The following is a 56,842-nucleotide window of genomic DNA, read 5'->3' as shown; positions in this document are numbered from 1 at the left end:
TGCGATGTAGCTGGCGGCAAGATCACCGCAGTCGCCGCGCGAGGCATGGCGCACCGCTTCGGCCAGATGCTGATGGTCGCCGAACCAGCGCGCCGCGCGCTGATGCAGCTGCACGCTGTGTCCGGGATGTTCGCGGTCGAGCAGTTGCTGTAGGAAGTCGGCAAACAGCGGGTGATAGCGGAACCATTCGCGCTCGCCATCCAGCGGCACCAGCAAGCCGTGGAAATGCTCCAGCCGTGCCAGCAAGCGGCCGCTGTCCTCGCGCTGGCGCACGGCATCGGCGAGCGCGGCGTTAATGCGTTCCAGCGGGCTGGTGCGCAGCAGCAGGTCGCGGGTGTCCGCGTCCAGATCGTTGACCACCTGTTCGGCCAGATATGCCGCAATCTGCGCGTTGCGCCCGGAGAAACGTGCCGCAACCTCCTGCTGCCGTTGGACGTCGCCTTCCAGCCACAGCCGCGCGAGTTGCAGCGCCACCGGCCAGCCTTCGGTGTAGCGGCGCAATTCGTCCACCACCGGTGCTGGCACGTGCGGGCCGAGCAGCGCCTGTGCTTCAACATCGTCAAGCGCCAGTTGCGTGCTGCCGATGCGGCTGAGCTGGGCTTGCAGATCCAGCCGTGCCAACGGCAGGTTGGGCACGCGGCGGGTGGCGAGCACGAGATGCAAACGCCCACCGCTGTGCTCGATCAAGCGCAGCACCAATTCATCGATGTGGCTGCTGCCGAGCCGGTCGTAGTCGTCGAGAATCACGCTGATGCGGCGCGGCGCGGTGCGCAAGGCGCGGATCAACAGCGCCGCCGCTTCTCGCGGATCCTGGTCGCGGTTATGCAAGATTGCGGCGCACAGCGTGTGGTCGGCGCCTGCGCTTTGTAACGCCAGTGCAAGATGGCCGAGAAAACGCGCGGCATCGGCATCTTCTTCGTCCAGCGACAGCCATGCCACCGCACCCGGCTCGCATGCGCTCCGTTGCGCATGCCACTGCGCCAGCAGTGTGGTCTTGCCGAACCCGGGTGGGGCGAGCAAGAGCGTCAGTGGGCGTGCCTGCGCTTGATCCAGTGCAGCCAGCAGCACGCCACGCACGACAGCATCGGTGCGCAGCAGCGGTGGCTCAAGCTTGCCGGCAAGCAGCCAATCAGGAATGACATGGTCGCGCGACGGTGACGGGCGCGGAGTGAGCAGCGCAACAGGCTTGAGCATGAGGCGAAGGCGGCCGTATCAAGCGTCGGCAGCATGCCGGCTCGACACGCTGCAGATCGTGGTGAACCAGCGGCAATGCAGCGCGATCACCTGACTCGGCGACGACAGTGCAGCGGCTGCTTCGAGGGTCCCCACCCATGCCCGTCCATGAGCACATTTCAGAAATGTATGACAGCCGCGCGACAAAAGCAAAGCGTATTGCACCGAGTTGACGCGTTCAGGGTGACGGATGCGCCAGCCTGTGCGCACGGTCAAGGAACGCTAGAGGTCGCCTGGCACCAGTGGTGCGCATTCACAGGACACCAAACAGCGTCAGCAGCGCGCGGTCACGGATTTCTCGCAATGCGTACCGCCTTGCCGTTGCCGCTAACGAAACGGGCGACCCGCACAGTCAGGCTCATCTGCAAGTCCGGTGACACGGACATCGTCAACGTCCTGAGCAACTGCAAGTGCGGCACATCACGCCGCGCCGCAAACCCGCAAAGCCCCGCGCTCACTGCTTACCGATTCCCCATTCCCCACCCCTCAGCGCGCCACTTCCGCAAACGCTTCGCGCGCGGCCGCCAGCGTGGCCTCGATCACGGCCGCATCGTGCGCGCTGGACATGAAGCCGGCCTCGTACGCCGAGGGCGCCAGATACACGCCCCGCTGCAGCATTGCGTGGAAGAAGCGGTTGAAGCTGGTGATGTCGCACGCCGTGGCCTGTGCGTAGCTCTCCACGATGTCGTCGGTGAAGAACAGCCCGAACATGCCGCCGACCTGATTGGTGGTGACGGCGATGCCGGCTGCGCGCGCGGCATCTTCCAGCCCTTCGCACAGCACGCTGGTGGCTTCGCTCAGGCGCGCGTGGAAGCCCGGTTCCTGCACCAATTCCAGCATCGCCAGGCCGGCAGCCATGGCTACCGGGTTGCCCGACAAGGTGCCGGCCTGGTAGATCGGCCCGGCCGGAGCGATCTGCTCCATCAGCTCGCGGCGGCCGCCGTACGCACCCACCGGCATGCCGCCGCCGATGATCTTGCCGAAGGTGCTCAGGTCCGGGGTCACGCCGTAATGCGCCTGCGCACCGCCGAGCGCGACGCGGAAACCGGTCATCACTTCGTCGAAGATCAACAACGCGCCGTGCCGCGTGCACAGCGTGCGCAGATGCTGCAGATAGCCGGCCTGCGGCGGAATGCAGTTGGCGTTGCCCACCACCGGCTCGATGATCACCGCTGCCACCTCCGCGCCAATCTCGTCGAACAGGGCGGTGGCACCTTCGAAATCGTTGAAGCTGAGCGTGGCGGTCAGTTCGCTCAGGCCTGCGGGCACGCCGGGCGAGGTCGGCACGCCCAGGGTCAGCATGCCGCTGCCGGCCTTGACCAAAAACGAGTCGCCGTGGCCGTGATAACAGCCTTCGAACTTGATGATGCGATTGCGCCCGGTGGCGCCACGCGCCAGGCGCACCGCCGACAGCGTGGCCTCGGTGCCGGAGTTGACCATGCGCACCATCTCGCAAGAGGGCACCAGCCGGGTAATGGTCTGCGCCATGGTCACTTCGGCGGCGCACGGCGCACCGAACGATAATCCGTTGCCGATCGCCCGCTCCACCGCTTCGCGCACGGCCGGGTGGTTATGCCCGGCGATCATCGGGCCCCACGAGCCCACGTAGTCGATGTAGCGGTTGTCGTCGACATCGAACAGGTAGGGGCCATCGGCGCGCGCCACGAAGAACGGCTCGCCGCCGACCGACTTGAACGCCCGCACGGGGGAATTGACACCCCCGGGCAACAGGGTCTGCGCCTGGGCGAACAGGGCGTGGGAGCGGGTGTGATTCATGCGCGCAGATCCTTGAGAAATACCGATGAGGGGCATCGACACCCGGTAGCGGGCATCGCGTCCGCCATTGTCAGGCCTGCAGCCTCGCGCGCCTACCCGCAGGAAGCCCACCTACCCGTCGGAACGCGCGGGTAGGGGAACTCGGCTGCCTATGATCGAACGCGACGGGATCGACAGTTTGGGAATGAGCTGATGGCGCGCAGTCATTGGCGCTCAACTGCAGATGTTCAGAAAGTGTGATTCCGGTAGCCACTGGCGCCGTTCATTTGTTGCCTTGCCGACAGTTCAACACTTGGGAGAGAGCATGAACCGTAGTATCCAGAAGCGTGCCTTGGCATTGGCATTGGTTGTTGCCATGGGCAGCGTCCACGCACAGTCCACCACCGGCAGCATCGTCGGCAGCGTAGGGCAGGGCAGTGGCACGAGCGTGCTGGTGGAAAACAACAGCGGCCTGAGCCGCGAAGTGCCGGTGGATGCGCGGGGTCGCTACACCGCCGGCAATCTGCCGCTGGGCACCTATAAGGTGACGGTCAAGCGCGATGGCGCAGTGGTGGAAACCCGAGAGAACGTCGCCATTACGGTGGGGGCCAACACCGACGTCTCGTTCGCTGCCAAAGACGCGGGGAGCGGCGTGCAGACCCTGGACAGCGTCACCGTCAGCGCCGCCAGCCTGACCACGATCGACGTGAGCAGCGTGGATACGCGCACTGTGGTCACCGCCGAACAGTTGCAGCAACTGCCGCTGGGCCGCACCGCCGAAGCGATCGCGTTGCTGGCACCGGGCGTGGTGGTCAACAGCGGCGGCTTCGACAACGGCCCGCTTGGCGGCTCGCTGCCCAGCTTCGGCGGCTCGGCCGCCAGCGAAAACGCGTATTACCTCAACGGCTTCAACACCACCACCATCAGCAATAACCTGGGCGGCTTGGCCCTGCCGTACGGCGCCATCGACCAGCAGGAAATCTTCACTGGCGGCTACGGCGCGCAGTACGGCCGCGCCAACGGCGGTGTGATCAACCAGATCGGCAAGCGCGGCACCAATGAATGGAAGTTTGGTGCCGCAGTGATCTGGGAGCCGAACGGTCTCAAGGCCAATCAGCGCGACATCTATTGGCGTCCGGACAGCCAGGGCAGCACCATCAACAACGCTGCCTACCGCTACGCGCGTGCGGCCAATGGCTTGTATCAGCCGGCTAGCGAGGCCGAAGCCAGTCAGACCACCTACAGCGCCTATGTCGGCGGGCCGATCATCCAGGACAAGCTGTTCTTCTTCCTGGCCGCCGAGCAGGTCGATTCGGACGGCGTACGCGTGGGCACCAATCGCGACACCGACAACGGCCGCACCGGCGGCCTCACCGACTACGACTACAAGCAGAAGCGCTGGTATGCCAAGGTCGATTGGAACATCACCGACAACCATTTGATCGAGGTGACCGGTGCCAGCGACGTCGCCCAAACCAACGGCTCGATCTATCGCTACGACTATCTTGCGCGTCAGCGTGGTGCGTATTTCACCGATGAATCCACCTGGAAAACCGGGCCGACGCTGTTCACCGGCAAGTACACAGGGTATCTGAGCGACAACCTCACCGTGACCGCGCTATACGGCAAGATGAGAACGCCGGACGAACTGACGCCGTTCAACTACGACGCGGCCGGCGGCCCAGTGATCAATAGCGCCGCGCTACAGAATCCTGCCTATGCCGGTGGCACACCGCGCATCGGCAATCAGTTGGTCACCTCGGTCAGCTCGCCCGACCGCGAATACAAAAAAGACAACCAGCGCCTGAACTTGGAATGGCGCATCGGCCACCACACGCTCAACGTCGGTATCGATAACCAGAAGTCCGAAGGTATCGATGTCGGCTCGATCCTCTCTGGCCCCGGCTTTGCCTGGACCTACGGCCAGACCAATGATCCATACGGACTGACCACCGGCGGGCTGGTGAGCCAGTCAGCCAACGAAGCCGGCGGCGTCGGTGCGCCGAGCCCGGGCCTGGTGGATCCGGTCAATGGGGCGAGCGGTTACTACGTCGTGCGCAACATCAACACCAGCCTGTATTCGTACGAGGCCAAGCAACGCGCCTATTACATCGAAGACAAGTGGCAGGTCACCGACAACGTGCTGCTGAGCCTGGGTCTGCGCAAGGACGAGTTCACCAACTACACCCCGTTCGGTGATCCCTACATCGAAATCGATAACGCCTGGGCGCCGCGCTTGGGCTTCAGTTGGGACGTCAATGGCGATTCCAGCCTGAAGGTGTTCGGTAACCTGGGCCGTTACTACCTGGGTCTGCCGCTGTCGGCGGTGAGCCTGTTCACCCCGGCTACCACTACCGATACCTACTTCACCTACAGCGGCATCAATGCCGATGGCACGCCCATTTTGGCGCAGCAGTTGGGCTCGGCGGTGTCGGCCAACTCGCGCTTCGGTCGCATCGCCGATGTGCGCACGGCGGTGGCCAAGGACATCGAAGGCGAAAATCAGGATGAACTCATCCTCGGTTTTACCAAGCAACTCGATAGCGGCTGGGTGCTGGGCGTGCGCGGCACGCATCGCCGCCTCAATGCCGGCATCGACGACCAGAACTACGATGTCTCCAATACCGCGTTGATCGATGCAGCGGCAGCGCAAGGGGTAACCATCGATTTTTCCAAGGTGGCGGGCGCATCGTTGATCAATCCGGGCCAGACCAATACGTGGGGTGTGATCGGCACCGATGGCCAGTTCCACGAAGTATCGGTGAGCCGCGAAGCGGCCGGTTTCCCGAAGTTCAAGCGCAATTATTCGGCAGTGGAATTCAATCTTGAACGTCCGTTCGACGGCAAGTGGTACGCCAAGGTCAACTACGTCTGGTCGCATAGCTACGGCACCACCGAAGGCCAGGTGCGTTCGGATCTGTGGCGTACCGGCGGCGCACTCGGCAGCTATCAGGGCCAGGCGTCGGTCTCGACCACACAGAGCTGGGACCACCCTGCGTTGATGGAACACTTCAACGGCGATCAATCCAACGATCATCGGCATCAGCTCAAGCTGTTCGGGTTCTACCAGTTCACCCCGCAATGGGGCGCATCGGCCAACTTCAGCCTGATTTCCGGGGCTCCGCATAACTGCCTGGGCAACTACTACGGGACCGAATACAGCGGCCGCGATCCGGCCGGCTACGGCGGCAGTGCAATTACCGGCGGTCCCTATCACTACTGCTACAACCCGGAAACCGGCACCGGCGTGGCATCGCCTCCGGGTTCGCAGGGGCGCCTGGGCTGGATCGCGCAGTTGGATATGGGCGTGACCTACAAGCCGGCCTTTGCCGGCGGCAAGCTGGCGTTGCGCTTGGACGTCTTCAACATCACCAACGAGCAGACCGCGACCAACATCTACCCGTTCTCGCAGTTGCCTGACAACACCACCAACCCGCTATGGGATCAGGTCGTCGCCTATCAGGCGCCACGCTCGGGTCGGGTGACGTTGAGCTACGACTTTTAATCGCGTCATTCGATAACCGCAGTCCCGGCAGCGGCGCGTGATGACACGCGTCGCTGTTTTGTTTTGGGGATGGCGCTCAAATCGACATCGTTCTGATGAGCGAGAACACGCTGCCTGAGCGATGACTTGGCTGAGCGCATTGCACTGCATCACGGATGTTTTCCCAAGACGATTGACCAACTGTCTGGTGAGGACAGCGCGCACTGGATATCTTCGCGTTTACTGCAGGGCCCTTGCCCGCCCACCATCGCGGGACACGCTGCAAGTACGTCCTTGTAAGCTCTTACGCGTCATCCATGCCGCGTAAGGTCCCGCGACGGTGGGCGGGCAAGGACCAGTCGAGATGGTTGGTATGCATGTTTGCAAGCAATGCATAACGTGCGTTGTTTGGATAACGGTGTGTCCGATCGGTTTCTAAACGTAAGGCGATCAATCTGCAGGCTTTCAAGAAAGTCACCGACTCACTTTCTGGTGCGGTGTCCTCGCCGCTTGCGGGACCGTGTGGCGGCATGGATGCCGCCACCGAGCCCCCAGGGACGTGTTTACGGCGTGTCCCGCCAGCAGCGAGGGCATCGCGCCCTCGACCAATTAGGCTTTTGGCTTCATCCAAGCGACGCCACGACGCAATATTTCGGTTGTCTCGAAGTGATTTAGACGAATTCACGGCGTGTCCCGCGAGCGGCGAGGGCACCGCGCACTCGACCGACTCAGCGTTTGACTGCATCCAACATCGCTAAGGCTCGACATCTTGATGGTATTGCGTATTGGGTTTTGGACAGCGCGTGTCGCCGCTAACGCTATCGTCGGCCAGCCACGCTACTGCGCAAACCCGGCCAGATAGGCCTGCACTGCCGCAACCGGATCCGGCGCGGCGTACACGCCACTGACCACCGCGATCAATTCGGCGCCTGCTGCCACCAGATCCGGCACCTGCGCCGCTGTGATGCCACCGATCGCCACACGCGGCACGCCCAGCGCAGTGGCCTGCTGCAGCAACACAGGCGTCGCACGCCGTGTCGTCACCTTGGTGGTGGTCGGGAAGAACGCGCCGAAAGCCACATAGCTGGCACCGGCCGCGACCGCCGCCTGCGCACGCGCGAGCTCGTCGTAGCACGACACCCCGATGATGGCTTGCGCGCCCAACAGCGCGCGTGCCGTTGCCACCTCACCATCGTCTTCGCCCAGATGTACGCCCTGCGCGCCCACCTGCAACGCGAGTTGCGCATCGTCGTTGATGATCAACGGCACGGCGTGCGCAGCGCAGGCCTGGCGCAGCGCGCTGGCCTGTTCCAGGCGCAGCGCCGCGGTGGCCTGCTTGTTGCGGTACTGCAGCCAGGCGACAGCGGGCAGCAGCGGCAAGGTGCGCGCGATCAGGCGCGCGGTGTCGGGTTCGTCGGGCGTGATGAGGTAGACGCCGCGGGCGTTGTGCAGGTTGGGCATGGCAGCGCTTCCGGAAGCGGTGGGTGGGATGGGACAATGCAGCCCCACCGTTGCGTGACCGCGATTATCCGATGAGCGAGATATCCACGACCACCTACCGCACCTGGATGTGCGTCGTCTGCGGGTTTCTCTACCACGAGGCCGACGGCATCCCCGAAGAAGGCATCGCCCCGGGCACCAGCTGGCAAGACGTTCCCGAGACGTGGACCTGCCCGGATTGCGGCGTGACCAAGGACGACTTCGAGATGATCGAGATCGGCTGACGGAAAACCATTAAAGGATGTTATTGATTTTATGTCTTTATAGTAATGGATTTAATCTCCTCTGACGAAAGCGTCTTATTTTTTGAAGTTGCAAGCCAAATTTAAGAAGCGTAGCCTCCAAGTGCGGCCGACGACGGCTGCCAGAAACGCCACCATTTTTGGTTGGTTAAGTCCAAGCGTAAGTCCTGAAATATTTTCAATACTAAAAGGAATTTTTATGTTGAAATTTTCGCTGCGTGCAACGATGTTGGGCTTTTTGTTTGCGGTTTCATTTGGAGCAATTGGTTCCACGGGCGGTCAACAGTCTCTAATTCAGGGGATGGGTGAGCGTTTACCGGCAGGTAAAGCAAATCTGAGCCTGTCACCGCGATTTAAGGTCTATGTTTTCGAAAAAGCTGGACTTAAATTCGTTCAGATCAACGCTCTTAACAACGATGTGTTGGCAGTGCTATCCCTGGTGCCGGGCGCAGCATCTCAGCTGCCTATAGGAACCAATGCACAGGGCGCTGTGGCGCAGCCAAACGGAATGATAACAGCTCAGGCAAATTGCCCTTGCAGTGCACAAGTAGTCTACAGTGATGCAAATTATAATATTGTAGTTATATATGGTGCGAACGGTGAGTATATAACCTCTTATCAGGTGCCCAGGTCTCCTCAGGGGCAGCCTCGATAGGGGTATTGCGTATTCGTGTTAGCAACAGTCAGTGCGCGCGCGCGCGCTGACTGTTCAGCTCGACCAGATGCTCATGCAGATTGGTCGCATCCTGCGCACTGGGGTTGAGCTGCAGATAGCGCGACAGATCGTGGCGGGCGCCGTTGCGGTGGCCCAGATGCAAATAGGCCATGCCGCGATCGCGCAGCGCTTCGGGCTGATCCGGCACCAGCTTCAGGATGCGGTCGGCACTGCGCGCGGCGCGGTCCCAGTGCTCGGCGTCGGCATAGACGCCGTGCAGGTTGCGCAGGATGCGGATCAAGATCGCACGGTGCGGTGCCGGGTCCAGAATCTGCGCCAGCGCGCGGTCGTCGGGAATTTCACCTCCCAGATGCGGGCGGGCACGTTCGCGCAGCTCATCCACGCCGAGTGGACGGCCGCCGTTGAACGGATCCATCACCAGCACGCCGTCGTCCACCGGCAAACGCACCAGGAAATGCCCGGGAAACGACACGCCCGCCAGCGGAATACCCAGCCGGCGGGCGACTTCGATCTGCACCATCGCCAGCGAGATCGGATTACCCAGCCGGCGCTCGAACACCTGGTTGAGATAGCTGTTGCGCGGATCGTAGTACTCGTCGTGATTGCCCGAGTAGCCCAACTCGTCGAACAGATAGCGATTCACTGCCGCCATCTTCAGCGGCCACAGATCGATCGCGTCCACCTCGCGGCGCAGATGCTCGACGTGGCTCTGCACCAGCGTGTCGTACAGCTCGGCATCCAGCTGCGGATACTCGTCGCGCGCGATCAGCAGCGCGGTGGACATCAACGGCACCGCATCGTCGTCCAGGCTGGCGAGCGCGGTCCAATGGGGAAGTGGGAGCATGTCGACCATGCTGCCAAGAGTGTCGGCAAGCGGCGCAGGGTTCAAGTCCGGTACTTCCTGACAGGGACGCGCGCCGCGTGAAGACGTCATGCCGTTGAGGGCGCCGTCAACGGGCGCGGCGACCGGTTCGGCAGGTAGCGCGCCGGTATCTGCCAGCAGGCGGCAACGCGCTCGCCAGATGGCCAGCGGGCCGGATCGCAGCGTTTATTTCAGCGTCGGGATGTCCGGGCCGAAGGTCAGCGTGGCACCGTCCTTCAGGCGGAGTTTGGCGGCCTGGCCGGCGTTGAGCTCCAGCACATACCGCGCCGGCTGCCTGCTGGGGTAGGGCGGGCAGGCGTCTCCGGCCGAACACGGCGGCACATCGCGCTGCTGCGAGACAAGCCGGCGCTGCTCATCGAAATACAGGATATCCAGCGCGATCTTGGTGTTCTTCATCCAGTACGCCATCGGCTCCTGGCGGTCGTGGATGAACAGCATGCCGCGGTCTTCGTCCATGGCATCGCGGAACATCAGTCCCTTGGCGCGATCAGCATTGTTCTGCGCCAGCTCTACCTTATAACGCGTGCCCGCCAGTTCCACCCAGCTGTCGCCGCTGCTGGCGCAGCCGCCAAGCAGGATCAAGAACGCAAGGGCGAGAAAACGAAGACAACGCATGCGGCATACCAGCAGACGGGGATGCCGCACCATCTGCCAAGCGGCCGCGTGCGTCAAGCTGCTGCGGTGCGTTGGTGGTTCATTGCGAACGAGCTGTATCCGGCTGCCATCGCTTCGCAATGTGGGCCACAACTGCGCGTGCGCGCGCTTGCGCACGATCGTTCAGATCACTCGCGGCGGTTCACCACCGACGATTACGACGTCGGCCGGGCGCCGTGCGAACAGACCCACGCAAACCACGCCGGGAATCTGGTTCAAGTTGCGCTCCAGCGCCACCGGGTCGGTGATCTGCAGGTTGTGCACGTCCAGCACCACATTGCCGTTATCGGTCACCACGCCGTCGCGCCACACCGGCTGACCGCCGGTCAGCGCCAGGATCTGCCGGGCGACCAGGCTGCGTGCCATCGGAATCACTTCCACCGGCAGCGGAAATTTTCCCAGCACCGGTACCTGCTTGCTCGGGTCCACGATGCAGATGAAGCGCTCGCTGGCTTCGGCGATGATCTTCTCGCGTGTCAGCGCTGCGCCGCCGCCCTTGATCAGGCAGCGGTTCGGGTCGCACTCGTCGGCGCCGTCCACGTACAGCGACAGGTTGCCGGTGTGGTTGAGATCCAGTACCTCGATGCCGTGCTGGCGCAGGCGCGTGGTGCTCTGCTCGGAGCTGGACACTGCGCCCTTGATGCGATGGCCGATGCGGCCCAGCGCGTCGATGAAGTAGGCCACCGTCGAGCCGGTACCGACCCCGACGATCATGCCGTCTTGCACGTAATCGATCGCCTTTTCGGCGGCCAGGCGTTTTGCTTCGGACATGGGTAAGAGCTCGGGATGAGTGATTGGGGATTGATAAGAGCAAGTCACGCGGGATGGCAATGGGCGACTTCCACTGCCGAATCCCCCATCACTGCGATTCCATCGTCAGCAACAGTTTCCACTGCGCGGCAGTCACCGGCAGGATCGACAGGCGGTTGCCGCGCGCGATCAGCGGGAAGCCTTCGCCCAGCGCATCGGCCTGTTGCTTGATTTCATCCAGCGAAATCGTACGCGTGAGTTTGCGCTCGAATGCCACGTCCACCAGCATCCAGCGCGGATCTTCGCGGCTGGACTTGGGGTCGTAGTAATCGGACTTCGGGTCGAACTGGGTGTCGTCCGGATACGCTGCGCTCGCCACCTTGGCGATACCGACGATGCCGGGCACCTTGCAGTTGGAATGGTAGAAGAACACGCCATCGCCCACGTGCATGCCATCGCGCATGAAGTTGCGCGCCTGGTAGTTGCGCACGCCGTTCCACGGCTCGGTGCCGACGCGTTCCAGATCATCGATGGAGAACGTGTCCGGCTCGGACTTCATCAACCAATAGCGCTTGCGGGCAGTCATTCGGAAACGGCGTCTTCTTTCAGGAAGGTGGCGTGTTCGGTGCAGATGGCGTCGACCGCCACATCCCACGCTTCAGTGGGCAGGGCGGGCACCTGCTGCGCAGCGAAGCCGACGCCGACCAGCCAGGGCGGCGGCGCCTGGCGATGCCGGAACGCGAAGCTGCGATCATACCAGCCGCCTCCCATGCCCAGCCGGCGGCACGCCGCATCGAAACCGGTCAAGGGGGTAATCACCAGCGCCATCTCTTCTGGTGCCAGCATGTCGGCGCGGTCCACATCAGGCTCGGGAATGCCGTAGCGATTACTCACCAACGGCTGGCCAGGCCGCCACGGCGCAAAGCGCAGTACGCGCCCATCCAGTACCGGCAAGCAATAGCGCACCCCGTCCGGCAAGGTCAGCTGCCAGCGATGCAGCGCAATTTCGCCATCCATCGCCCAGTAACCCGCCACGGCACCGCTGTGCGGTGCGAATGGCAGAGCCAGCAAACGCTCGGCCAACGCATCGGCTGCGGCTAAGCGCTGTGTTGCCGGCACGCTGCGTCGGTGTGCGCGCAAGTGCTGACGCAATGCATCTCGGTCCTCGGTCATCAGTGTCTCGCGGCGCAATCGGTGCTGCATTGTCGATGGCGCACACGCGCATGCCTAGCGTGGCGTGCAATGCCGCTTGCAGACGCGCTTCGGCTGTGGCTCTGCGCAGAGCGACTGGTGGTGCGCACTGCTGGCACCTGTCGTCTGCAGCGCTCACGCATCAGCGATGCAGCGTGCGCATCGCAACGCCTTCGACGCAGCAACAGGGGCGCGAACGCAACAAGAGCCGCAGTGCCGCCTCAACGACCGCAGGTCAGTCGTTCGGACGCGCAAAAGAAACGACGCCCGAAGGCGCCGTTTCAGATTTGCATTCTCCGCCATGACGATGCGGGCGAAACGACCTTGAACCCGGGGTTCAAGTGGGGACGTTGTGAGGCCATCGGGCTTCCCGCTACAAGGCGGACTTGCACACCCAGCTTCGTCGCGCCCCCGTGGTCGTAATTAAGGGACAAGGCGAATGTTTTGCACGCTGTCGTTTACAGCAGAGAACGCAGGCGAATTATAGACCTCTGCACCGCGATGGCTAGCCCATTCGTCGGCCGACGGGCTTGAGGATTCATATTTGCGATGGCAGTGCGAATTCCGCTCAGCGTGGTGTGTCGGAAACGCTATCCAGTCGGCGATTCAAGGTGTCCAGCGTATTGGCCAATTCACGATCGTAGAGCGCCTGCTGTTCGCGCAGTTGCTGCAACTCATGCGCCAGATTGAGCGCAGCCAGCACTGCGACACGGTCCACCGCCGCCATGCGATTGCTGCCGCGGATCTCACGCATGCGTAGATCCAGCAGCCGCGCGGCGGCTGTAAGGCTCTCGCGTTCGTCCGCAGTCACGCCGACCGTGTATTCACGATCCAGAATACGCACGCTGACCGGTTCGTTGTTGCTCACGTGTGCTGCTCCAGTGACTTCAAGCGGGCAATCATCGCTTCCACACGCGAGCGCGCCTGCTCGTTCTTGGTCAACAGTTGCGAGCGCTCGCCGATGAGCTGCTCCTGTTGATGACGCAGGCTACGGTTTTCGTCGGTGAGCCGTTGGGTACGCTCCACCAAGGCCTCCACGCGGGCGGCGAGTGCGCGGATCTGAGCGAGGGCGGCAGCGTTGTCCATGCGCTCACGATAGGGGCGCGTGCGCGCGGTGGTCAAGCGTCCGCGCACGTCCCGATCGCTGGGCTAGCCCAAGCCCTGCAAGGTCTCGCGCAGAATCCAGGCAGGCCGGCATCGCACGCGTGGAACCCTGCATGGAACGCACAGATCGCGGCCCATGCTGGCCGCCTTGATACACTGGGAAGTCATATCGCCGGCCCTGCGTCGGCACCTTATCGCTCCTCAGCCTGGATGACCCGATGGATCTGCCCGACGTAACCGCTGTGCAAAACGAAAGCCGTCAGCTCGCGCTGGCGTCCTCTGCGGCGGAGTTGCATGGCGGGCTGTGCGGGTGGCTCTCCGGCGGCGGCATCGACAGCGCCGACTGGCTGGCACGCATTTTGGCCGACACCGGCCAGGGCGCCCCCAAACAGGGCGGGGCCCTGGACCAGCTGCGGCAGGGCACCGTGGCGCAACTGGAAGACCGCGATTTCGCCTTTGAGCTGCTGTTGGTCGAAGACGGCGCCCCGTTGCCGGCGCGTACCGATGCGTTGTTCGACTGGTGCCGCGCCTTCCTGGGTGGATTTGGTCTGGCCGCGCAGCAGCGCCCGGCGCTGAGCGAAGAAGGCGAGGAAGCGCTGCAGGACCTGGCGCGTCTGGCGCAGGCGTCCAGCGACGACTTCGACGCGGCCGACGAGGACGACACCGCATTGGCCGAAATCGAAGAATTCGTGCGCGTGGCGGTGCTGTTGCTGCATGGCGACTGCGTGATGGGGCCGCGTTTCCGCCAACGTCTGAACTGATCGGCCCGCCATGAAGAAGCTCACCGGGATCGGCACAGCCGAGTACGCGCGCCGCCGCAAGCAGCTCATGCAGATGGCCGGCGAGCAGGCCATCCTGATTTTACCGGCCGCGCCTGAGCGCGTGCGCAGCCACGACACGCATTATCCGTACCGACAGGATTCGGATTTCTGGTATCTGAGCGGGTTTCCGGAGCCCGAAGCGGTGCTGGTGCTGGTGCCCGGCCGCAAGCATGGCGAAGCGATTCTGTTCTGCCGCGAGCGCGATGCCGAGCGCGAAGCCTGGGATGGCCCGCGCGAGGGCCAGGAAGGTGCGGTGGAGCGCTACGGCATGGACGATGCGTACCCCATCGACGATGTCGACGACATCCTGCCCGGCCTGCTGGAAGGGCGCAGCCGCGTGTACTACCACTTCGGGCGCGATGTCGATTTCGATCTCAAGTTGATCGGCTGGCTCAAGCGTGTGCGCGAGCAGGTGCGCCATGGTGCACAACCGCCGCACGAATTTCTCGAGCTCGGGCACCTGTTGCACGAACAGCGGCTGTTCAAGTCGCGCGATGAGATCGCGTTGATGCAGCAGGCCGCCGACATCAGTGTGCGTGCGCACCGCGCGGCGATGCGGCTGGCGCGGCCGGGTGTGCACGAGTACGAATTGCAGGCTGAGGTCGAGCGCGAATTCCGCGCTGCCGATGCGTGGCCGGCGTACGGCAGCATCGTCGGCAGCGGTAGCAATGCCTGCGTGCTGCATTACCGCGCCAACAGCGCGCGCAGTCGCGATGGCGAACTGGTGCTAATCGATGCCGGTGCCGAATACCGCGGCTATGCGGCCGATATCACCCGCACACTTCCGATCAACGGCCGGTTCACGCCGGCGCAGCGTGCGCTGCACGATCTGGTCGGTGCTGCGCAGGCGGCGGCGCTTGCGCAGGCATGCCCCGGCCTTGCCTACGAAGCGGGGCATCTGGCCGCCGTGGAAACCTTGACCGAAGGGCTGCTGCGACTGGGTCTGCTCAAGGGCAAACTCGAGCGCAACATCGCAGATGGGCAGTACAAGCGATTTTATCGGCACAAGACCGGCCATTGGCTGGGCCTGGATGTGCACGATGTGGGCGACTACCGGCTGGCCGGCGATTCGCGGCTGCTCGAACCCGGCATGGTGTTCACCATCGAGCCAGGACTGTACGTGTCAGCCGACGACACCTCGGTAGAGGCCAAGTGGCGCGGCATCGGCATTCGCACCGAAGACAATGTGCTGATCACTGCCGATGGCCACCGGGTGTTGACCGACGCATTGGCGCGCAGTGCCGACGAGATCGAAGCGGAGATGGCTGGCGGCGCGTAGCCGCCCGGCAAGCAAGTGATTCGAAGCGGCTGATACCACGCAGCGCGCAGCCGTGCTGCAGGCGTGGCGCAACGCAGTCGCTGCGCTGGACGCGGGGTTCCCGCCGATTCCGAGTAATAACTGCCCCGCCGGGTTGTTCGCTGCGTTTATTGACCCAGCTGCGGTGTCTGCGCACGTTCGGGCTGCTGCACCTGCTCGCTCGGCCCGGCGAGTTGCCGCGCGCGCTCGAACGATTGTTCTTCCGGCGTGCCGAGTGCCTGTTCGGTTTTCATGTGCGCGCGCAGATGTGCCGGGTTGGCGGGGTCGCCTTGCACCACGAACACGTTCTCGCCGCCGTGCACGCCACGATTGTTCGCTGCGCTCATCAGCACGTGATCCACGCGCGACAGCCCGCCCTCCTTGGCCAGCGGCAACAAGGCCGCAGTGAGGCGGGCGCTGGTCTGATCTGGCACGCGGCCGTGCGCCGCATCGATCGCATGCACGCCGCGTTCGATCTGCCGATACATCGTGTGGTCCGGGTGCGAGGTCTGGCGTGGATCGTTCATGGCAATGTTCCGTGTGTGGTAGTGCTGAAACGTCGCGGTGCGTTACCGGGTGGTGGAAGGCGCGGCGGACCTCAGTGTAGGCGCGATGCATGTCGGTGCCGGGTTTAATCGTTCCGTGCAGGCATGGTGCGCCGTGTCCTCATGCGGCGGCGAAGACCGGGCGAGTCAGATTTTCTGCGCTTCCCTCGGTGCACACCACTTCATCTTCGATGCGGATGCCGCCGTAGGGCTTGAACGCTTCCACGCGCTGCCAGTTGACGCTGGCTGCGTGGCCGTTCTTCTTCACTTCGTCCAGCAGCATGTCGATGAAGTACACGCCGGGCTCGATCGTGACCACCATGCCGGGCTCCAGCACGCGGGTCAGGCGCAGATACGGGTGGCCGGCCGGGCGCTCGATGCGGCCGCCGCGGTCGCTGGCGGCAAAACCAGCCACGTCGTGCACCTGCAAGCCGATCAGATGGCCCAGGCCATGCGGGAAGAACGCAGCGCTGACGCCGGTGGTCACTGCTGCCTCCGGCGAGACGGTCAGGACGCCGAACTCCTTGAGGATGCCCATCAACGCCAGATGCGCGTCGAGATGCAGCTGCTTGTAGTCCACACCGGCACGTACGTTCTGGCCCATGCGCAGCTGCGCAGCATCCACCGCGTCGATCAGTGCCTGGAAGTCGCTCCCGGGATCGGCGGCGTAGGTGCGGGTGATGTCGCTGGCGTAGCCGTATGCGGAGGCGCCGGCGTCGATCAGAAAGCTGCGCAGCGGTTGCGGCGGCTGTTGGCCCAATTCGGTGTAGTGCAGTACCGCGCCGTGTTCGTTGAGCGCAATGATGTTGCCGTACGGCAACTCATTGGCGTCCTGGCCCACCGCCGCGCAATACGCCATGTGGATGCCGAATTCGCTCTGGCCGGCGCGGAACGCCGCTTCTGCAGCGCGATGGCCGCGCACCGCACTTTGCTGGGCGATGCGCAGCAATGCCAGCTCGTACGGCGTCTTGAACGCGCGCTGGTATTCCAGGTAATCGAGCACCGGCTGCGGGTTGTTCGGCACATACGCACCGAGCGTGCTTTGCGCTTCGCCCAGAATCGCACAGCGCTCAGCTTGTTTGGGCAGCAGCGCCAGCGCTTGGTCCGGGGTGCGGATGATGTGGATGTCGCAGTGTTCCACCCACCAGCCGCTGGGTGCGGCGGGCACGACATGCCAGTAGTCGAACGGCTGATAGAAAATCACCGTCGGGCGCTTGCCCGGCGTGTAGACCAGCCAACTGTTGGGCACCCGCGTCAGCGGCACCCAGGCCTTGAATTGCGGGTTGACCGCGTACGGGTAATCGCGGTCGTCGAACAGCTGGTAATGCGTGCTGCCGCTGGGAACCACCAGATGCTCGAAGCCGCCGCGCTGCAGCGCTTCGTCGGCGCGCGCGGTGAGCGTACGCAGGTGGTCGGAATACAGGCTGCTCAAGGAGGGCTGGGTCATGCGGGGCTCGATCGGCAATGCAAAGGCAATGCACAATTTTGCCGCAATCCTTGCAATGCTGCTGTCGTGGCGTGGCTGCTACAACCAACGCGCAATCGGCAGATGGCGCGACGGCGCGGGGAGCGTCCGGACGCACGGTTAGATGTGGCGTCTACCCCTGCCGCGCCCGGCTGGGGGCGGTCGTGGTGCAAGCCGCGTTAGCCAGCCAGATGCTCGTCGGCGATCCAGGCGCGCAGGCGCTGCCGGTGCGGCTCGGACATGGTCAGGAAGCGCACGCCGGCCCAGGACTGCCCGGGCGCGTGCGCGGCTTCGGACCACAGCAGATGCACGCCGACATCGATCTCGGTGGCGCGACCAACCCGCTCGGGCAGCGTGAAGCGCAACTGATACAAGGCGTCGTCGTGCAGCGGAACCGACCCCAACAACAGCATGCCGGTTTCGGACAGGTTGCCGACCCGGCCGATCTGCGCCTCGGTCAGCGTGTCGATGACCGGCAGCAGGTCGGTCGGCTGGCGGCGCGGTGCGCGGCGGGTGTCCTGGATCATGGCTGGGCCTCGGTAACAGGCGACTGGCCGGCCAGGCTGCGCAGCGTGCGCACGGTGGCATGCCAGGCGCGATCGATCAGACGCGATTTTTCTTCCACCAGCAGACGTGCCTGCCCACCGGCCATCAGCCGCGCCAGGCTATCCAGCGAGTGCTCGCCAACCTTCTGCCCGCGCTGATTCACGAACAGTGCGTTGCCGGTCATCGGGCTGTACCAGGACAGGCGTTGCCGGCGCAGATCGCCTTGCTGGTTGATCACGAATTCGAACCAGGTCCCGAACGGCAAGCTGCGTAGCTGCGCGTAGTACTGCTCTTCGGCCGGCGTGCGCGGCGTGGCCGCCGGCTTGCGCGGCGCGCTGTCGCCCTGGTCGCCGAGCCGGGTACGCGCCTTGAGTTTGGCGGCAAGCTCGGTGCGCGAGGTCACTTCGTCTTCGCCGCCGGGCGTGGACAAGCGCCGCGCGATCGCTGCCGCTTCATCGTGGTGATACCCCACCTGCAGCAGCGCGGTTTCCACATTGGTGCCGAGTGCGATGTCGGTGGGCTGGCCCTTGCTGCGGCAGGTGACTTCGGCAATGCGCGCGGTCAGTGCCTGGCGCTCTTCCCACTCGGGCGACTGCTCGCCCTGGCGCAGCAAGGTCAGCGTGAGCACATCCGACCATGCCTGGCGCAGCAGCGATTGCACGAAGCGCGGTGGCGCGCTTTGTTCGCACAGTTGCTCGATGCGCGCTTCGGCCTGCTGCTTGGCCGATTCCAGACGCTCTTTGCCACGCGCAGCATCCACATGCCGCCGCTCGGTCACTTCTGCCTTGCGCGCGAGTGCGCGCAGATGCGTCTGGATGTCGTCGTTGGCAGCGGCGAAAACGGCCTCGTCGCCCTGATAGTCGTTGACGATCTTGTCGACCGCGCTGCCCAGCTTGTGCAGCAGTTGCGGGTCGATATCGTCCTCGCCCAGCCACACGGCGCCGGATTCAGCCACGGTGTTGAGCAATTCACGCACCGGATGCTGGTCGCGCACGAAAAAATGCGCGTCGGCCAATGCGGCGCGGGCGACCGGTACCTGCAACTTTGCCAGCAATGCCTGTGCCGGCGTCTGCTCGCGCACCTCGCGCTGCATCTGCGCGTAGAGCAGGCCAAGCAGGTCGAAGGTGTCGTTGTCCTGCCGCGCCAGTACGGCATCTGGACCGTGCTGGCTACGCAGCAGCTCCAGTACCTGACGCTGCACTGCATCGATGCCCGACGTTTGGTGTGTCGCTGCGGCCTGTCTGGCGAGCGCACCTTGCAGGCTGGCGAGCGCATCGCCGAGCGCAGCCTTGGGCACGGCAGCGGCGGCGCCGCGCTGCGATGTCTGGGTCGCTGCTGCGAGCAACGTGGAGGAGGGCGGCATCGCGTTGCTGGCGGGCGCGGCTGCGCCTGCGTGAGCTGCATGGACAGCTGCCTGCGATTGCCGTGCCGACGCCATCAAGCCGCCCAGGGCCTGCACTGCATCGTTGAGCGCCGGCGACAGCGCGGGTGCCGCCATCGCAGGCGCTGTTGGCGCAGCAGCGTGATCCAGCAAGGCGCTCTGCCAGGCCGTTGGCGCAGCTTGGCCTGCCCAGCCAGTGGCCGGGCGCGGCAGGCCACTGGCTGCAGCATTGTTGCTCGTCGCCGCGGCGTCTTTCGAGCCCTGCGCCGATGTCGGCAGCGTACGCCGCGTCTGTACCTGCGTGGGCTTGACCAGATACGGGTGATAGATCAGCCCCGGCAGGATGCCTTCCTGGTCCAGGATGCTGTTAGCGCTTTCGAACAGATCGCCCAGACGGTCCATCACCTGGCGCTCGAATACCTTGTACAGCGTCAGCTGTCCATCCAGGCTCAGTCCCAGCGTTTCCCCGCACTGACGCAAAATGCGGCATAGCGCGTACGGGCCAAGCGGTAAGTCTTCCAGCTCGAATTCGGGTACCGCACCGATCACTGCCAGCCGCTGCGCCAGCAAGAGCAGCGCATCGGCGCGCCGCGATGTCTCGCGACGTGCGATTTCGCTCAGCACGATGTCGCGATCGATATCGGTGTCTTCGACCAGTGTCAGCATCTGCGGTTGCGCTGGGACATCGATCAGCGGCGCCAGCACCGGACGTTCGCGCAAGCCGGCCAGCGCCTTCGCCAGCTCCTGCACAAACGCCTGTGGAAAGCGGTCGATATGGTCGCGCAGGCCGCGCGTCTGTGCATAGGTTTCGGCCTGGATCTGGCTGTTGCGCGCGTGCTCGGCCTGATACAGCAATTCGCGTTCCAGCTCGACGACGGTCAGTCGCAGTGGTCCGCTCAACGCCTGCACGCAATGCGCGTGCAGCATGCCAAGCAGGCGCCGGCCGCGCGCGGACACTGGCGCATCGGCAATCGGGCCGCTGAGTGCGGGGGGCAGGGAAGACACGGGCGTGGACATCCGGGGGAGGCGGGCTCGGTTCGAAGCGTGAGCTATGTAGCATGTTTTCCCACAGGCTGCGCGGCATGGGCACCCAGCGCATCCGGTTCGCGTGATGCCACGCGGTGCAGGTTGCGGGCATGCGCCACGCGCATGCAGCCGATGGATCAAAGAGTTGCGGCGACTCGGCCCAGGAACAACGCGACCACATCATTGGTAAACCGACGTCCCAACTCGGTCGGCACCACGCGCCCATCCTGCCGGGTCATCCAGCCCTGTGCCAGCGCGCGCGCCAGCGGTACCTCGATGACGGAGGCCGCAAGGCCAGTAAAAGTTTCGAAATCGCTCAGCCGGAAGCCTTCGTGCAGGCGCAGCAGATTGAGCATGTATTCGAATGGCAGCCGTTCGCGCGGCACGATGTCGTGGCCGCCGATGGACGCGGCAGTACCTGCACTGGCCAGATACGTCTGCGGATGTTTGTGCTTCCAGCGCCGCAACACGTGCTCTTCGGCACCGGAGCTGATCTTGCCGTGCGCACCTGCACCGATCCCCAGGTAGTCGCCGAAACGCCAGTAGTTGAGGTTGTGCGCGCACTGCCGCCCCGGCTTTGCATACGCACTCACTTCGTATTGCGCGTAGCCGGCGTCGGCCAGCAGGCGCTGGCAGTGCTCCTGGATATCCCAGGCGGCATCGTCGTCGGGAATACCCGTGGGCGGCCGCGCGAAGAACACCGTGTTCGGCTCCAGCGTGAGCTGGTAATGCGACAGGTGTGTGGGCTGCAGCGCGAAGGCACGTTCCAGATCGTACTCGGCCTGCAGCAGCGTCTGTTCGGGCAACGCATACATCAGGTCGATATTGAAATTATCGTAGCCGGCGTCTTGTGCCAGTTTGATTGCACGTTCGGCTTCAGCGCTGTCGTGAATACGGCCAAGCCGTTGCAGCGCCACGTCGTCGAAGGTCTGCACGCCGAAGCTCAGACGGTTCACGCCCGCAGCGCGGTAGTGTTCGAAACGGCCGTGCTCGGCGGTCCCCGGATTGGTTTCCAGGGTGATTTCAAGATTCGGCGCAAAGCGCAGTCGCGCCGAGGCCGCTTGCAGAAAGCGGTCGATCGCTTCGGGCGGAAACAGGCTGGGCGTGCCGCCGCCGAAGAACACCGAGTGCACCACGCGGCCCCACACCAGCGGCAGATCCGCATCCAGGTCGCGGATCAGTGCGTCCACGTACTCCTCGAACGGCAGCATGCCCTTGGCCGCGTGCGAATTGAAATCGCAGTACGGGCATTTGCGCACGCACCAGGGCAGGTGCACGTAGAGCGACAGCGGCGGCGGAATCAGCTGGGGCATTGCGCTAGGCGTACTTCACAGCGACAACGCATGCAGCTTGTGCTGCAACGTGGCCAGCGCCACCGCACGATGGCTTAGGCGGTTCTTCAACCCGGTGTCCATTTCCGCGGCGGTCAGGCCGTACACCGGATCCAGAAACACCGGGTTGTAGCCGAAGCCGCCATCGCCGCGCGGCTGCGTGGTGATCAGGCCTTCCCAGCTGCCTTCGGCGATCAGTGGTTGCGGATCTTCCGGATGCCGTAGCAAGACGATCACCGCATAAAACCGCGCGCTGCGGCGATCGGCCGGCACATCGCGCATGGCATCGAGCAACTTGGCATTGTTGGCCAGCGCATTGGTCGGGCTACCGGCATAGCGCGCGCTGTACAAGCCGGGTGCGCCATCCAATGCGTCCACAATCAACCCGGAGTCATCGGCCAGCGCCGGCAAACCCGTCACTGCGCTGGCATGGCGCGCCTTGATCAAGGCGTTCTCGACGAAGGTCAGGCCGGTTTCCGGAACATCTTTCACGCCGAGGTCGCCTTGCGCCACGATGCGCAGCGGCAGCTCGGCCAGCATGGCGCGCAGTTCTTCCAGCTTGCCGGCGTTGCCGCTGGCCAGGACCAGTTGTTTCATTGCTTGGGCTCCAGCAGATCCCACTTGGTGCCATACAGATCGCGAAACACCACGACCGTGCCGTACGGCTCTTTGCGCGGGGTTTCCAGGAATTCCACGCCGAATGCCTGCATGGCCGCATGGTCGCGCCAGAAGTCGTCGGTGTAGAGGAAATGATCCACTCGCCCTCCGGTCTGATCGCCGATGCGAGCGCGTTGCGCGGCATCGGCCGGCTGCGCGAGCAGCAAGCCGGCGTCCTGTGCACTGCCTGGGCCGATCACCACCCAGCGCTTGCCATCGCCAAGTGCGCGGTCCTCCAGTACATGGAAACCCAGCGCACCGGTGTACCAGGCAATTGCCGCATCGTAATCGGCAACCAGCAAGGTGGTCAGGGCGATACGACGGCTCATCCGGCCAGCGCAGCGCGTTGCAGGGCGAACAACTCGCCCATGCCCTTTTCGGCCAGGGCGAGCAGCGCGTTCAGTTCGTCGCGACGGAAGGCGTGGCCTTCGGCAGTGCCCTGCAGCTCGATGAAGCCGCCGCCATCGTTCATCACCACATTCATGTCGGTGTCGCAGTCGCTGTCTTCGGGGTAATCCAGATCCAGCACCGGCTCGCCGCGATAGATGCCCACCGACACCGCGGCCACCGCGCCGATCAGCGGATGCTTCTTGATGTCGCCGCGCTTGAGCAGCAAGTTCACCGCATCGGCCAACGCCACGTAAGCGCCGGTGATCGCCGCGGTGCGGGTGCCGCCGTCGGCCTGCAGTACGTCGCAGTCCAGGGTGATGGTGCGTTCGCCCAGCGCAGTGCGGTCCACGCAGGCGCGCAATGCGCGGCCGATCAGGCGCTGGATTTCCAGCGTGCGTCCGCCCTGCTTGCCGCGTGCGGCTTCGCGGTCGGAACGGGTGTGGGTGGAGCGCGGCAACATGCCGTATTCGGCGGTGACCCAGCCTTCGCCCTTGCCGCGCAGGAAGTTCGGGACGCGGTTTTCCACGCTGGCGGTGCACAGCACGCGGGTGTCGCCGAAGCTCACCAGCACCGAGCCTTCGGCATGGCGGGTGAAGGAGCGTTCGATGCGCACCGGGCGCAGCTGATCGGCCGTGCGGCCGCTGGGACGGGAAAAGGTCATGCGATGAGTCCGGAAGTCGGGAGGTGGGTCTTGGCGCCAATGCACGGCGGGCAGCAGCCGGCCGGTGTGGGCGGCTAGGGTACCATTCGCGCTTTGACGGTACGGGATTGACGATGATCCGAAGCATGACCGCGTTTGCCGGCGGCGAACGCATCACGCCCTGGGGCACGCTGGGTTGCGAGCTGCGCTCGGTCAACCACCGCTTTCTGGAGGTGGGCGTGCGCCTGCCCGAAGAACTGCGTGCGCTGGAGCCGTTGCTGCGCGAACGCGTGGCAGCCAAGAACAGCCGCGGCAAGCTGGACCTGACGTTGCGCCTGCGCGCGCCGGACAACGCGCAGACGCTGGCAGTCAACGAATCGCTGCTTCAGGAACTGGGTGCGCTGGCCACGCGGCTGGATTGCCTGTTTCCCAAATTGCAAGTGGGCTTCACCGATCTGCTGCAGCTGCCTGGCGTCCTGCAGGTGCAGGACGTGGATGCGCCTGCACTGCAGGCACAGGCGATGGCCTTGCTCGATGAAGTGGTCGACAGTTTTGTGGTTGCGCGCGAGCGCGAAGGCGGCAAGCTGGCAGAGGCGATCAGCGAACGTGTGGACGCGATCGAACGCATCGCCGCCGAGGTGCGCATCTTGATCCCGGTGATTCGCGAGGGGCAGCGCGTCAAGCTGGCTGCACGCCTGGCCGATCTACCGCATCCGGTGGACCCGGGCCGCGCCGAGCAGGAACTGGTGCTGTGGTTGCAGAAGCTGGATGTGGACGAGGAACTGGACCGCCTATCCAGCCATATCGCCGAAATCCGCCGCGTGCTCAAGCAGCGCGAGCCGGTCGGCCGTCGCCTGGACTTTCTGCTGCAGGAGTTCAACCGCGAAGCCAATACCCTGGGTTCCAAGTCGGTGGACAGCCGCACGTCCAATGCCGCGGTGGATCTGAAGGTGTTGATCGACCAGATCCGCGAGCAGGTGCAGAACATCGAATAGCCGTGAATAGGCAATCGGGAATGGGGAATCGTCAAAGCAGGTACGATTCCCTCCGGCCTGCTTGCTCCGCGCGGTGCCCCATTCCCTATTCTCGACTCCCTATTCCCTAAAATGCGCGGCACCCTCTATATCGTTGCGGCCCCCTCGGGCGCCGGCAAGAGCAGCATCGTCAACGCCACCTTGGCACGCGACCCGAAGATCGCCTTGTCGATCTCGTTCACCTCGCGCGCGCCGCGGCCGGGCGAACGGCATGCCGAGCACTACCATTTCGTGTCGGCCGACGAGTTCCAGGGCATGATCGAGGCGGGCGACTTCTTCGAATACGCGCTGGTGCATGGCGACTGGAAGGGCACGGCGCGGCAGTCGGTGGAGCCGCAACTGGCGGCCGGTCACGACGTGCTGCTGGAGATCGATTGGCAGGGCGCGCGCCAGGTCCGCCAGAAGGTGCCCGATGCGGTGAGCGTGTTCATCCTGCCGCCGTCGCGCCAGGCGCTGGACGAGCGCATGCGCAAGCGCGGCCAGGACAGCGAGGAGGTGATGGCGCAGCGCCTGGCTGCCGCGCGCGAAGAGATGCTGCATTTCGAAGAGTTCGATTACGTCATCATCAACGAGACCTTCGACACCGCGGTCTCGGAGATGTGCGCCATCTTCACCGCCAGCCGGCTGCGTCGGCAGGCGCAGCAGCAGCGGCATGCGGGCCTGATCCAGGCGTTGCTGGACTGAGTTGCTGGTGCGCCAGGGCGGGAGCGGCGATTGGCGATGCCAGTGTGGCGACGACGCTGCAGCTGAAAATCGGCGATCGGCCAGCGCGTCGCCGCGGCTGACAGGCAGGCGGCCGGGCCAGGCCTGCGGGGCCGTTCTGCGCATCAGGGCGGCGCTGCGGCTTGATCGATCTGGTCCAAGTGCCTGATTCCAAAGCGAACTGAATGACCGCCGGTTGCCCGCCCAGGCGCGCAGGCGTACACTCCGCCCCCTTTCCCTCATTCGATGCGCGGCCGTTGCTGGTCGCCGGGAGCCCGCATGGCCCGCATTACCGTAGAAGATTGCCTGGAAGTCGTGAACAACCGTTTCGAGCTGGTCATGATGGCCTCCAAGCGCGCCCGTCAGCTCGCCAACGGCGTGCAGCCGCTGATCGAAAACGCAGACGCCAGCGACAAGCCCACCGTGATGGCGCTGCGCGAGATCGCTGCCCGCCGGATCGACAATGCGCTGATCGACGAAGTCGAGAAGGCCGAACGCGAGCGTGCCGAGCGCGAAGCGCTGGAATGGGCCGCCGCCGAAGTGGTGGCCGACGAAGACATGTCCAAGAACGACGACTGATCGTCACCGGCCGCTGCGGTGGCCGACGATTTCCGGACAGCCCGCCTTGTGCGGGCTGTCTGCGTTTTGAGGGATGGCGCGAGCCACGGGATGACTGCGACAGGGTGAGACGAGTCTGGAGCTCGCGCTGCGCTGCCGTGTGGCGTGCATGCCGCGCCCCGCGTGCTGCATCCGACCGCTGCCCGCGACGGTGCCCTGGCCGCTTTTATCGACGTCGATGCAGCGCAGCTAACCGATCCGCGCGCAGGTCAGAGCGACGCCAACCACGCCTGTGCTTGCCGCTCGCGCGCCGCAGGCGTCGGCAGTCATCGTGCATCGATGTCTTGCATCGTGTGGCGTAGCTGCCGGTCCAGCGCCTGCATGGCCTGGTACCCGCGCCGCTTTGCGGCATGCAAGCGTGCGATGTCTTCCGGCGTCGCTGCGGTGCTCGCGCCCAGGCCGCTCATCGCCGACATCGCTGCCGGCAGATCGGCAAAACCGCCGCTGGCCACGGCGGCCAGCATCGCGCTGCCGAGCAGCACCGGTTCGGCGGTGGCCGCGACCTGCACCTGTACGCCGCAGGCATCGGCCATCAACTGGCGGACCAGGCGGCTGTGGCTGGCGCCGCCGCTCATGATCACGCTGTCGAACGTCACTGCCTGCGCGCGCAGCGCATCGATGATGTCGGCCAGCCCGTAACCCAGGCCGCAGACGCCGGCCACGTACAGCGCTTCCAGACCTTGCAGGTCGTGGTCGATGGTCAGCCCGGCGATCATCGCGCGGGCGTTGGGGTCTGCATCGGGCGAGCGGTTGCCCAGATACTCCGGCAGCACGTGCAGCCCGCGCGCCAGCACGGCGGCCTGGGATGCACTGCCGACGCGCGCCAGCACGCGCTCTTCTAGCCACTGCAGTACATCGCGGCCTGCGGCGGTCGCCTGTGCGTTGGCGTCGGCATAGCCCGGATGCGAGCGCACCAGGGTGTCGATTGCAACGCCGGCGGCGGATTGGCCACCTTCGTTGAGCCACAGCCCCGGGACCAGCGCGGAACCGTAAGGCCCCCACACGCCGGGCGTGAAGCATGGCGTCTGGGTGCTGGCCAGCACGCAGGCCGAAGTGCCGAAGATATAGGCCAGTCGCGCGGTGAGCGGCATCGGCTGGCCAGCTGCGGATGGGCTGGCGAGCGTGCCGATGGCACCGGCGTGGGCATCGATCAACGCCGCGCCCACTGCGGTGCCCGCACGCAGGCCCAGCTCGTCGGCAGCGCGCGCTGTCAGCCCCCGGCCCAGTGCCGTGCCCGGCGGCACCACGGTGCTGCCGATTCGCGCGGCCGCATCGTCCAGCAGGTCGGCCAGGCCGATGCGTTCGAAGTAACGCCGGCTCCAGCCTCCTTCGTGCTGCACGTAGGTCCACTTGCAGGTCACCGTGCACAGCGAACGCGCGGTGCTGCCGGTGGCGCGCCAGCTCAGCCAGTCGGCCAGGTCGAAGAAGTGCGCCGCGCGCGCGTAGCTGTCCGGCAGGTGCTGTTTGAGCCACAGCAGCTTGGGAGTCTGCATTTCCGGAGAAATCTGCCCGCCGACGTAGCGCAGCACTGGCTCGTCGGTGGCGTTGATGGACGCGGCCTGGGCGATGGCGCGGTGGTCCATCCACACGATCACATCGCGCTCGGCCTGGCCGCTGGGACTGATGCACACCGGCCCGCCGTCGGCGGCGACCGCCACCAGCGAGCAGGTGGCGTCGAAGCCGATGCCGGCCACCCGCGCGGCGTCCACGCCGGCTTGCGCCAGCGCGGCGCGGATCGCCTGCACGCAGGCCTGCCAGATGTCTGCCGAGGATTGCTCGACCATCTCACCGGGCAGGTACCAGGTCTGGATGGCGTGGCGCGCGGTGCCGAGCAACTGGCCGTGCGCGTCGAACAGCCCGGCACGCGCGCTGCCGGTGCCCACGTCCACGCCGATGTAGATCGCCTCGTTGGTCGCTCGCATGATTTACCAGCAGGTATAGCCGCCGTCGGCCAGCACGATACTGCCGGTCATCAGGCTGGCGGCAGGGGAGGCCAGGAACAGCGCCACCGAGGCGATTTCTTCCACTTCGCCCAGTCGCCCCATCGGCGTGCCGCCGATCCAGGCGTCGTACATCGCCGGATCTTCCTTGACGAAGGCATTGAGCGGCGTGGCGATGTAGGTCGGCGCGACTGCATTGACGCGCACACCGCGCGCGCCCCACTCGGCGGCCAGCGATTTGGTCAGGTGATGCACCGCTGCCTTGGAAGCGTTGTAGTAGGCCTGCGCCTGCGGTTTGTTGACGATGAAGCCGGACATCGAACCGACATTGACGATCACGCCATCGCCGCTGTCCAGCATGTGCTTGCCGAACGCGCGGCAGCACCAGAACGTGCCGTTGAGATTGACGTCGATGACGTTGAGCCAGTGCTCGTCGGTGACCGTTTCAGCCGGGGTCTGGCTACGGGCGATGCCGGCGTTGTTGACCAGGATGTCGACCTTGCCGAACTGGGCGTTCAATGCATCGGCCACGCTGGTGACGCGTGCCGAATCGGTGACGTCCATCTGCACGACCTGCGCATCCAGTCCCTTGCTGCGCAGCGTGGCCAGGCCTTGCTCGGCCACATCGCCATCGTGATCTGCGATGACCACCTTGGCACCGGCTTCGGCCAGCGCTTGGCAAATGGCCAGGCCGATCGCGCGGCCGCCGCCGGTGACGACCGCCACGCGGCCATCGAGTTTGAACTTGTCCAGATACATCGGCATATCTCCTGCTGGTCTTGATCGTGGGGGAGTGGCGAAACGGGAGAGGAACAACGAGGAAGTGGCGCGCTCAGCGCATGGCCTGTTGCTGCGCGTCGAAGCGGTGCAGATGCTCCGGCTCGGGGATCAGGGTCACCGTCTCGCCGACGTGCACGCGCAGATCGCCGGTGCAGCGCGCATCGACCGTGCCCACGCCGGGGATCTCCACGTACACGAAGGTGTCGCTGCCCAGGTGCTCGGCCTGGATCACGCTGCCCTGCCAGGCATCGCCGGTGCCGGGTGCGGAGCTGCCGCGCTGCACGGCGATATGTTCCGGGCGTACCCCCAGCGTGACTGCGCCGTGGCGCGCGGCCACCTCGCCCTGCAGCAGATTCATGCGCGGAGAACCGATGAAACCGGCCACGAACACGTTGGCAGGGCGCTCGTACAACTCCAGCGGCGTGCCCACCTGTTCGATACGTCCGGCCTGCAGCACCACGATCTCGTCGGCCATGGTCATCGCTTCGACCTGGTCGTGGGTGACATACACCGCGGTGGTCTTGAGTTGCTTCTGCAGGCGGGTGACTTCCAGCCGCATCTGCACGCGCAGGGCGGCATCCAGATTGGACAGCGGCTCGTCGAACAAAAACCCCTTGGGCTCGCGCACGATGGCCCGGCCGATCGCCACGCGCTGGCGCTGGCCGCCGGACAACTGCCCGGGCTTGCGGTCGAGATAATCGGTGAGATTGAGCACGCTGGCGGCCTGCGCCACGCGCCGCTCGATCTCGGCGCTGGGCACGCGCGCCATCTTCAGGCCGAAGGCGATGTTCTTGCGCACGCTCATGTGCGGATACAGCGCATACGACTGGAACACCATCGACAAGCCACGCTTGGCCGGCGCCAGTGCGGTGACGTCCTGGCCGTCGATGAGGATGCGTCCGCCGCTGACGTCTTCCAGCCCGGCGATCAAGCGCAATAACGTGGTCTTGCCGCAGCCGGACGGACCGACGAAGACCACGAACTTGCCATCGTCGATCTCCAGATCCGCGCCGTGGATGACCTGTGTGTCGTCGAAGGATTTGCTGACACCTTGCAGCGTGATGCGTCCCATGAACCACCTATCAAAGTTGAGTGAGCTACTTCACCGCGCCGAAGGTGAGCCCGCGCACGAGCTGTTTCTGGCAGAACCAGCCCAGCACCAGGATCGGCGCGATGGCCATGGTCGAGGCGGCCGACAACTTGGCCCAGAACAGGCCTTCCGGGCTGGAGTACGAGGCGATGAACGCGGTCAACGGCGAGGCCTGCGACGAGGACAGGTTCAACGACCAGAACGCCTCGTTCCAGGCCAGGATCACGTTGAGCAGCAGCGAAGACGCGATGCCGGGAACGGCCATCGGCGCCAGGATGTAGAGGATCTCCTTGCCGATGGTGGCGCCATCCATGCGCGCCGCTTCCAGGATGTCCTTGGGGATGTCCTTGAAGTAGTTGAACAGCATCCAGACCATGATCGGCAGGTTGCTCAGGCACAGCACGATGATCAGGCCCAGCTGCGTATCCAATAACCCGGAATCGCGGTAGAGCAGATAGATCGGCACCAGGACGCCCACCGGCGGCAGCATCTTGGTGGACAACATCCACAACAGGATGCCGCGCGTGCGCTTGGTGGGCGAGAACGCCATCGACCACGCGGCAGGGATGGCGATGGCCAGCGCGATCAGGGTCGAGCCCAGCGACACCGCCACCGAATTCCAGGCATGCGCGAAGTAGTCGCTGCGTCCCTGCACGGCGACATAGTTTTCCAGCGTCCAATGGAAGAACACGAAGCTGGGCGGGCTGGAAAACGCATCGACCTCGGTCTTGAAGCTAGTCAGCAGCATCCACAGGATGGGGAAGAAGATCACGCCGCCGACCGCCCATGCGGCGACCGTGGTGAGAAGGATCTGCAACGTGGGAGTGCGACGGGCCATCTCAGGTCTCCAGGTTCTTGCCGACGATGCGCACCAGGAAGATGGCCGCGATATTGGCCAGTACCACGGCGATCAATCCGCCTGCCGACGCGGCGCCGACGTCGTATTGCAGCAGCGCCTGCGAATAGATCAGGTAGGCCAGATTGGTGGTCTGCAGGCCGGGCCCGCCGCCGGTGGTGACGTAGATCTCCACGAATACGGTGAGCAGGAAGATGGTTTCGATCAGCACCACGATGGTCAGCGGGCGCGCCAGATGCGGCAGGGTCAGATGGAAGAAGCGGTCCAACGCTCCGGCGCCGTCCATCAACGCCGCTTCCTGCTGTTCTTCATCCAGTGACTGCAACGCGGTCAGCAGGATCAGCACCGCAAATGGCAACCATTGCCAGGCCACGATGACGATGATGGAGAACATCGGGTACCGGGTGAACCAGTCGATCGGGGTCAGCCCGACACTCTGCCAAAGCCATGCCAGCAGCCCGGACACCGGATGCATCAGCAGGTTCTTCCAGATCAGCGCGCTCACCGTCGGCATCACGAAGAACGGCGCGATCAGCATCAGGCGCACGATGCGGCGGCCGACGAACACCTGGTCCAGCAGCAGCGCGATCAGCACCCCGAACACCGCCGTGATCGCCAGCACCGACCCGACCAGCAACAAGGTATTGCCCAGCGATGACATGAAGGCCGGGTTGCCCAGGAAGTAGCGGTAGTTGCCCAGCCCGACGAAGGTCTTTTCCGGCGTGAGCAGGTTGTAGTTCAACGTGGAAAACCACACCGTCATCGCCAGCGGCACGATCATCCAGGCCAGCAGCAGCACGATCGACGGCGCGATCAGGAACCGTGCGAGTTTTTGCGTTTGATGCGTGGCCATCGGCAAGGTCCAGGATGAAGGCAGGCAGCGCGCCTGCGATGCATGGCAGCGGACCGCTGCGTCGACGCAGGGGCTGGCGTCGAACGCACGGCCGGGTCGGGCGTCAGAAGTTCAGGCTGACCTGCAGACCGAAGATGGTGGCGTTGTCGCCATCCAGTCCGCCCGGATGACGGATGTACTGCACGCTAGGCATCACTTCGATCCCGCGGCTGACGGCAATGTTGTAATTGAGCTCGATGGGATATTCGTAGCGCTGCACGCCGATGGCCGCCGCGCCCGCGGGCAGGCGCTGGTTGTAGCGGGTCTGCGCCGCACGCAGGCGATCGCTGAGCGCATTGCGGCCGATCGCCACGCCGACGCGGTCGTTGGGGCGCGCGGCGGACAGTCCTTTCCAGAACCCGCCGATGGCCAGCACCTGACCCACCGTGCTCACCTCGTCGTCGGCGTCGATGATGCTGGCGAACAGCCGCAAGCCGCCTCCGGCGCCATTGCTGGTGACCTGTTGTTCAACGTTGGCGTAGAACGCGCGATCGGTGTCCTGCAGCGCGGCCGGATCGGTGCCGAGGCTGGTCGGCACGCCCGAGCGGGTGTAGACGCGCGGCTGATCGTTGCTGTTGCGGGTCGTGCCGATGCGGTAGTCGCCATCGATCCCGTTGCCGTAGTCGGGCTTGTATTCCACCTCGGCCACCAGCAGGGTGCCGTGGTCGTCGCCGGAGGTGCCGAGCTTGAGGCCTTGGTCGGTGGATCGGTTCTGCGGGTTGGCATCGTAGCCGCCCACGCGGAAAAACCAGCGTTTGTCCGGGCTGAAAGTGACCACGCCGCCCCAGGCGCTGAGCGGGTCGCCATACCAGTTGTTGCTGATGTAGTTGGACGAGCCGCCGCTGCAGAAGGTCAGGTGCTGGTAGTTGCAGTTCAGCGCGAAGAAATCGGCGCTGGGATACAGGCGGCCGCCCTTCAGCGTCAGCCTGTCCTCGAACAGGCGCTGGGTCAGCGAGAACTGGGTCAGGCGTGTGACATCGCCGCGTCCGAAGATCTGCTGCGACTGCAGGAGCGTGGGGATGCCTGCGGTGTTGTTGATCAACTCGCCGTTGCGATTGGTGATCTCCAGTTTGAAATCGGCGCCGGACCAGCCCCACAGCCGTTCCAGATCGAAGTAGCCACCCAAAAAGAATTGATCGGCATAGGCGGTGCGCTCGCGCAGCCCGCCGGAGGTGTTGTGCGCGGTCTGGCTGAAGTGCGCCAGTTTGAACTGGATGCCGTCATCGGCCAGCCGGCTGCGCAGGCCGCCCCAGTCGCCGCCGATATGCTTGTCCGGATCGAATGCCTGGGCGCTGGCCTGGGTGCAGGCCATACCGGCGAGCAGCATCGTCAGCGCAGGTGTGGTGTGCCTGATCTTCATCGATTGCCTCGTGGGAAGGTGCGGCGCCGTGACGCCGGAACATGTCTGTGGCCGGGGACGGCCCGGGCAGGAGCCCGGCCCATCGCAGCGGCTTAGCGTTTGGGGTAACCGGCCCGCTGCATCTCGCGCTCGGTGGCGGCCTGCGCGTTCTTCAGCGCGTCATCGACGCTGATCGAGCCGGTGAGCGCAGCGGAAAACTGCTGGCCCACGGTGGTGCCGATCGACTGGAACTCGGGGATGGCCGCGTACTGCACGCCGACATAGGGTACCGGCTTGACCGTGGGGTGATGCGTGTCGGCGCCCTGGATGGCAGCCAGGGTCTGCTTGGCGAAGGGGGCGGCCTTGAGGTACTCGGCAGTGGTGTACAGCGACTGGCGCGTCCCCGGCGGAACATTGCCCCAGCCTTCCTTGCCGGCCACCAGCTCGGTGTAGTGCTTGCTGGTGGCCCAGGCGATGAATGCCTGCGCCTTGTCGGCCTTGTTCGAGCTGGCCGGGATGGCCAGATTCCAGGCCCACAGCCAGCCGGTGGTCTTGCCCTTGCCCGCGTCCGGCGCTGCGGCAAAACCGACCTTGTCCGAGACTTTGGATTCGCTGGGATTGCTGATGAACGATGCGGCCACCGTGGCATCGACCCACATCGCGCACTTGCCTGCGGTGAACAGCGCAAGGTTCTCGTTGAAGCCGTTGGATGCGGCACCCGGCGGGCCGGCCTGCTTCATGACATCCACATAGGTCTGCAGTGCGGCCTTCCATTCTGGCTGGTCGAACTGCGGTTTCCAGTGTTCGTCGAACCAGCGCGCACCGAAGGCATTGCCCATCGCGCTGATCAAGGCCATGTTCTCGCCCCAGCCGGCCTTGCCGCGCAGACAGATGCCGTAGATGCCGGCCTGCTTGTCGGTCATCTTGCGGGCGGCGTCGGCCACGAAGCTCCACGAGGGCTGCACCGGCATGCTCAGGCCGGCCTTTTGCAGCAGGTCGGTGCGGTACATCAGCATCGAGCCTTCGGCGTAGAACGGCGCGGCATACAGCTGCCCCTTGTGACTGACCGCGTCGCGGATCTGCGGGATCAGATCGTCCACCTGATAGTCCGCATCGAACGTCAGCGGCTTGAGCCAGCCGCGCTCGGCCCAGATCGGCACCTCGTAGGTGCCGATGGTCAGCACATCGAACTGGCCGCCCTTGGTGGCGATGTCGGTGGTGACGCGCTGGCGCAGCACGTTCTCTTCCAGCGTGACCCACTCAAGCTTGATCTGCGGATGGGTGGCGGTGAAATCCGAGGTGAGCTTCTGCATGCGGATCATGTCGCCGTTATTGACCGTGGCGATCACCAGGGTGTCTGGCTTGGATGCGGCGCCGCCGTCGTGCGTGCCGCCGCCGCATGCCGCCAGTGTGGCGCTCAGTGCCGCGCAGATCAGGGTCTTGATCGAAGTGTTCATACCGATGCCTCAGCGTGAGGTTGGTTGAGTAAATGCCCTTGTGTTGCGCATATGCCCACGCCATTGCCGCGCTGTAAAGCACTTTCGATCGTGCAGCGCAGCATCGCGGCGCACGCCAACGCGCCCGTGCATGCCGGGAAATTTCAGCGATGAACTGCCATCCAGCCCGCTGCGATTGCGCGGCTCAGCTGGCGAGCAAGGCCTTGGCGGTGTACTCGTCGGTGATCAGGCCATTGAGGATGCGGCCCTTCAGCGCGGCCTTGATCGGGCCCACCTTGGCGTTGCCCACGGCCACGCCGATCGACAGGCTGGTCGCCGGCACCGGATGCGGCACGCTGGTCAAACGCAGGTTGGTGCCTGCATCGATGATGTCGCCGGCTGCGGTGAGCGCCCAGCCGATCACTTCGCCCACTGCGCCCAGCCGGATCAGGTCCAGCAGTTCGGTGCGGCTGATGAAGCCATCCACATGCAGGGGCGCGGTCTGATCGAGCTGGCCGACACCGACCAGGCGCAGATCGGCCTTTGCGGCGATCGCACGGACCCTGCGCACCGCCTCGATTCCCAGCAGCGTTTCGCGCTCTTGCTGCGAGGAAAGAAACACCGGCAGCGGCATCGGGTAGTGCTGCGCGCCGGTCAGGTCGGCCAGGCGGGCCACTGCATCGAACGGACTGGCCGAGCCATCCGGGGAAATGTTGCCGACCAGCGAAACCAGCTGATGATTACGCGTCTGCATCGCGGGGATGCGCTCCACTGCCGCGCGCATGGCACGGCCGGTGCCGATGCCGATGATGCTCGGGGTGTCGCTGCGCAGGGTGGATTCCAGCAGCGCCGCGGCACGTTCGGCGACACCGGTGACCAGGTGCGGGTCGGCCGGGTCGGTGGGCGCGACCTCGCAATAGCGCATGCCGAAACGGTCCTGCAGCTGCGCGGCCAGATCCATGCAGGCGGCGATCGGATGTTCCAGCCGGAAGGTGATCAACCGCTGGCTCAGGCACAACGACACCAGGCGCTGCGCTGTTGCGCGCGAGACCTTGAGCTTGCGTGCGATCTCGTCCTGGGTGTTGCCGGCGATGTAGTACAGCCAGCCCGCCCTGGCTGCGGCATCGAGTCGGCTGGTGTCGTTATCGGGGTTTGCCATCGTCACATCTGTCTGTGTGGAAGTCTCAGCCTAATGTAGTGCCCAGGCGCTGGGTGCCGATGGCGCCCAGCGCTGCGGCGACGGCCGGCATGTCGGCGAACACCTGCGATGCGCCTGCGGCAGCGAGCGACACGGCGGCGGCCGCGGTTGCGCGGTGATGGCCGCCGCCGGTGAATCCCCAGACCTGCATCCCGGCCGCACAGGCGGCCAGCACGCCGCTGGGGCTGTCTTCGATCACCAGGCAGGACGCTGGCTCGACCTGCATCTGTGCGGCGGCGAGCAGGAACAGATCCGGCGCAGGCTTGCCGCGGGCGACCCGTTCGGCGGTGTAGATGTGTGCGCCGAAATGACCGGCCAGGCCGGTAACCTGCAAACACAGACGCACCCGTTCCAGATGGCTGGACGAGGCGACGCACCGCGGTACTTGCAGTGCGTCCAGCAGCGCGGCCACGCCCGCCATCGGCTGCAGCTCAGTGGCAAGGCGTGCCAGCAACGCGGCATTGAGGTCGCGCTCGAAGGTGTCCGGCAGTGTGCGCTCCAGCGTCTGCACATGCGCACGCACGCTGCCCAGGCTGCGCCCGAGGAAGTGCTGCTGGACCCCGTCGATGTCGATGTCCACGCCGTGTTGCTGCAGTGCCTGGGCCAGGACCGCGCACGCCAACGGCTCGCTGTCGACCAGCACGCCGTCGCAGTCGAAGATCAGCAGGTCGGGGGGAGCAAGCATGGGTGGGGTCCCTGGAATGGCGCGGGTCCGAGTGTAGCAGTCGGGCAAATGCCGCTTGGCTGGGCAAAATTGCAGGTCGCGCGTCCGGCGCCGCTGCGGCTGGCGCGGCGCGGGACGCGCAGCGGCCGATCGCAGGCGGCCAGCCTGTCCGCAGTGCATGCCGCGTTGCCGCAAACCGGCCACTGGCATAGTCTTCGCGCATGAACCCAGGCCCCACTGCCCAGGCGACCGTGGCGACGTCCCCGTCTTCCGACCCGGCCATCCCCGACTACGTCCTGCACCTCGAGCGCGCTGCCAGCTACCTTCCCAAGGAGCAGCTGCCGATCCTGCGCCGTGCCTGGGAAGTCGGTGCCACTGCGCATGCCGGCCAGACCCGCAAGTCGGGCGAGCCCTACATCACCCACCCGGTGGCGGTGGCCGGCGTGCTGGCCGAGTTGGGCCTGGACATGGAATCGCTGATCGCCGCGATCCTGCACGACACCATCGAAGACACGCCGCTGACGCGCGAAGAACTGGCGTCCGAGTTCGGCGAAGCGGTGGCCGAGCTGGTCGATGGCGTCACCAAGCTGGACAAGCTCAAGTTCCGCGACCGGCAGGAAGCGGCGGCCGAAAGCTTTCGCAAGATGCTGCTGGCGATGTCGCGCGATCTGCGCGTGATCATGATCAAGCTGGCCGATCGCCTACATAACATGCGCACGCTCGGCGCGCAGAGCACTGAAGCGCGTGGCCGCATCGCCCGCGAGACGCTGGAAATCTACGCACCGATCGCGCAGCGCCTGGGCATGAGCCTGATCAAGTCCGAGCTGCAGAATCTGGGCTTCCGCGCCTTGTATCCGTGGCGCCACGCCATCATCGAAAAACATATCCGCAGCCAGCCGGTGGTGCGGCGCGAATCGATGGCGCAGGTGGAAGTGCAGCTATCGCAGCGGCTGGCCAAGGAAGGGTTGGAGCATCGGCTGGTCAGCCGCATCAAGACGCCCTGGAGCATCTATTCCAAGATGCACGAAGAGAACAAATCCTTCGACCAGGTGATGGACGTGTTCGGCTTCCGCCTGGTGGTGCGCACGGTGGCCGATTGCTATCACGCGCTCGGTGCGGTGCATGCCAGCTTCAAGCCGCTGGACGGGCGCTTCCGCGATTTCATCGCGATCCCCAAGGCCAACGGCTACCAGTCCTTGCACACCGTGTTGTTCGGACCGTACGGCTCACCGATCGAAGTGCAGATCCGCACCGAAGAGATGGACCTGATCGCCGAACGCGGCGTTGCTGCACACTGGACCTACAAGGTCGGCTCGGCCTCGCCCAATAGTGCGCAGAGCCGCGCGCACGACTGGATCGTGGATCTGATCGATTCGCAGCGCTCCGCCGGTTCGTCGCTGGAATTCCTGGACAACGTCAAAGTCGACCTGTTCCCGGACGAGGTCTATCTGTTCACGCCCAAGGGCAAGATCCTGGCGCTGCCGCGCAATTCCACTGCGCTGGATTTCGCCTACGCGGTGCATACCGATGTGGGCAACCGCGCCGTGGCCTCGCGGGTGGACAAGAAACTGGTGCCCTTGCGCACCAAGCTGGTCAGCGGTCAGGCGGTGGAAATCATCACCGCACGCTCGGCCACGCCCAAGCCGCAGTGGCTGGAATTTGTGGTCAGCAGCAAGGCGCGCACGGCGATCCGTCACCAGCTCAAGCAGCTCGAGCACGAAGATGCGGTGCAACTGGGTCACCGCATGCTGGACCGCGCGCTGGAAGCAATGGACTCCTCGCTGGAACGGCTGCCCAAGGGCCGCCTGGATGCTTTCCTCAACGAGCACCGCTATCCACGTCTGGAAGCGTTGCTGGCCGATGTGGCGCTCGGCAATTGGATGCCCAATCAGGCCGCACAGGCGCTGATGGCTTATGCGGAATTGCGTGGTGGCGGCCTGTCCAAGCATTCGCACGAAAAGATCCTGATCGACGGCAGCGAACGCGGCGTGATCAGCTTCGCCAATTGTTGTCAGCCGATTCCCGGCGACGAGATCATGGGCTATCACACCGCCGGCAAGGGCATCGTGGTGCATCGCCTGGATTGCCCGAACCTGGCCGAGCTGCGCAAGTCGCCCGAGCGTTGGGTGCCGATCGACTGGGACTCGAACGTGACCGGCGACTACGACACCGCGCTTGTGGTCGAAGTGGAAAACCGCACCGGCGTGCTGGCGCAGTTGGCTGCAGCCATCGCGCAGAGTCAGTCCAACATCGAGCGCGTGGACTATCTGGACCGCGACTTCAATGCGGCGGTGCTGCGTTTCAACATCCAGGTGCGCGACCGCCGCCACCTGGCCGAAGTGATGCGCCGGTTGCGGCGCCTGCACGTGGTGCAGAGCGTGGGGCGGCAGTAGGAGCGGCGAACAGACCGTCGCGAGCAGTCGTCAGGTGGGTATGGAACGGCGTGCTCAACGCCGCCGTGTACGCGTGGTCCATGCCACCGCATCGAGCACCGGCCGCGCCCGCCTGGTGGTGCGCACCGTCGTGTTGCCAGCTGCTCTAACTCCGGTCCTTGGCTTGGACATTGGCTGCGCTACCGTGCGTCTGTGACAACGCACGCGCCTTGCCCGGCTCAGGCGATCAAACGACCCAGCGCAGGGTTGTCGTTATCCTGTTTCCACACCAGGTGCAGCTCCACCGGCGTGGCAGGGGTGTCCTCGCGCAGCGGCAGGTACACGATGCCGGCGTAGCGCAGGCCACTGGCGCCTTCGGGCACCAGCGCCATGCCCATGCCGCCGCGTACCAGCGCCAGCACCGAATGAATCTGGCTGACGTACTGCACCGAGCGCGGCGCGATGCCGCGCGCACCGAACAATTGCGCCAGCAGATCGTAAAAATAACGCGCCTCGTCCGGTGCGTAATTGACCAGCGGCTGGCCGTGGAAATCCTGCAGACGCAGGCTGTCGCGGTGCGCCAGCGGCGCGTCTTCCGGCAGCGCGGCGATCAGCGGTTCGCGTGCCACGCAGCGGCTGTGCAGGCCCTGACGTTGGATCGGCGGGCGCAGCAGGCCGATATCCAGCCGGCCTGCATCCAGTGCGTCCAGTTGCGCCAGGCTGACCATCTCCTTGAGTTGCAGATCCACATCCGGCGCTTGCCTGCGCCACCGCGCGATGGCCTCGGGCAGGAAGCGGTAACTGGCACCGGCGGTGAAACCCACCGACACGTTGCCGGCATCGCCGGTGCCGATCCGGCGTGCGCGCAGGCCGGCGTTTTCGGCCATGCGCAGGATCGCGCGCGCTTCGGCAAGCAAGCTGCGCCCGGCCTGGGTCAGCCGCACATGCCGGCTGTTGCGCTCCAGCAGCGCGGTGCCGACGCTGTGCTCCAGCAGCTGAATCTGCCGGCTGAGCGGCGGCTGGGTCATGTTCAGGCGCTCGGCCGCGCGACGGAAGTGCAGTTCGTCGGCGACGGCGACAAAGCAACGCAGTTGCTGCAGATCGAACATGGGGGACGGGCCTCGCATGGCAAAACAGGTGAATTGATGCTGCACCCGCAACATCCCTCCGCCGCCAGCGCCGATGAATAGGCGCTGCCGTGCCAGCAACCACGTTGGCGGGCGCAGCCGGCCATAAGTACGCACTGTCGAAAAAGCGTTGCAAAGCGGCCATTTGCAGCGCACTACATCGATTGACGATGCGATTGATTCAACTTGTGTATCAAACAATACGTCCTTTGGTTTGGACCGGCAACGATCTGCGTTTCTAGGATCAAGCGCATCCCCCGCCCAGGAGCGTTTGTCCGATGAGCAGCAGATACACCCCGTCCGAAATGGCCCAAGCGCTTGGCGCCGGGCTGTTGTCGTTTCCGGTGACCCATTTCGATGCCGACCTGGCCTTCGACGAATCCGCCTACCGTCGCAATCTGGACTGGCTGTCCTCGCACCCGGCCGCCGGGCTGTTTGCCGCCGGCGGTACCGGCGAGCTGTTTTCGCTGACGCTGGATGAAGTGAATCGCGCCGTGCGAGCAGCGGTGACCCAGACCGCCGGCCGCATGCCGGTCATCGCACCGGCCGGTTACGGCACCGCGATCGCGATGGAGATGGCGCAGGCCGCCGAGCGCAACGATGCCGACGGCATCCTGCTGTTTCCGCCGTACCTCACCGAGTGCGATGCCGATGGCGTGGCCGACCATGTCCAGCGCGTCTGCAAGGCGACCAGGCTGGGCGTGATCATCTACGGCCGCGCCAACGCCAAGCTCGACGATGTGACGCTGGCGCGGGTGGCCGAGCGTTGCCCCAACCTGGTGGGCTACAAGGACGGCATCGGCGATGTGGATCGCATGACCCGCATCTACGCACGCCTGGGCGACCGATTGCTGTACGTGGGCGGACTGCCCACCGCCGAAACCTTCGCGCTGCCGTATCTGGAAATGGGCGTGACCACGTATTCGTCGGCCATCTTCAATTTCCTGCCCGAGTGGGCGCTGGCGTTTTATGCAGCGGTGCGTGCGCGCGACCACGTCACCATCTACCGCGAGCTCAATGACTTCGTGTTGCCGTACACCGTGCTGCGCAATCGCCGCGCCGGTTATGCGGTGTCGATCGTCAAGGCCGGCATGCGCGCGGTCGGCCGCTCGGCCGGTCCGGTCCGCACGCCGCTGGCCGACCTCAACGAGGACGAATTCGCCCAGCTCAAGCAACTGATCGGAGGACGCCGCTGATGCACAGCATCAAGGGCCAATCGCTGATCGGGCAGCGCGACGTGCGTGGCGCCGGGGCGGAATTTCATGCGGTGGATGCGGTCAGCGGTGCGGCATTGCAGCCGGCATTCGGCTCGGTGAGCGCACAGGATCTGGAACAGGCCTGTGCGTTGGCGCAGGCGGCGTTCGATCGTTATCGCGAAACGCCGCTGGACGCGCGCGCAGTCTTCCTGGAAACCATCGCCGAGCAGATCCTGGCGCTGGGCGATGCCTTGATCGAACGCGCCATGCACGAAAGCGGCCTGTCGCGTCCACGCCTGGAGGGCGAGCGGGGGCGCACGGTGGGGCAACTGCGCCTGTTCGCCAACGTGGTGCGCGAAGGAAGCTGGCTGCAGGCGCGGATCGACCCGGCGCTGCCGCAACGCACGCCATTGCCGCGTGCGGACCTGCGGCAGCGGCATATCGCGCTGGGGCCGGTGGCGGTGTTCGGTGCCAGCAATTTCCCGCTGGCATTCTCGGTGGCCGGTGGCGATACCGCCTCGGCACTGGCGGCCGGCTGCCCGGTGGTGGTCAAGGCGCACAGCGCGCATCCGGGGACTTCGGAATTGGTGGGCCGTGCGATCCAGGCGGCAGTGGCGCAATGCGGCCTGCCCGAGGGCGTGTTCTCGCTGCTGTTCGACGCCGGCATCGAGATCGGTGCACGACTGGTCGCCGACGCACGCATCAAGGCGGTGGGTTTCACCGGCTCGCGTGCCGGCGGCATGGCGCTGGTCAAGATTGCCGCCGCACGCCGCGAGCCGATTCCGGTGTATGCGGAGATGAGCGCGATCAATCCGGTGTATCTGTTGCCGCAGGCGCTGCAGACGCGCGCATCGGATCTGGGCAAAGCGTTCGTCGGCTCGCTGACCCTGGGCAGCGGGCAGTTCTGCACCAATCCCGGCTTGCTGCTGGCGATCGATGCGCCGGCGCTGGATGCATTTGTCGCATCCGCAACGCAAACGCTGCAGGCCGTGTCGCCGGTAGCGATGCTCACCGCAGGCATTGGCCAGGCCTACGCGCAAGGCGTGCAGCGTCTGGCCGCGCACCCGCAGGTCAGCACGCTGGCACGCGGCGCTGCGGCGGACGCCGGGCGCTGCCCGGCGGCGTTGTTCGGCACCGACGCCGATGCCTTCCTGGCCGATGAAGCGCTGCAGGCCGAAGTCTTCGGCGCCTCGTCGCTGCTGGTGCGTTGCAGGGACATCGCACAGCTGCGTGCGCTCAGCGAGCACCTGGAAGGCCAGCTCACCGCCACCTTGCACATGGAGGCGGGCGATACCGAACTGGCCGCCGCATTGCTGCCGGTGCTGGAGCGCAAGGCCGGGCGCATCCTGGTCAACGACTGGCCCACCGGTGTGGAGGTCTGCCACGCGATGGTGCACGGCGGCCCGTTCCCGGCCACCTCCGACAGCCGCAGCACCTCGGTCGGCACGCTGGCGATCGATCGCTTCCTGCGCCCGGTCTGCTACCAGGATCTGCCGGCGGCGCTGTTGCCTGCCGCCGTCGCGCACGACAACCCGCTCGGGCTATGGCGACGCGTCGATGGCGCGCTGGGACACGACTGACAGCTGCCGCAGCAACGATGCCTGAGGCGTGCCGGAGGAGGGTCCGGTACGCCATCTGCAGGCGCAACGTGGAGTACCGAAGCGCAGTGCGCTTCCATCGTCATAGGTGAGGAACGATGATGGCTATCGATTCGAAAACGGTCGGTTCAACGACGGTTCCGCGCAGGCGCTACCTGATCTTGCTGATGCTGTTCGTGGTGACCACGATCAACTATGCCGATCGCGCCACCTTGTCCATCGCCGGTTCCGCGGTCCAGGATGCGCTGGGCATCGACGCGCTGCAGATGGGCTTCATTTTTTCTGCGTTCGGTTGGGCGTATGTGGCCGGGCAGATTCCCGGCGGCTGGTTGCTCGATCGCTTTGGCTCGCGGCGCGTGTACGGCCTGTCGCTGCTGATCTGGTCGTTGTTCACCGCGCTGCAGGGCTTTATCGACTGGGTGCCGGTGACCTGGGCGGTCACCACGTTGTTCGTGCTGCGCTTTCTGGTCGGCATTGCCGAAGCGCCGTCGTTCCCGGGCAATAGCCGCATCGTGGCGGCCTGGTTTCCCACTGCCGAGCGCGGCCTGGCTGCGTCGATCTTCAATTCCGCGCAGTACTTCGCCACGGTGGCGTTCGCGCCGTTGATGGGCTGGCTGGTGCACGCCTGGGGCTGGGAGCATGTGTTTCTGGTGATGGGCGCGGCGGGCGTGTTGCTGGCGCTGGTGTGGCGCAAGACCATCTATGCCCCGCGCGAACATCCGCGCCTGAGCGCGCAGGAGCTGGACTACATCCAGCGCAACGGCGCGCTGGTGGACATGGAGCAGGGCAACACGCCCGGTCGCCAGCCCAACGGCACGCAATGGCATTACGCCAAGCAGTTGTTGTGCAACCGCATGTTGCTGGGCGTGTACATCGGCCAGTACTGCATCACCACGCTGACGTATTTCTTCCTGACCTGGTTTCCGGTGTACCTGGTCAAGGAGCGCGGCATGTCGATCCTGGAAGCGGGCTTGGTGGCGTCGTTGCCGGCGGTGTGCGGTTTCATCGGTGGCGTGCTGGGTGGCTATGTGTCCGACCGCATGGTGCGGCGGGGCTACTCGCTCACCGTCGCGCGCAAGACGCCGATCGTTGTCGGCATGTTGATGTCGGTGACGATGATCGGCTGCAACTACGTGCAGGCCGAATGGATGATGGTCGGGCTGATGGCGCTGGCCTTCTTCGGCAAGGGCATCGGCGCACTCGGCTGGGCGGTGGTGGCCGACACCTCGCCCAAGGAAATCGCCGGCCTGTCCGGTGGCCTGTTCAATACCTTCGGCAATATCGCCGGCATCACCACGCCGATCGTCATCGGCTACATCGTCTCCACCACCGGCACCTTCGAGTGGGCGCTGGTCTTCGTCGGGCTCAATGCCTTGCTGGCGGTGGTGTCCTATCTGGTGGTGGTGGGCGAAATCAAGCGCGTGGAACTCAAGGCGCCGCCCAGCGGCCCATCCATGCCCGTGCCCGCACCGATGTGACCGTCCTGGGAGACTTTCGATGACTATCCATACCGCACCTGCAAGCATCGGCGCCACGCCGCGCATCACCGACATCCGCGTGGTGCCCGTCGCCGGGCAGGACAGCATGCTGCTCAACCTCAGTGGCGCACACGCGCCGTACTTCACCCGCAACGTGCTGGTGCTGCGCGATTCGTCCGGACGCACCGGCGTGGGCGAAGTGCCTGGCGGCGCGGCCATCGCCGGCTTGCTGCAGGAAGCAGCGCCGCTCATTCGCGACCGCTCCATCGCCGAGTATCAGCGCATCCTCAATCAGGTGCGCACCGTCTTCGCTGACCGCGACAGCGCCGGCCGTGGCCTGCAGACCTTCGATCTGCGTATCACCATCCACGCGGTGACGGCCATCGAAGCGGCGTTGCTGGATCTGCTCGGGCAATTCCTCGATCAACCTGTCGCCGCCTTGCTCGGTGAAGGCCAGCAACGCAGCGCTGTGGATGTGCTGGGCTATCTGTTTTTCATCGGCGACCGGCGCAAGACTGCGTTCGACTATCGCGACGGCAGCGGTGCCCGCGATGACTGGGAGGCGGTGCGCGACCAGGAAGCCTTGACGCCGGCATCGGTGGTGCGCCTGGCCGAAGCGGCCTACGAAAAATACGGCTTCCGCGATTTCAAGCTCAAGGGCGGCGTACTGCGCGGCGAAGACGAAATCGACGCCGTTGTCGCGTTGCACGCGCGGTTTCCGCAGGCGCGCATCACCCTCGACCCCAATGGCGCCTGGTCGCTGGATCAGGCCATCGCCCTGTGCCGCGACATGCACGGCGTGATGGCCTATGCCGAAGATCCGTGCGGTGCGCAGGATGGGTATTCCGGGCGCGAGATCATGGCCGAATTCCGTCGCGCCACCGGCTTGCCGACCGCCACCAACATGATCGCCACCGACTGGCGGCAGATGGGCCACGCCATCCAGTTGCAGTCGGTGGATATCCCGCTGGCCGACCCGCATTTCTGGACGTTGCAGGGCTCGGTACGCGTGGCGCAACTGTGCCGCGACTGGGGCCTGACCTGGGGCTCGCATTCCAACAACCATTTCGATATTTCGCTGGCGATGTTCACCCATGTCGCGGCCGCAGCGCCTGGGCGGGTGACCGCGATCGATACGCACTGGATCTGGCAGGACGGCCAACGCCTGACCCACGACCCATTGCAGATCGTCGGCGGCCAGATCCAGGTGCCGGCAAAGCCGGGCCTGGGTGTGGAGCTGGACATGGACGCGCTGGAGGCCGCGCATCGCACCTATCAAAGCCTGAGCCTGGGCGCGCGCGACGATGCCGCCGCCATGCAGGCGCTGATCCCCAACTGGACCTTCGACAACAAGCGGCCCTGTCTGGTGCGCTGAAGCGCCCCGATGCCTGCCGCCGGCGCGCCGGCAGCAGCGCATGGCCGCCAGTTCACCGCAGGTGGAGAACCGAGCAATGAAAAGCATGATGGCGATCAGCGGCGCTGCGCTGCTGGCGGTCGGCGCGGCCGGGCGTGCGCGTGCGCAACAACCCGATGAGGGGTTCTGGAATGGCGCAACGGCCGAAGTCACCGCACTCAACTTCTATTACAACCGCGATTTCCGCAGCGGCGACGGGCAGGGCAAGCGTGCCGAGTGGGCGCAGGGGTTCGTGGTCGATGCCCGTAGCGGCTATACCCGCGGGCCGGTCGGCGCGGGCCTGGATCTGCTGGGTATCGGCGATTTCAAGCTCGATGGCGTGCGCGCCGAAGGCGGCACCGGCCTGCTGCCCAGCAACGACGACGGTACTGCGCAACATGCGCTGCTGCGGGTGGCACCCACGCTCAAAGTGCGCGCCTCGCAAACCGAAGTGAAGTGGGGCAGCTTCATTCCCAACGAGCCGCTGGTGCGCGCCAGCATCACCCGCATCATGCCGGAAACATTCCAGGGCGTGACGCTGGAATCCAAGGACGTGCCCAAGCTCGATCTGCTGCTCGCGCGCTTCACCAGCGCCTGGTATCGCGATGGCGATTCGCGCGTCCCCATCACCTTGACCAACAAGAATCGCCGTTTTCTAGGCACGCCGGATTCGGCTGCGTTGAATCTGCTCTCGGCAACCTACAGCGTCGTGCCCGGCACGCAACTGCGCTATCAGGGCGCGGTGATGGAAGACATCTACCGGCAGCAGCTCTACAACCTGATCCAGACGCACACCTTCGGCAAGGACCAGCTGCGTGTGGATCTGCGGTATTTCCGTACCGATGACATCGGCCAGTCGCGTGCCGGGCCGATCGACAACCGCATGTTCAGCAGCATGCTGTCCTGGCGCACGGGCGGGCACGAATTCGGCGCCGGCTATCAACGCCTGTCCGGCCCCAGCGCCATGCCCTGGCCGGGCGGCACCGACGGCAATGTCTTCAACTGGACCTTCATCAACGACTTTCTCGAACGCGGCGAGCGCAGCTGGCAGCTGCGTTACAGCATCGATGGCGAGAGCATCGGCATCCCCGGTCTCAGCGTCATGGCGCGCTACATCAATGGCGACCATGCGCAGCCGGCCACCGATGCCGGCCAAGGCCGCGAGTGGGCCCGCGATGTCTTGACCACCTATCAATTCCAGAGCGAGCGCTTCAAGCACTTGAGCGTCATCTGGTTCAACGGCACCTTCCGCTCCAATTACCAGCGCAATGTCGATGAAAACCGCCTGATCCTGCAGTACCGCCGTCAGTTCGACAGCCCCGACCGGTAATGCACTCCACCCCACGCCTGCAAGGTAGCCCCACGATGTCCGCAACCCAGCAACCCACCCGTTGGCTCAGCATTCGCGCCCATGCGCGCGACAACGTCGCCATTGTCGTCAACGATGACGGCGCGCCGGCCGGTGCCACCTTTCCGGATGGGCTCACCGCCATCGAACACATTCCGCAGGGCCACAAGATGGCGCTACGCGACCTGGCCGCCGGCGCGCCGGTGATCCGCCTGGGCGCGGTGATCGGCACCGCCAATGCCGACATCGCACGCGGGGCCTGGGTGAGCGAGCAATTGCTGGCGATGCCCGAAGCGCCCGATCTGGCCGCGCTGGATCTGTCGCTGCAGCCGGCGCCCGCAGCCGCGCCCTTGGATGGCTACACCTTCCAGGGCTATCGCAACCGGGATGGCAGTGTCGGCACGCGCAACATCCTGGGCATCATGACCAGCGTGCAGTGCGTGGTGGGCGTGCTCGGCCACGCGGTGGAGCGCATCCGCACCGAACTGCTGCCCAAGTATCCCAATGTCGACGATGTGGTGGCGATCAATCACGTCTACGGTTGCGGCGTGGCGATCACCGCGCCGGAGGCCGTCATCCCCATCCGCACGCTGCGCAATATCGCGCGCAGCCCCAACTTCGGCGGGCAGGCGCTGATCGTGGGCCTGGGCTGCGAGAAACTCGCGCCCGAGCGCCTGCTGCCGGACGATGCCAGTGCCGACGACAGCGGCGTCTACCGCCTGCAGGAAGCCAGCCTGGGCTTTGCCGACATGGTCGGTTCGATCATGGCCATGGCCGAAGAACGCCTGCGCCATCTGGACCTGCGTCGGCGCGAAACCGTGCCGGCCAGCGAACTGGTGGTAGGCATGCAATGCGGCGGCAGCGATGCGTTTTCCGGCGTGACCGCCAACCCGGGTCTGGGCGTGGCGGCCGACCTGCTGGTACGCGCCGGTGCCACGGTGATGTTTTCGGAAAACACCGAAGTGCGCGATGGCATCCATCTGCTGGTGCCGCGCGCGGCCAATGCCGATGTCGCCAGGGCGCTGGTACGCGAAATGGCCTGGTACGACGCCTACCTGGCGCGCGGCCAGGCCGACCGCAGCGCCAACACCACCCCGGGCAACAAGAAGGGCGGGCTGGCCAACATCGTGGAGAAGGCGATGGGCTCGATCGCCAAGTCCGGCTCCTCGGCGATCAACGGCGTGGTGCCGCCCGGCGAGCGGGTCAAGGGGCGCGGGCTGCAGTATTGCGCCACCCCGGCCAGCGATTTCGTCTGCGGCACCTTGCAGGTTGCGGCGGGCATGAACCTGCACGTGTTCACCACCGGGCGCGGAACGCCCTACGGCCTGGGCATGGTGCCGGTGATCAAGGTGGCCACCCGCAGCGAATTGGCGCAGCGCTGGTCGGACCTGATGGACATCGATGCCGGCGGCGTGGCGACCGGCGCCAAGACGCTGGAGCAATTGGGCTGGGAGTTGTTCCGGCGCTATCTTGACGTGGCCAGCGGCCAGCGCACCTGGACCGAGCAGCACCGCCTGCACAACGATCTGGCCTTGTTCAATCCGGCGCCGATTACCTAGTCCTGCCGGTTTTCCGCAGTTGCGGGCCGCTACGTGGCGCAGCGCTCAGGGCGACTGCTGCGCCGCCGCGCAGGGGTGGGCGATGTTTCTGAGTCGGTAGCAACGATGCAGGGCTGCACGTCTCTCGGTGTCGTGATTGCCCCCGCGCGTCGTGACGACCGTGCGCCACAGGTCGCACCCCGGGAGCATCGCGGCGCCGCAGCGCTGCCGCACCACAGCGCAACGCACCTGGCGTGGCTTCGCCCGGACCCTCACCCCAAGCCCTCTCCTGCAGCAAAGGGGCCAGCGTTCTAGCAGAAGAGGGGCGCGCCGTTCCCTTCTCCCCTCGGGAGAAGGTGCCCCGTCGGGGCGGATGAGGGGACGTGCGCAGCCTCATGCTCCGTCGCGCGGCCTCCAGCGGCGCACACGCACAGCCTCACCAGCGCCATCGCGCGCGCAGGCGAAAGCAAGCAGACACCACCCCATTACAAGATGCCCAGCCCACCGGGCAACACGCCGCCACGCCAGCGGCCAACGCCTGCGCGCCGTCACCGCCCGCGCGCCCATTCGCCCGTCCATGGCAGGCGCCGATACAATGCGCGTTCGTTTTCAGTGTTGACGGAGTCGCCATGTCCCAGATCATCCATACCGACCAGGCACCTGCCGCCATCGGCCCTTACTCGCAGGCAGTGCGCGCCGGCAACACGGTGTATTTCTCCGGCCAGATCCCGCTGGATCCGGCCACCGGCGAGATCGTGCCGGGCGATATCGGTGCGCAGGCGCGGCGCGCCTTCGACAACCTCAAGGCGGTGGCCGAAGCCGCCGGTGGCTCGCTCGACAAGATCGTGCGTCTGGGCCTGTACCTGACCGATCTGGGTCAGTTCGCCGCCGTCAATGCGGTCATGCAGGAGTATTTCCAGGCCCCGTTCCCGGCCCGTTCCACCATCGAAGTCTCCGGCCTGCCGAAGGGCGCCGGTTTCGAAGTCGATGCGGTGATGGTGCTCGAGTGATCCAGCGCGACTGATCCGCCCCGCCGTGCCACGCGCGCGTGTCGCCACGCCGACCCTGGCCGTCGCCGGTCAGGCCCCGCTGTCCAGCCTGCCCGGGGTCGGCCCGAAAGTGGCCGACAAGTTCGCCGCGCGCGGCATCCTGAGCGTGCAGGACCTGTGGCTGCACCTGCCGCTGCGTTACGAAGACCGCACGCGTTTGACCACCATCGCGCAGCTGCAAAGCGGCGTGCCGGCGCAGATCGAAGGGCGCGTAGAGGCGGTAGAGCGCGGCTTTCGCTTTCGACCGGTGCTGCGCGTGGCAGTGTCGGACGTGTCGCAAGGCACCCTGGTGCTGCGCTTCTTTCATTTTCGCGCCGCGCAGGTGGCGCAGTTCGCCGTCGGCACGCGTGTGCGCGTGTTCGGCACACCCAAGCCCGGCCAGCATGGCTGGGAGATCGTGCACCCCAGTTACCGTGTGCTCGCGCCGGATGAAGACGCCGGGTTGGGCGACAGCCTGGATCCGGTCTATCCGGTACTCGAAGGCGTCGGCCCGGCGACCTTGCGCAAGCTCATCGGCCAGGCGCTGGAACGTCTACCACCCGACGCCGCGCTGGAATTGCTGCCGCCGCATTGGCTGCAGGACGAGCAACTGCCATCGTTGCGCGCGGCATTGCTGACCATGCATCGCCCGCCAGTCGGTACCGATCCGCAGCAACTGCTTGCCGGAGGACATCCGGCCCAGCAGCGCCTGGCGATCGAAGAGCTGCTGGCGCATCAACTCAGCCTGCGCCGGCAACGCATCGCATTGCAGCGCTTCCAAGCGCCCAGCCTGCCCGGCAACGGCACGTTGGTGCAGCAATTGCGCAGCGCCCTGCCGTTTCAGCTTACCGGCGCGCAGCAGCGGGTGTTCGAACAGATCGCGCACGACCTGGCGCAGCCCTCGCCGATGCTGCGGCTGGTGCAAGGCGATGTCGGTAGCGGCAAGACCGTGGTCGCGGCCCTGGCGGCGATGCTGGCGGTGGAGCAGGGCAAGCAGGTCGCCCTGGCCGCGCCCACCGAATTGCTGGCCGAGCAGCACCTCACCAATCTGCGCGGCTGGCTGGAGCCCTTGGGCATCCGCATCGTCTGGCTGGCCGGCAAGGTCACCGGCAAGGCACGCGCCGCGGCGATGGCCGAGGTCGCCTCCGGCCAGGCCCAGGTGGTAGTCGGCACGCATGCGTTGATGCAGGAGGCGGTGGTCTTCCACGATCTGGCCTTGGCCATCATCGATGAGCAACACCGCTTCGGTGTGCATCAACGGCTTGCCTTGCGCGACAAGGGCGCTGGGGCCGGCAGCGTGCCGCACCAGTTGGTGATGACGGCGACGCCCATCCCGCGCACGTTGGCGATGTCGACGTACGCGGATCTGGATGTCTCGGCCATCGACGAACTGCCACCCGGTCGCACGCCAGTGCAGACGATCGTATTGAGCGCAGAGCGCCGCCCCGAGTTGGTCGAGCGTATCCGCGCCGCTTGCGCGGAAGGGCGTCAGGCGTATTGGGTGTGCACGCTGATCGAAGAAAGCGAAGAGCCCGAGAAGGGCGCGCAAGGTCAGCAAAGCGGTCCGCCACGCATCGAGGCGCAAGCGGCCGAAGTCACCTTCGAAGCCTTGTCTGCGCAATTGCCGGGCGTGCGTGTGGCGCTAGTGCATGGCCGCATGAAACCAGCCGAAAAGCAGAAGGCCATGCTGGATTTCAAGCAAGGCCGCAGCGATCTGCTGGTCGCCACCACCGTGATCGAAGTCGGCGTGGACGTGCCCAACGCCTCGCTGATGATCATCGAAAACGCAGAGCGCCTGGGTCTGGCGCAGTTGCACCAGTTGCGTGGCCGGGTCGGTCGCGGCGCCGCGGCGTCCAGTTGCGTGCTGCTATATCAGGCCCCGCTGTCGATGATGGCGCGACAACGCCTGGAAACCATGCGCCAGACCAACGATGGCTTCGTGATCGCGGAAAAGGATCTGGAATTGCGTGGCCCCGGCGAACTGTTGGGCACCCGGCAAACCGGTCTTGCCAGTTTCCGCATTGCCGATTTGGCCCGTGACGCCGGGCTGCTGCCGCGCGTGCAGGTGCTGGCCGAGCGGCTGCTGGATGAAGCGCCGGAGATTGCTGACCGCGTCGTCGCGCGTTGGATCGGCGGCGCGGTGCGGTATGCGGCCGCTTGAGCGACCGGGAATCGGGATTAGGGATTAGGGAATCGTAAAAGCAAAGGCCGCTGCGTCCTGTGCATCCTAGATGTTCGCGTGACCGTCCGATCCTTGCGAAGATGCTGCAACGAATCCCGAATGCCCACTCCCGAATCTCATGACTGACAAGATACCGCTGCTGATCGACACCGACCCGGGCGTGGATGACGCGCTGGCGCTGCTGATGGCCTTCAACGATGCCCGCCATGAGGTGGTCGGCCTGACCATCGCTGCCGGTAACGTGGGCCTGGAGCACACCGTGCGCAATGCCCTGAAGGTCTGCGAGATCGCCGGCCGCGCGGATGTACCGGTGTACGCCGGCTGCCCGCAGCCGCTGTTGCACCCGTCGGTGGACGCGGCGCACGTGCATGGCCTCGACGGCTTCGGCGATGTCGGTCTGGCACCGGCCAAGCGCGCTGCCGAGGCCGAACATGCCGCGCTGGCCATTCTGCGGCTGTCGCACGAACATGCCGGCAAGCTGCTGCTGGTTGCGCTTGGTCCGCTGACCAATCTCGCCCTTGCACTGACCCTGGATCCGACCCTGCTGCAGCGCGTCGGTCGGCTGGTGGTGATGGGCGGCGCGTTGACCGGGCACGGCAATATCACCGCCGCGGCCGAATTCAACATCGGCTTCGACCCGGAAGCGGCGCATATCGTGTTCCGCGGATTTCCGCAGTTCGACGTCGCCGATTGGGAAGCCACCATTGCGCACGGTCTGCTGCACCGGGACGTGGAACAGTGGCTGGCTGCCGATTCCGCCCGCGCCCGGTTCTACGCAGAAATCTCGCGCAAGACCCGTCTGTGGTCCGAAGACAGCCGCGGTGAGTACTGGTATGCCGCCGACGCGCTGGCGATGGCGTTTGCCCTGCACCCGGAAGGCGCCCAGCGGCTGGAACAGCGCCCGGTACACATCGAACTGTCCGGCACGCATACCCGCGGCATGACCCTGGTGGACTGGAACCGGCAGGGCGGGGCGCCCGACAACGCCAACTTGCTGCTGGCCTATGACATCCAGCAGTTTTACGGCCTGGTTGGGGCGGCCTTGGCGGCGCACTGAGGCGATCTTGCGCCGGCTGTCCTGGCGGAGCTATAATACCCGGCTTATCCAGGCAGCTCGGCGCCAAGTCCATGAAAGATAACGTGCATCCCAACTACAAAGACGTCGTCTTTCACGACGTGACGTCCGATTTCAAGATCCTGACCCGTTCCACGATGAGCTCGAAAGAGACCGTGAAGTGGGAAGATGGCCAGGAGTATCCGGTCATCAAGGTGGAAATCTCATCCGCCTCGCACCCGCACTACACCGGCAAGCACAAGGTGATCGACACCGGCGGCCGTATCGACAAGTTCCAGAAGCGCTACGCGCGCTGAACTCGCAGGACGGGCTGTACCGACAACGGCCGCGCATTGCGCGGCCGTTGTTTTTTGGGCGCCAGATGCTTCACCTATAGGCCCCTGTGTTACACATCTACGACTTCTGTCCAAGCGACGGCCAAAATGCTGCTGTGCGATAATGGTGTGATCCGAGGCGATGCCTTGGACTTCCATCACGTGCCTGCCCATGTGGGATCAGGCGCCTTCCACTGAAGGAGCGTACACAGTGTCCGATCTTGATCAGGTCACGCTCAACGCCGGCGACAAGTCGGTCGTTCTGCCGGTTCTCAAGCCCACGCTTGGCAATGATTGCGTCGATATCTCAAAGCTGACCAAAGAAACCGGTCTGTTCACTTACGACTCGGGCTTCACCGCCACCGCCAGCTGCAAGTCGGCCATCACCTACATCGATGGCGACAATGGCGTGTTGCTGTATCGCGGCTACCCGATCGAACAATTGGCCGAAAAGTCCAGCTTCCTCGAGGTCTCGTACCTGCTGATGAACGGCGAACTGCCGACCGCAGACGAATTCAAGAAGTTCGACCACGAAGTGACGCATCACACGATGATGCACGAGTCGCTGAAGAACTTCCTCGGTGGTTTCCGTCACGACGCGCACCCGATGGCCATGCTGGCCGGTTCGGTCGCCTCGCTGTCGGCGTTCTACCACGACACCCTGGACCTCAACGATCCGGAACAGCGCCGCCAGGCCGCCATCCGTCTGATCGCCAAGGTGCCGACCCTGGCTGCTGCCGCGTACCGCTATTCGATCGGCTGGCCGATCCGCTACCCGCGCAACAACCTGAACTACGTCGATCGCTTCCTGCACATGATGTTCGAAGTGCCGAGCGAGCCGCTGGAGATCAACCCGGTTGTCGCCAAGGCACTGGATCTGCTGTTCATCCTGCACGCCGATCACGAGCAGAACGCCTCGACCTCGACCGTGCGTCTGGTCGGTTCGACCGGTGCCAACCCGTATGCGTCGGTCGCTGCCGGTATCACCGCGCTGTGGGGCCCGGCACATGGCGGCGCCAACGAAGCCGTACTGAAGATGCTGGAAGAGATCGGTACCGCCGACAACGTCGAGTCGGCCGTGGCCAAGGCCAAGGACAAGAACTCCTCGTTCCGCCTGATGGGCTTCGGTCACCGCGTCTACAAGAACTTCGACCCGCGCGCCAAGATCATCCGCGAGATGACCCACAAGGTGCTGGGCGAGCTGGGCGTCAACGACCCGTTGCTGGAAGTTGCGCTGAAGCTGGAAGAAGCCGCGTTGAAGGACGACTACTTCGTGCAGCGTAAGCTGTACCCGAACGTCGACTTCTATTCGGGCCTGATCTACAAGGCGCTGAATATCCCGGTGGAAATGTTCACCGTGATGTTTGCCATCGCGCGCACCGCAGGCTGGGTGTCGCATTGGCTGGAACAGCAGGTCGACCCGGAAATGAAGATCGGCCGTCCGCGTCAGATCTACACCGGCTACGACAAGCGCGATTACAAAGACGCCGGACAGCGCTAAGCGCCAGCTGGCAGATGCTTGAACGAACGCCCCGCAGTGCGGGGCGTTTGCATTTGGGGTGACTGAGAACAGGCGATCTGCAAGCGAAGAGCGGCCCACAAAGCTGTTGCGCAGCCGCCAGGCTGGCGTGGCCGGTGCTCGAATCGGCATGTGCCGGTCGATACTACGGTTGCCTGTGCGCCGTCCACGCCCACCTCACGACTGCTCGCTAGGTTCCATTAGCCCCGCTGTAAGCGCGATGCGGCCGCGGCTGTCTCAGCGCGAAGGCATGGCGCCGTCGCGCTTGCGCTCAGATCAAACGAATGATCTGGAGAGGCATTGCGGCGCCGGCCAGCAATCTTTGGAGGCGCCGCAATGATCGCCACTCAGCGCAGCAGTGGCGAGCCGTCCGGGCTGTCGTCGTCGGTCAGCAACTGTCGCACCTGCGCCGCCGATGCGCGCGGCATCGGCTTCTCGTCCAGCTGCGACAGCGGCGCCTGGCGCAACGCGTCGTAGGGCAGCACGGTCAGATCGAAGGTGAGATCCTCGGCGCTGAACAGCCACACCGGAAACTCGCCGTTGCGCTCGCGATCCAGGCGCAACCGGCGTGTACGCGATTCGGCCGGAATGCGGTGTTCTTCCAGAAACCGCTGCACCGCATCGGCATCGTCGCTGTGCAGCTGTAAGTGCACCGGCGCGTTGGCATCGGCGGTACCGTCCAGCACCGAGCCGGTCAGTCGCGGCTGGAAGGCGCTGAGAAACTCCAGCGCCCGCAGCGCGGCTTCGCGGCGTTGGCGCAGGCGCGCGCCGTGGGCCGGTCCGGCGAACAAGCGCTGGTATTGGCGCAACGCATCTTCGATCTCGCGATTGCGCGGCAGTGAGGCGTCGTCGTGAATGCCGAGCCGGCTGGCGGCCTTGAGCTTGGCTTGATGGAAATCGCGGATGCCGCCTTCAGCCATCAAGCGTGCGGCTTCGTGCGCCAAACGGTGGCGACGTTCCCGGGTTCGTGTATCGGCGTGCGCGCGTGCGTGATGCATGACCGGGCTCCCCTAATGAACCTGATCTGGACTCTACAACAGCTGCATGAAGACATGGCGAATGCGTCATGCCATTGCAATGATGCGATCGCGTAGCGGTCAGCGGGCAATGCTCCAGGGTGCGCGCGCTAGCGACGTGCAGTGGGCCTGCACGACCAATGCCGGGAATGCGGCGGCTGCACCCCATATCGGCAGACATGCAGCCGGCTCTCCAGTTCGGCCCGCCATCCACAACATTGGCAATGGCAAGCCCCTTTTCAATCGGTAACCCAAAAAATTGGGGAACCGAACAGCTGCGCTGTCACGATTCCCCACTCCAGATTCCCGAACCCGTGTCGTCAGAAGATATCGAACGCCTTCTCGTCCTGTTGTTCCTGCAGGCCGTAGTCGTAATCCTGCAGGCGGTCCAGATCTTCGTTCTTCACCCATTCGACCGCGCCATTGATGGTGGCCTGGGTCATGCCCTCGGGCGGGTCATTGGCGGCGATCGGCTTGTCCTTGAGTGCGACGCGCATGTAGTCGATCCAGATCGGCAGCGCCGCTTTGCCGCCGTACTCGCGATAGCCGAGCGAGCGGAAGTCGTCGCGGCCCACCCACACGGTGGTGACGTAGGGGCCGCCGAAGCCGGAGAACCAGGCGTCGCGGTGATCGTTGGTGGAGCCGGTCTTGCCGCCCACGTCTTCGCGCCCCAGTACCTTGGCCGCGGTGCCGGTGCCGCGCTGAACCACGTCGCGCATCATCGACACCAGCTGGTAAGCGGTGCGCGCATCGATGGCGCGTGGCGCGATCTTGGTTTCGGCGATCGCCGTCGGTGCGGTTTGTGCCGGCGTCGGCGCCGCCTCGGTTGCCGGAGCCGCAGGCGGCGTGGCTGGCGCCTGGGCGCCGAAGTTGAACCCGTCCACGACCTGGCTCACCGGCGCGGCCGTGCCGCCCTGCAACGCACAGGTGCGGCAGGCCACCGCAGGCACTTCCTTGAACACCACGTTGCCGTCGCGGTCTTTCACCTCATCCACGATCCAGGTGTCCACGCGCGATCCACCATTGGCGAACACCGCGTAGCCGCGTGCCACCGATAGCGGCGTCAGCGACGCGGTGCCCAGCGACATCGACAGGTTGGGCGGCAACTCGGCTTCCTGGAAACCGAATTGGCTGATGTATTTGCGTGCAAAATCGACGCCGATCGCATCCAAAAGGCGTACCGACACCAGGTTGCGCGATTGCACCAGCGCTTCGCGCAAGCGCATCGGGCCACGGAAACCGCCGCCGTCGTTCTGCGGCGACCAGGTCTTGCCGCGGCGGTCGCGGAACACCACCGGCGCATCCAGTACGATCGAGGCAGGGTTGAAGCCCTTCTCGAATGCGGCCGCATACACGAACGGCTTGAAGCTCGAGCCCGGCTGGCGGCGTGCCTGGGTGGCACGATTGAACTTGTTGCCGGCAAAGCTGAAACCGCCAACCAGTGCGCGCAGGGCACCGCTATTGGCATCCAGCGAGACCAGCGCGACCTGCCCGCGCGGCAACTGGTCGATGATCCATTCGCCCTCTTTTTCGCCAGC

The 56,842-nt window shown here is 65.2% G+C and carries 50 protein-coding genes and 3 other RNA genes (2 of these 53 running past the window's edge); 21 read left to right on the top strand and 32 right to left on the bottom strand.

The window, feature by feature from the left end:
* Together XpruCFBP8353_RS04065 and hemL are read right to left on the bottom strand one after the other, a co-directional pair.
* Window positions 1-1,194 carry the 5' end (the start) of a LuxR C-terminal-related transcriptional regulator gene (locus tag XpruCFBP8353_RS04065; RefSeq protein WP_101362014.1) on the bottom strand. It extends 1,578 nt beyond the left edge of the window, so only the first 1,194 of its 2,772 coding nucleotides appear in the window; it begins with the start codon at window positions 1,192-1,194; its stop codon lies beyond the left edge, outside the window.
* Between the two features lie 525 nt (window positions 1,195-1,719).
* Window positions 1,720-3,009: a glutamate-1-semialdehyde 2,1-aminomutase gene (gene hemL / locus XpruCFBP8353_RS04060; RefSeq protein WP_101362013.1), complete on the bottom strand. Its 1,290-nt coding sequence runs from the start codon at window positions 3,007-3,009 to the stop codon at window positions 1,720-1,722.
* A 304-nt stretch (window positions 3,010-3,313) separates the two neighbouring features.
* On the opposite strand from hemL, the gene XpruCFBP8353_RS23785 reads away from it, so the two are divergent.
* Window positions 3,314-6,493, top strand: a complete 3,180-nt coding sequence (locus XpruCFBP8353_RS23785; protein ID WP_162300934.1) for a TonB-dependent receptor domain-containing protein — start codon at window positions 3,314-3,316, stop codon at window positions 6,491-6,493.
* 816 nt (window positions 6,494-7,309) lie between these two features.
* Here XpruCFBP8353_RS23785 and thiE read toward each other — a convergent pair.
* Window positions 7,310-7,933: a thiamine phosphate synthase gene (gene thiE, locus XpruCFBP8353_RS04035; RefSeq protein WP_101362010.1), complete on the bottom strand. Its 624-nt coding sequence runs from the start codon at window positions 7,931-7,933 to the stop codon at window positions 7,310-7,312.
* A gap of 23 nt (window positions 7,934-7,956) precedes the next feature.
* Here thiE and XpruCFBP8353_RS04030 point away from each other — a divergent pair, with 23 nt between their 5' ends.
* Together XpruCFBP8353_RS04030 and XpruCFBP8353_RS04025 are read left to right on the top strand one after the other, a co-directional pair.
* Entirely contained in the window at window positions 7,957-8,196 is a 240-nt protein-coding gene (locus XpruCFBP8353_RS04030; protein WP_101362009.1) for a rubredoxin, read from the top strand.
* An 82-nt stretch (window positions 8,197-8,278) separates the two neighbouring features.
* A complete protein-coding gene (locus XpruCFBP8353_RS04025) occupies window positions 8,279-8,869 on the top strand; it encodes a hypothetical protein (RefSeq protein ID WP_243391039.1) in 591 nt (196 codons plus the stop codon).
* 28 nt (window positions 8,870-8,897) lie between these two features.
* On the opposite strand, the gene XpruCFBP8353_RS04020 is transcribed toward XpruCFBP8353_RS04025, so the two are convergent.
* The 8 genes from XpruCFBP8353_RS04020 to XpruCFBP8353_RS03985 all read right to left on the bottom strand — a co-directional run bounded on the left by XpruCFBP8353_RS04020 (window position 8,898) and on the right by XpruCFBP8353_RS03985 (window position 13,454).
* Window positions 8,898-9,779, bottom strand: coding sequence for a SirB1 family protein (locus XpruCFBP8353_RS04020; RefSeq protein WP_101362007.1), 882 nt, complete (start codon window positions 9,777-9,779; stop codon window positions 8,898-8,900).
* A gap of 159 nt (window positions 9,780-9,938) precedes the next feature.
* The gene (locus tag XpruCFBP8353_RS04015) at window positions 9,939-10,388 is read right to left on the bottom strand and encodes a DUF192 domain-containing protein (RefSeq protein WP_101362006.1); all 450 of its coding nucleotides are present in this window, start codon (window positions 10,386-10,388) and stop codon (window positions 9,939-9,941) included.
* Between the two features lie 162 nt (window positions 10,389-10,550).
* The gene (gene rpiA / locus XpruCFBP8353_RS04010) at window positions 10,551-11,198 is read right to left on the bottom strand and encodes a ribose-5-phosphate isomerase RpiA (protein WP_101362005.1); all 648 of its coding nucleotides are present in this window, start codon (window positions 11,196-11,198) and stop codon (window positions 10,551-10,553) included.
* Window positions 11,199-11,286: 88 nt separating this feature from the next.
* Window positions 11,287-11,763: an EVE domain-containing protein gene (locus XpruCFBP8353_RS04005; protein ID WP_101362004.1), complete on the bottom strand. Its 477-nt coding sequence runs from the start codon at window positions 11,761-11,763 to the stop codon at window positions 11,287-11,289.
* Window positions 11,760-12,350, bottom strand: coding sequence for a 5-formyltetrahydrofolate cyclo-ligase (locus XpruCFBP8353_RS04000; protein ID WP_101362471.1), 591 nt, complete (start codon window positions 12,348-12,350; stop codon window positions 11,760-11,762). Before XpruCFBP8353_RS04000 ends, XpruCFBP8353_RS04005 begins: the two co-directional genes overlap by 4 nt.
* Window positions 12,351-12,657: 307 nt before the next feature.
* Window positions 12,658-12,841, bottom strand: a non-coding RNA gene (gene ssrS / locus XpruCFBP8353_RS03995) — 6S RNA.
* A 95-nt stretch (window positions 12,842-12,936) separates the two neighbouring features.
* Window positions 12,937-13,236 carry a cell division protein ZapA gene (locus tag XpruCFBP8353_RS03990; protein ID WP_101362003.1) on the bottom strand — a complete coding sequence of 100 codons (300 nt, stop codon included), beginning with the start codon at window positions 13,234-13,236 and terminating at the stop codon, window positions 12,937-12,939.
* A complete protein-coding gene (locus XpruCFBP8353_RS03985; protein ID WP_003486122.1) occupies window positions 13,233-13,454 on the bottom strand; it encodes a TIGR02449 family protein in 222 nt (73 codons plus the stop codon). Before XpruCFBP8353_RS03985 ends, XpruCFBP8353_RS03990 begins: the two co-directional genes overlap by 4 nt.
* A 236-nt stretch (window positions 13,455-13,690) precedes the next feature.
* On the opposite strand from XpruCFBP8353_RS03985, the gene XpruCFBP8353_RS03980 reads away from it, so the two are divergent.
* The gene (locus XpruCFBP8353_RS03980; protein WP_101362002.1) at window positions 13,691-14,233 is read left to right on the top strand and encodes a YecA/YgfB family protein; all 543 of its coding nucleotides are present in this window, start codon (window positions 13,691-13,693) and stop codon (window positions 14,231-14,233) included.
* A gap of 10 nt (window positions 14,234-14,243) precedes the next feature.
* On the top strand, window positions 14,244-15,572 hold the full coding sequence (locus XpruCFBP8353_RS03975; RefSeq protein WP_101362001.1) for an aminopeptidase P N-terminal domain-containing protein: 1,329 nt from the start codon (window positions 14,244-14,246) through the stop codon (window positions 15,570-15,572).
* 146 nt (window positions 15,573-15,718) lie between these two features.
* Here XpruCFBP8353_RS03975 and XpruCFBP8353_RS03970 read toward each other — a convergent pair whose 3' ends face one another.
* The 8 genes from XpruCFBP8353_RS03970 to rph all read right to left on the bottom strand — a co-directional run bounded on the left by XpruCFBP8353_RS03970 (window position 15,719) and on the right by rph (window position 23,592).
* A complete protein-coding gene (locus XpruCFBP8353_RS03970) occupies window positions 15,719-16,117 on the bottom strand; it encodes an XVIPCD domain-containing protein (RefSeq protein WP_101362000.1) in 399 nt (132 codons plus the stop codon).
* Window positions 16,118-16,256: 139 nt separating this feature from the next.
* A complete protein-coding gene (gene pepQ / locus XpruCFBP8353_RS03965; RefSeq protein ID WP_101362470.1) occupies window positions 16,257-17,582 on the bottom strand; it encodes a Xaa-Pro dipeptidase in 1,326 nt (441 codons plus the stop codon).
* A gap of 197 nt (window positions 17,583-17,779) precedes the next feature.
* Window positions 17,780-18,127: a PilZ domain-containing protein gene (locus XpruCFBP8353_RS03960; protein ID WP_101361999.1), complete on the bottom strand. Its 348-nt coding sequence runs from the start codon at window positions 18,125-18,127 to the stop codon at window positions 17,780-17,782.
* Window positions 18,124-20,544 carry a DUF1631 domain-containing protein gene (locus tag XpruCFBP8353_RS03955; RefSeq protein WP_101361998.1) on the bottom strand — a complete coding sequence of 807 codons (2,421 nt, stop codon included), beginning with the start codon at window positions 20,542-20,544 and terminating at the stop codon, window positions 18,124-18,126. Before XpruCFBP8353_RS03955 ends, XpruCFBP8353_RS03960 begins: the two co-directional genes overlap by 4 nt.
* 146 nt (window positions 20,545-20,690) lie before the next feature.
* Entirely contained in the window at window positions 20,691-21,866 is a 1,176-nt protein-coding gene (hemW, locus tag XpruCFBP8353_RS03950) for a radical SAM family heme chaperone HemW (protein WP_101361997.1), read from the bottom strand.
* Between the two features lie 15 nt (window positions 21,867-21,881).
* Window positions 21,882-22,481 carry an RdgB/HAM1 family non-canonical purine NTP pyrophosphatase gene (rdgB, locus tag XpruCFBP8353_RS03945; RefSeq protein WP_162300933.1) on the bottom strand — a complete coding sequence of 200 codons (600 nt, stop codon included), beginning with the start codon at window positions 22,479-22,481 and terminating at the stop codon, window positions 21,882-21,884.
* Window positions 22,478-22,870 carry a VOC family protein gene (locus XpruCFBP8353_RS03940; RefSeq protein WP_101361995.1) on the bottom strand — a complete coding sequence of 131 codons (393 nt, stop codon included), beginning with the start codon at window positions 22,868-22,870 and terminating at the stop codon, window positions 22,478-22,480. Before XpruCFBP8353_RS03940 ends, rdgB begins: the two co-directional genes overlap by 4 nt.
* Window positions 22,867-23,592 carry a ribonuclease PH gene (gene rph / locus XpruCFBP8353_RS03935; RefSeq protein ID WP_101361994.1) on the bottom strand — a complete coding sequence of 242 codons (726 nt, stop codon included), beginning with the start codon at window positions 23,590-23,592 and terminating at the stop codon, window positions 22,867-22,869. Before rph ends, XpruCFBP8353_RS03940 begins: the two co-directional genes overlap by 4 nt.
* Window positions 23,593-23,705: 113 nt before the next feature.
* On the opposite strand from rph, the gene XpruCFBP8353_RS03930 reads away from it, so the two are divergent.
* The 3 genes from XpruCFBP8353_RS03930 (at window position 23,706) to rpoZ (ending at window position 25,886) form a co-directional block, all read left to right on the top strand.
* Entirely contained in the window at window positions 23,706-24,566 is an 861-nt protein-coding gene (locus XpruCFBP8353_RS03930; protein WP_101361993.1) for a YicC/YloC family endoribonuclease, read from the top strand.
* Window positions 24,567-24,677: 111 nt separating this feature from the next.
* Window positions 24,678-25,289, top strand: coding sequence for a guanylate kinase (gene gmk, locus XpruCFBP8353_RS03925; protein WP_101361992.1), 612 nt, complete (start codon window positions 24,678-24,680; stop codon window positions 25,287-25,289).
* 297 nt (window positions 25,290-25,586) lie between these two features.
* Complete coding sequence (gene rpoZ, locus XpruCFBP8353_RS03920; RefSeq protein ID WP_002812428.1) at window positions 25,587-25,886, top strand: DNA-directed RNA polymerase subunit omega; 300 nt, start codon at window positions 25,587-25,589, stop codon at window positions 25,884-25,886.
* Between the two features lie 305 nt (window positions 25,887-26,191).
* Here the strand turns inward: rpoZ and XpruCFBP8353_RS03915 are convergent, their stop codons facing one another.
* From XpruCFBP8353_RS03915 to XpruCFBP8353_RS03875, 9 genes are all read right to left on the bottom strand, one after another.
* Window positions 26,192-27,847, bottom strand: coding sequence for an FGGY-family carbohydrate kinase (locus XpruCFBP8353_RS03915; RefSeq protein ID WP_101361991.1), 1,656 nt, complete (start codon window positions 27,845-27,847; stop codon window positions 26,192-26,194).
* A gap of 3 nt (window positions 27,848-27,850) precedes the next feature.
* Window positions 27,851-28,624: an SDR family NAD(P)-dependent oxidoreductase gene (locus XpruCFBP8353_RS03910; protein ID WP_046962905.1), complete on the bottom strand. Its 774-nt coding sequence runs from the start codon at window positions 28,622-28,624 to the stop codon at window positions 27,851-27,853.
* 73 nt (window positions 28,625-28,697) lie between these two features.
* The gene (locus XpruCFBP8353_RS03905; protein ID WP_101361990.1) at window positions 28,698-29,717 is read right to left on the bottom strand and encodes an ABC transporter ATP-binding protein; all 1,020 of its coding nucleotides are present in this window, start codon (window positions 29,715-29,717) and stop codon (window positions 28,698-28,700) included.
* A gap of 25 nt (window positions 29,718-29,742) precedes the next feature.
* Entirely contained in the window at window positions 29,743-30,573 is an 831-nt protein-coding gene (locus XpruCFBP8353_RS03900; RefSeq protein ID WP_101361989.1) for a carbohydrate ABC transporter permease, read from the bottom strand.
* Window position 30,574: 1 nt separating this feature from the next.
* The gene (locus XpruCFBP8353_RS03895; RefSeq protein WP_101361988.1) at window positions 30,575-31,444 is read right to left on the bottom strand and encodes a carbohydrate ABC transporter permease; all 870 of its coding nucleotides are present in this window, start codon (window positions 31,442-31,444) and stop codon (window positions 30,575-30,577) included.
* Between the two features lie 103 nt (window positions 31,445-31,547).
* Window positions 31,548-32,843, bottom strand: a complete 1,296-nt coding sequence (locus XpruCFBP8353_RS03890) for a carbohydrate porin (RefSeq protein ID WP_101361987.1) — start codon at window positions 32,841-32,843, stop codon at window positions 31,548-31,550.
* A gap of 92 nt (window positions 32,844-32,935) precedes the next feature.
* Window positions 32,936-34,279: an ABC transporter substrate-binding protein gene (locus XpruCFBP8353_RS03885; RefSeq protein WP_101361986.1), complete on the bottom strand. Its 1,344-nt coding sequence runs from the start codon at window positions 34,277-34,279 to the stop codon at window positions 32,936-32,938.
* 184 nt (window positions 34,280-34,463) lie between these two features.
* Window positions 34,464-35,417 (bottom strand): sugar-binding transcriptional regulator, encoded by a 954-nt coding sequence (locus tag XpruCFBP8353_RS03880; protein ID WP_101361985.1) that lies wholly within the window; start codon window positions 35,415-35,417, stop codon window positions 34,464-34,466.
* 25 nt (window positions 35,418-35,442) lie between these two features.
* Window positions 35,443-36,141 (bottom strand): HAD family hydrolase, encoded by a 699-nt coding sequence (locus tag XpruCFBP8353_RS03875; RefSeq protein ID WP_101361984.1) that lies wholly within the window; start codon window positions 36,139-36,141, stop codon window positions 35,443-35,445.
* Window positions 36,142-36,341: 200 nt separating this feature from the next.
* On the opposite strand from XpruCFBP8353_RS03875, the gene XpruCFBP8353_RS03870 reads away from it, so the two are divergent.
* Window positions 36,342-38,513: a RelA/SpoT family protein gene (locus XpruCFBP8353_RS03870; protein ID WP_101361983.1), complete on the top strand. Its 2,172-nt coding sequence runs from the start codon at window positions 36,342-36,344 to the stop codon at window positions 38,511-38,513.
* 4 nt (window positions 38,514-38,517) lie between these two features.
* Here the strand turns inward: XpruCFBP8353_RS03870 and XpruCFBP8353_RS03865 are convergent.
* Both XpruCFBP8353_RS03865 and XpruCFBP8353_RS03860 read right to left on the bottom strand, forming a co-directional pair.
* Window positions 38,518-38,595, bottom strand: a non-coding RNA gene (locus XpruCFBP8353_RS03865) — sX9 sRNA.
* A 136-nt stretch (window positions 38,596-38,731) separates the two neighbouring features.
* Window positions 38,732-39,601, bottom strand: coding sequence for a LysR family transcriptional regulator (locus tag XpruCFBP8353_RS03860; RefSeq protein ID WP_101361982.1), 870 nt, complete (start codon window positions 39,599-39,601; stop codon window positions 38,732-38,734).
* Between the two features lie 296 nt (window positions 39,602-39,897).
* On the opposite strand from XpruCFBP8353_RS03860, the gene kdgD reads away from it, so the two are divergent.
* The 12 genes from kdgD (at window position 39,898) to XpruCFBP8353_RS03800 (ending at window position 54,494) form a co-directional block, all read left to right on the top strand.
* Window positions 39,898-40,815 (top strand): 5-dehydro-4-deoxyglucarate dehydratase, encoded by a 918-nt coding sequence (kdgD, locus tag XpruCFBP8353_RS03855; protein ID WP_101361981.1) that lies wholly within the window; start codon window positions 39,898-39,900, stop codon window positions 40,813-40,815.
* Window positions 40,815-42,395 carry an aldehyde dehydrogenase (NADP(+)) gene (locus XpruCFBP8353_RS03850; protein WP_101361980.1) on the top strand — a complete coding sequence of 527 codons (1,581 nt, stop codon included), beginning with the start codon at window positions 40,815-40,817 and terminating at the stop codon, window positions 42,393-42,395. The genes kdgD and XpruCFBP8353_RS03850 overlap by 1 nt, the downstream gene beginning before the upstream one ends.
* A gap of 116 nt (window positions 42,396-42,511) precedes the next feature.
* Window positions 42,512-43,891, top strand: a complete 1,380-nt coding sequence (locus XpruCFBP8353_RS03845; RefSeq protein WP_101361979.1) for an MFS transporter — start codon at window positions 42,512-42,514, stop codon at window positions 43,889-43,891.
* A 19-nt stretch (window positions 43,892-43,910) separates the two neighbouring features.
* Window positions 43,911-45,266: a glucarate dehydratase gene (gene gudD, locus XpruCFBP8353_RS03840; RefSeq protein ID WP_101361978.1), complete on the top strand. Its 1,356-nt coding sequence runs from the start codon at window positions 43,911-43,913 to the stop codon at window positions 45,264-45,266.
* Between the two features lie 76 nt (window positions 45,267-45,342).
* A complete protein-coding gene (locus tag XpruCFBP8353_RS03835) occupies window positions 45,343-46,614 on the top strand; it encodes an OprD family porin (RefSeq protein WP_101361977.1) in 1,272 nt (423 codons plus the stop codon).
* 35 nt (window positions 46,615-46,649) lie between these two features.
* Window positions 46,650-48,191, top strand: a complete 1,542-nt coding sequence (gene garD, locus XpruCFBP8353_RS03830) for a galactarate dehydratase (protein WP_101361976.1) — start codon at window positions 46,650-46,652, stop codon at window positions 48,189-48,191.
* A gap of 608 nt (window positions 48,192-48,799) precedes the next feature.
* A complete protein-coding gene (locus XpruCFBP8353_RS03825; protein ID WP_007967636.1) occupies window positions 48,800-49,180 on the top strand; it encodes a RidA family protein in 381 nt (126 codons plus the stop codon).
* A gap of 25 nt (window positions 49,181-49,205) precedes the next feature.
* A complete protein-coding gene (gene recG, locus XpruCFBP8353_RS03820) occupies window positions 49,206-51,359 on the top strand; it encodes an ATP-dependent DNA helicase RecG (RefSeq protein WP_101361975.1) in 2,154 nt (717 codons plus the stop codon).
* Window positions 51,360-51,498: 139 nt separating this feature from the next.
* Entirely contained in the window at window positions 51,499-52,437 is a 939-nt protein-coding gene (locus XpruCFBP8353_RS03815) for a nucleoside hydrolase (protein WP_101361974.1), read from the top strand.
* A gap of 71 nt (window positions 52,438-52,508) precedes the next feature.
* Window positions 52,509-52,751, top strand: a complete 243-nt coding sequence (locus XpruCFBP8353_RS03810) for a type B 50S ribosomal protein L31 (protein ID WP_101361973.1) — start codon at window positions 52,509-52,511, stop codon at window positions 52,749-52,751.
* Window positions 52,752-52,980: 229 nt separating this feature from the next.
* On the top strand, window positions 52,981-54,270 hold the full coding sequence (locus XpruCFBP8353_RS03805) for a citrate synthase (protein WP_010377097.1): 1,290 nt from the start codon (window positions 52,981-52,983) through the stop codon (window positions 54,268-54,270).
* A gap of 148 nt (window positions 54,271-54,418) precedes the next feature.
* Window positions 54,419-54,494: non-coding RNA, sX9 sRNA (locus XpruCFBP8353_RS03800), on the top strand.
* Window positions 54,495-54,635: 141 nt separating this feature from the next.
* On the opposite strand, the gene XpruCFBP8353_RS03795 is transcribed toward XpruCFBP8353_RS03800, so the two are convergent.
* Both XpruCFBP8353_RS03795 and XpruCFBP8353_RS03790 read right to left on the bottom strand, forming a co-directional pair.
* A complete protein-coding gene (locus XpruCFBP8353_RS03795; protein WP_101361972.1) occupies window positions 54,636-55,286 on the bottom strand; it encodes a hypothetical protein in 651 nt (216 codons plus the stop codon).
* A 338-nt stretch (window positions 55,287-55,624) separates the two neighbouring features.
* Window positions 55,625-56,842 carry the 3' portion of a penicillin-binding protein 1A gene (locus XpruCFBP8353_RS03790; protein WP_162300932.1) on the bottom strand. The gene runs 1,212 nt beyond the window's last position, so the window shows 1,218 of its 2,430 coding nt (coding positions 1,213-2,430); its start codon lies off the right edge, out of view; it ends in the stop codon at window positions 55,625-55,627.

Origin of the sequence: Xanthomonas prunicola (genome assembly GCF_002846205.1) — a bacterium.
Lineage (GTDB): Bacteria > Pseudomonadota > Gammaproteobacteria > Xanthomonadales > Xanthomonadaceae > Xanthomonas > Xanthomonas prunicola.
The sequence above is the reverse complement of the archived record's forward strand: the minus strand, read 5'-3'. Positions and strand labels throughout refer to the sequence as shown.

Coding starts and splice junctions, on each gene's coding strand:
- XpruCFBP8353_RS03940 (WP_101361995.1), bottom strand. CDS start 22,870: ATGAGCCGTCGTATCGCCCTGACCACCTTGCTGGTTGCCGATTACGAT.
- XpruCFBP8353_RS03870 (WP_101361983.1), top strand. CDS start 36,342: ATGAACCCAGGCCCCACTGCCCAGGCGACCGTGGCGACGTCCCCGTCT.
- XpruCFBP8353_RS03850 (WP_101361980.1), top strand. CDS start 40,815: ATGCACAGCATCAAGGGCCAATCGCTGATCGGGCAGCGCGACGTGCGT.
- XpruCFBP8353_RS03975 (WP_101362001.1), top strand. CDS start 14,244: ATGAAGAAGCTCACCGGGATCGGCACAGCCGAGTACGCGCGCCGCCGC.
- pepQ (WP_101362470.1), bottom strand. CDS start 17,582: ATGACCCAGCCCTCCTTGAGCAGCCTGTATTCCGACCACCTGCGTACG.
- XpruCFBP8353_RS03910 (WP_046962905.1), bottom strand. CDS start 28,624: ATGTATCTGGACAAGTTCAAACTCGATGGCCGCGTGGCGGTCGTCACC.
- thiE (WP_101362010.1), bottom strand. CDS start 7,933: ATGCCCAACCTGCACAACGCCCGCGGCGTCTACCTCATCACGCCCGAC.
- XpruCFBP8353_RS03885 (WP_101361986.1), bottom strand. CDS start 34,279: ATGAACACTTCGATCAAGACCCTGATCTGCGCGGCACTGAGCGCCACA.
- XpruCFBP8353_RS04015 (WP_101362006.1), bottom strand. CDS start 10,388: ATGCGTTGTCTTCGTTTTCTCGCCCTTGCGTTCTTGATCCTGCTTGGC.
- XpruCFBP8353_RS03880 (WP_101361985.1), bottom strand. CDS start 35,417: ATGGCAAACCCCGATAACGACACCAGCCGACTCGATGCCGCAGCCAGG.
- rpiA (WP_101362005.1), bottom strand. CDS start 11,198: ATGTCCGAAGCAAAACGCCTGGCCGCCGAAAAGGCGATCGATTACGTG.
- XpruCFBP8353_RS03980 (WP_101362002.1), top strand. CDS start 13,691: ATGGATCTGCCCGACGTAACCGCTGTGCAAAACGAAAGCCGTCAGCTC.
- XpruCFBP8353_RS03825 (WP_007967636.1), top strand. CDS start 48,800: ATGTCCCAGATCATCCATACCGACCAGGCACCTGCCGCCATCGGCCCT.
- XpruCFBP8353_RS03960 (WP_101361999.1), bottom strand. CDS start 18,127: ATGATCCAGGACACCCGCCGCGCACCGCGCCGCCAGCCGACCGACCTG.
- XpruCFBP8353_RS03900 (WP_101361989.1), bottom strand. CDS start 30,573: ATGGCCCGTCGCACTCCCACGTTGCAGATCCTTCTCACCACGGTCGCC.
- XpruCFBP8353_RS03835 (WP_101361977.1), top strand. CDS start 45,343: ATGAAAAGCATGATGGCGATCAGCGGCGCTGCGCTGCTGGCGGTCGGC.
- XpruCFBP8353_RS04005 (WP_101362004.1), bottom strand. CDS start 11,763: ATGACTGCCCGCAAGCGCTATTGGTTGATGAAGTCCGAGCCGGACACG.
- XpruCFBP8353_RS03915 (WP_101361991.1), bottom strand. CDS start 27,847: ATGCGAGCGACCAACGAGGCGATCTACATCGGCGTGGACGTGGGCACC.
- rdgB (WP_162300933.1), bottom strand. CDS start 22,481: ATGAAACAACTGGTCCTGGCCAGCGGCAACGCCGGCAAGCTGGAAGAA.
- XpruCFBP8353_RS03795 (WP_101361972.1), bottom strand. CDS start 55,286: ATGCATCACGCACGCGCGCACGCCGATACACGAACCCGGGAACGTCGC.
- XpruCFBP8353_RS04000 (WP_101362471.1), bottom strand. CDS start 12,350: ATGACCGAGGACCGAGATGCATTGCGTCAGCACTTGCGCGCACACCGA.
- XpruCFBP8353_RS03845 (WP_101361979.1), top strand. CDS start 42,512: ATGATGGCTATCGATTCGAAAACGGTCGGTTCAACGACGGTTCCGCGC.
- XpruCFBP8353_RS03875 (WP_101361984.1), bottom strand. CDS start 36,141: ATGCTTGCTCCCCCCGACCTGCTGATCTTCGACTGCGACGGCGTGCTG.
- rpoZ (WP_002812428.1), top strand. CDS start 25,587: ATGGCCCGCATTACCGTAGAAGATTGCCTGGAAGTCGTGAACAACCGT.
- XpruCFBP8353_RS03970 (WP_101362000.1), bottom strand. CDS start 16,117: ATGAACGATCCACGCCAGACCTCGCACCCGGACCACACGATGTATCGG.
- garD (WP_101361976.1), top strand. CDS start 46,650: ATGTCCGCAACCCAGCAACCCACCCGTTGGCTCAGCATTCGCGCCCAT.
- XpruCFBP8353_RS03930 (WP_101361993.1), top strand. CDS start 23,706: ATGATCCGAAGCATGACCGCGTTTGCCGGCGGCGAACGCATCACGCCC.
- XpruCFBP8353_RS03955 (WP_101361998.1), bottom strand. CDS start 20,544: ATGTCCACGCCCGTGTCTTCCCTGCCCCCCGCACTCAGCGGCCCGATT.
- kdgD (WP_101361981.1), top strand. CDS start 39,898: ATGAGCAGCAGATACACCCCGTCCGAAATGGCCCAAGCGCTTGGCGCC.
- XpruCFBP8353_RS03815 (WP_101361974.1), top strand. CDS start 51,499: ATGACTGACAAGATACCGCTGCTGATCGACACCGACCCGGGCGTGGAT.
- hemL (WP_101362013.1), bottom strand. CDS start 3,009: ATGAATCACACCCGCTCCCACGCCCTGTTCGCCCAGGCGCAGACCCTG.
- XpruCFBP8353_RS03890 (WP_101361987.1), bottom strand. CDS start 32,843: ATGAAGATCAGGCACACCACACCTGCGCTGACGATGCTGCTCGCCGGT.
- XpruCFBP8353_RS03810 (WP_101361973.1), top strand. CDS start 52,509: ATGAAAGATAACGTGCATCCCAACTACAAAGACGTCGTCTTTCACGAC.
- XpruCFBP8353_RS03860 (WP_101361982.1), bottom strand. CDS start 39,601: ATGTTCGATCTGCAGCAACTGCGTTGCTTTGTCGCCGTCGCCGACGAA.
- gmk (WP_101361992.1), top strand. CDS start 24,678: ATGCGCGGCACCCTCTATATCGTTGCGGCCCCCTCGGGCGCCGGCAAG.
- XpruCFBP8353_RS03905 (WP_101361990.1), bottom strand. CDS start 29,717: ATGGGACGCATCACGCTGCAAGGTGTCAGCAAATCCTTCGACGACACA.
- hemW (WP_101361997.1), bottom strand. CDS start 21,866: ATGCCCCAGCTGATTCCGCCGCCGCTGTCGCTCTACGTGCACCTGCCC.
- XpruCFBP8353_RS23785 (WP_162300934.1), top strand. CDS start 3,314: ATGAACCGTAGTATCCAGAAGCGTGCCTTGGCATTGGCATTGGTTGTT.
- rph (WP_101361994.1), bottom strand. CDS start 23,592: ATGACCTTTTCCCGTCCCAGCGGCCGCACGGCCGATCAGCTGCGCCCG.
- XpruCFBP8353_RS03985 (WP_003486122.1), bottom strand. CDS start 13,454: ATGGACAACGCTGCCGCCCTCGCTCAGATCCGCGCACTCGCCGCCCGC.
- XpruCFBP8353_RS03895 (WP_101361988.1), bottom strand. CDS start 31,444: ATGGCCACGCATCAAACGCAAAAACTCGCACGGTTCCTGATCGCGCCG.
- gudD (WP_101361978.1), top strand. CDS start 43,911: ATGACTATCCATACCGCACCTGCAAGCATCGGCGCCACGCCGCGCATC.